The organism is Beijerinckia indica subsp. indica ATCC 9039, from assembly GCF_000019845.1.
Classification (GTDB): Bacteria; Pseudomonadota; Alphaproteobacteria; order Rhizobiales; family Beijerinckiaceae; genus Beijerinckia; species Beijerinckia indica.
In genome coordinates this window covers 3,475,172-3,532,842 of the sequence record NC_010581.1, presented here as the reverse complement: position 1 = coordinate 3,532,842, position 57,671 = coordinate 3,475,172, and the positions used below count along the sequence as shown (strand labels likewise).

The 57,671-nt window shown below is 57.2% G+C and carries 41 protein-coding genes and 1 tRNA gene (2 of these 42 running past the window's edge); 22 read left to right on the top strand and 20 right to left on the bottom strand.

The genetic code is table 11. The annotated features are described in order from the left end of the window. On the bottom strand, nucleotides 1-242 hold the 5' portion of the coding sequence (locus BIND_RS15660; RefSeq protein WP_012386000.1) for an efflux RND transporter periplasmic adaptor subunit. 1,039 nt of this gene lie to the left of the window's left edge; only the first 242 of its 1,281 coding nucleotides appear in the window; its start codon is at nucleotides 240-242; the stop codon falls past the left edge of the window. 525 nt (nucleotides 243-767) lie between these two features. Between BIND_RS15660 and BIND_RS15655 the strand changes: the two genes are divergently transcribed. Further along, the gene (locus BIND_RS15655) at nucleotides 768-2,324 is read left to right on the top strand and encodes an HWE histidine kinase domain-containing protein (RefSeq protein ID WP_081433829.1); all 1,557 of its coding nucleotides are present in this window, start codon (nucleotides 768-770) and stop codon (nucleotides 2,322-2,324) included. A gap of 6 nt (nucleotides 2,325-2,330) precedes the next feature. Here the strand turns inward: BIND_RS15655 and BIND_RS15650 are convergent, their stop codons facing one another. Continuing rightward, on the bottom strand, nucleotides 2,331-2,951 hold the full coding sequence (locus BIND_RS15650; RefSeq protein ID WP_012385998.1) for a DUF938 domain-containing protein: 621 nt from the start codon (nucleotides 2,949-2,951) through the stop codon (nucleotides 2,331-2,333). Nucleotides 2,952-3,123: 172 nt separating this feature from the next. Between BIND_RS15650 and BIND_RS15645 the strand changes: the two genes are divergently transcribed. Then, nucleotides 3,124-3,200: transfer RNA gene (locus tag BIND_RS15645), tRNA-Arg, on the top strand. Nucleotides 3,201-4,040: 840 nt separating this feature from the next. On the opposite strand, the gene BIND_RS15640 is transcribed toward BIND_RS15645, so the two are convergent. The 3 genes from BIND_RS15640 to BIND_RS15630 are packed head-to-tail and all read right to left on the bottom strand — an operon-like array spanning nucleotide 4,041 to nucleotide 8,560. Continuing rightward, a complete protein-coding gene (locus tag BIND_RS15640) occupies nucleotides 4,041-6,548 on the bottom strand; it encodes a TonB-dependent receptor (protein ID WP_012385997.1) in 2,508 nt (835 codons plus the stop codon). 53 nt (nucleotides 6,549-6,601) lie between these two features. After that, the gene (locus BIND_RS15635; RefSeq protein WP_012385996.1) at nucleotides 6,602-7,666 is read right to left on the bottom strand and encodes an ABC transporter substrate-binding protein; all 1,065 of its coding nucleotides are present in this window, start codon (nucleotides 7,664-7,666) and stop codon (nucleotides 6,602-6,604) included. A 21-nt stretch (nucleotides 7,667-7,687) separates the two neighbouring features. Beyond that, nucleotides 7,688-8,560, bottom strand: coding sequence for a TauD/TfdA dioxygenase family protein (locus BIND_RS15630; protein WP_012385995.1), 873 nt, complete (start codon nucleotides 8,558-8,560; stop codon nucleotides 7,688-7,690). Nucleotides 8,561-9,039: 479 nt separating this feature from the next. Here BIND_RS15630 and BIND_RS15625 point away from each other — a divergent pair, with 479 nt between their 5' ends. From BIND_RS15625 to BIND_RS15545, 17 genes are all read left to right on the top strand, one after another. Next, nucleotides 9,040-10,620: an FAD-dependent oxidoreductase gene (locus tag BIND_RS15625; RefSeq protein ID WP_012385994.1), complete on the top strand. Its 1,581-nt coding sequence runs from the start codon at nucleotides 9,040-9,042 to the stop codon at nucleotides 10,618-10,620. Continuing rightward, nucleotides 10,617-11,018: a 4Fe-4S dicluster domain-containing protein gene (locus BIND_RS15620; protein WP_012385993.1), complete on the top strand. Its 402-nt coding sequence runs from the start codon at nucleotides 10,617-10,619 to the stop codon at nucleotides 11,016-11,018. Before BIND_RS15625 ends, BIND_RS15620 begins: the two co-directional genes overlap by 4 nt. A gap of 299 nt (nucleotides 11,019-11,317) precedes the next feature. Beyond that, nucleotides 11,318-11,548: a sugar ABC transporter substrate-binding protein gene (locus tag BIND_RS21740; RefSeq protein ID WP_012385992.1), complete on the top strand. Its 231-nt coding sequence runs from the start codon at nucleotides 11,318-11,320 to the stop codon at nucleotides 11,546-11,548. 125 nt (nucleotides 11,549-11,673) lie between these two features. Next, nucleotides 11,674-12,399: a FadR/GntR family transcriptional regulator gene (locus tag BIND_RS15610; RefSeq protein WP_012385991.1), complete on the top strand. Its 726-nt coding sequence runs from the start codon at nucleotides 11,674-11,676 to the stop codon at nucleotides 12,397-12,399. Between the two features lie 16 nt (nucleotides 12,400-12,415). Then, complete coding sequence (locus BIND_RS15605) at nucleotides 12,416-14,152, top strand: IlvD/Edd family dehydratase (RefSeq protein WP_012385990.1); 1,737 nt, start codon at nucleotides 12,416-12,418, stop codon at nucleotides 14,150-14,152. Nucleotides 14,153-14,161: 9 nt separating this feature from the next. Continuing rightward, a complete protein-coding gene (locus tag BIND_RS15600) occupies nucleotides 14,162-15,094 on the top strand; it encodes a dihydrodipicolinate synthase family protein (protein ID WP_012385989.1) in 933 nt (310 codons plus the stop codon). Between the two features lie 79 nt (nucleotides 15,095-15,173). Further along, nucleotides 15,174-16,547: an MFS transporter gene (locus BIND_RS15595; RefSeq protein ID WP_012385988.1), complete on the top strand. Its 1,374-nt coding sequence runs from the start codon at nucleotides 15,174-15,176 to the stop codon at nucleotides 16,545-16,547. 5 nt (nucleotides 16,548-16,552) lie between these two features. After that, on the top strand, nucleotides 16,553-18,139 hold the full coding sequence (locus BIND_RS15590) for an aldehyde dehydrogenase (NADP(+)) (RefSeq protein ID WP_012385987.1): 1,587 nt from the start codon (nucleotides 16,553-16,555) through the stop codon (nucleotides 18,137-18,139). Nucleotides 18,140-18,180: 41 nt separating this feature from the next. Further along, nucleotides 18,181-19,107, top strand: coding sequence for a Gfo/Idh/MocA family protein (locus BIND_RS15585; protein ID WP_041778921.1), 927 nt, complete (start codon nucleotides 18,181-18,183; stop codon nucleotides 19,105-19,107). Between the two features lie 2 nt (nucleotides 19,108-19,109). Then, the gene (locus BIND_RS15580) at nucleotides 19,110-20,198 is read left to right on the top strand and encodes an aldose epimerase family protein (protein WP_012385985.1); all 1,089 of its coding nucleotides are present in this window, start codon (nucleotides 19,110-19,112) and stop codon (nucleotides 20,196-20,198) included. 33 nt (nucleotides 20,199-20,231) lie between these two features. Next, nucleotides 20,232-21,164, top strand: a complete 933-nt coding sequence (locus BIND_RS15575; RefSeq protein ID WP_012385984.1) for an SMP-30/gluconolactonase/LRE family protein — start codon at nucleotides 20,232-20,234, stop codon at nucleotides 21,162-21,164. A gap of 280 nt (nucleotides 21,165-21,444) precedes the next feature. Further along, nucleotides 21,445-22,509 carry a multiple monosaccharide ABC transporter substrate-binding protein gene (gene chvE / locus BIND_RS15570; protein WP_012385983.1) on the top strand — a complete coding sequence of 355 codons (1,065 nt, stop codon included), beginning with the start codon at nucleotides 21,445-21,447 and terminating at the stop codon, nucleotides 22,507-22,509. 73 nt (nucleotides 22,510-22,582) lie between these two features. Further along, nucleotides 22,583-24,118 (top strand): multiple monosaccharide ABC transporter ATP-binding protein, encoded by a 1,536-nt coding sequence (gene mmsA, locus BIND_RS15565; protein ID WP_012385982.1) that lies wholly within the window; start codon nucleotides 22,583-22,585, stop codon nucleotides 24,116-24,118. Beyond that, nucleotides 24,115-25,305, top strand: coding sequence for a multiple monosaccharide ABC transporter permease (gene mmsB, locus BIND_RS15560; protein WP_012385981.1), 1,191 nt, complete (start codon nucleotides 24,115-24,117; stop codon nucleotides 25,303-25,305). Before mmsA ends, mmsB begins: the two co-directional genes overlap by 4 nt. 195 nt (nucleotides 25,306-25,500) lie before the next feature. Continuing rightward, the gene (locus BIND_RS15555) at nucleotides 25,501-26,430 is read left to right on the top strand and encodes an ABC transporter substrate-binding protein (RefSeq protein WP_012385980.1); all 930 of its coding nucleotides are present in this window, start codon (nucleotides 25,501-25,503) and stop codon (nucleotides 26,428-26,430) included. 259 nt (nucleotides 26,431-26,689) lie between these two features. Beyond that, nucleotides 26,690-28,057 (top strand): carbohydrate porin, encoded by a 1,368-nt coding sequence (locus tag BIND_RS15550; RefSeq protein ID WP_012385758.1) that lies wholly within the window; start codon nucleotides 26,690-26,692, stop codon nucleotides 28,055-28,057. 173 nt (nucleotides 28,058-28,230) lie between these two features. Then, nucleotides 28,231-29,451, top strand: coding sequence for an SMP-30/gluconolactonase/LRE family protein (locus BIND_RS15545; RefSeq protein ID WP_012385979.1), 1,221 nt, complete (start codon nucleotides 28,231-28,233; stop codon nucleotides 29,449-29,451). 4 nt (nucleotides 29,452-29,455) lie between these two features. Here the strand turns inward: BIND_RS15545 and BIND_RS15540 are convergent, their stop codons facing one another. The 10 genes from BIND_RS15540 to BIND_RS15495 form a co-directional block, all read right to left on the bottom strand. Further along, complete coding sequence (locus tag BIND_RS15540; RefSeq protein WP_041778159.1) at nucleotides 29,456-29,677, bottom strand: hypothetical protein; 222 nt, start codon at nucleotides 29,675-29,677, stop codon at nucleotides 29,456-29,458. A gap of 108 nt (nucleotides 29,678-29,785) precedes the next feature. Next, nucleotides 29,786-32,056 (bottom strand): type II secretion system secretin GspD, encoded by a 2,271-nt coding sequence (gene gspD, locus BIND_RS15535; RefSeq protein WP_148210668.1) that lies wholly within the window; start codon nucleotides 32,054-32,056, stop codon nucleotides 29,786-29,788. A 425-nt stretch (nucleotides 32,057-32,481) separates the two neighbouring features. Then, nucleotides 32,482-33,426 (bottom strand): molybdate ABC transporter substrate-binding protein, encoded by a 945-nt coding sequence (gene modA, locus BIND_RS15530; protein WP_012385977.1) that lies wholly within the window; start codon nucleotides 33,424-33,426, stop codon nucleotides 32,482-32,484. 670 nt (nucleotides 33,427-34,096) lie between these two features. Then, on the bottom strand, nucleotides 34,097-36,301 hold the full coding sequence (locus BIND_RS15525; RefSeq protein ID WP_012385976.1) for an O-linked N-acetylglucosamine transferase, SPINDLY family protein: 2,205 nt from the start codon (nucleotides 36,299-36,301) through the stop codon (nucleotides 34,097-34,099). A gap of 550 nt (nucleotides 36,302-36,851) precedes the next feature. Beyond that, nucleotides 36,852-37,763 (bottom strand): peptidylprolyl isomerase, encoded by a 912-nt coding sequence (locus BIND_RS15520; RefSeq protein ID WP_012385975.1) that lies wholly within the window; start codon nucleotides 37,761-37,763, stop codon nucleotides 36,852-36,854. A gap of 48 nt (nucleotides 37,764-37,811) precedes the next feature. Then, entirely contained in the window at nucleotides 37,812-38,606 is a 795-nt protein-coding gene (locus BIND_RS15515) for a TonB family protein (RefSeq protein ID WP_012385974.1), read from the bottom strand. A gap of 4 nt (nucleotides 38,607-38,610) precedes the next feature. Continuing rightward, a complete protein-coding gene (locus BIND_RS15510; RefSeq protein ID WP_012385973.1) occupies nucleotides 38,611-38,994 on the bottom strand; it encodes an ExbD/TolR family protein in 384 nt (127 codons plus the stop codon). Next, nucleotides 38,987-39,415 (bottom strand): TonB-system energizer ExbB, encoded by a 429-nt coding sequence (gene exbB, locus BIND_RS15505; protein WP_012385972.1) that lies wholly within the window; start codon nucleotides 39,413-39,415, stop codon nucleotides 38,987-38,989. The genes BIND_RS15510 and exbB overlap by 8 nt, the downstream gene beginning before the upstream one ends. 55 nt (nucleotides 39,416-39,470) lie before the next feature. Continuing rightward, on the bottom strand, nucleotides 39,471-41,243 hold the full coding sequence (locus tag BIND_RS15500) for a ShlB/FhaC/HecB family hemolysin secretion/activation protein (protein ID WP_012385971.1): 1,773 nt from the start codon (nucleotides 41,241-41,243) through the stop codon (nucleotides 39,471-39,473). A 94-nt stretch (nucleotides 41,244-41,337) separates the two neighbouring features. Beyond that, a complete protein-coding gene (locus tag BIND_RS15495) occupies nucleotides 41,338-48,426 on the bottom strand; it encodes a two-partner secretion domain-containing protein (RefSeq protein WP_158304396.1) in 7,089 nt (2,362 codons plus the stop codon). Between the two features lie 753 nt (nucleotides 48,427-49,179). On the opposite strand from BIND_RS15495, the gene BIND_RS15490 reads away from it, so the two are divergent. Further along, on the top strand, nucleotides 49,180-50,364 hold the full coding sequence (locus tag BIND_RS15490; RefSeq protein WP_012385969.1) for a thiolase family protein: 1,185 nt from the start codon (nucleotides 49,180-49,182) through the stop codon (nucleotides 50,362-50,364). Between the two features lie 192 nt (nucleotides 50,365-50,556). Here BIND_RS15490 and BIND_RS15485 read toward each other — a convergent pair whose 3' ends face one another. From BIND_RS15485 to BIND_RS21665, 5 genes are all read right to left on the bottom strand, one after another. Continuing rightward, a complete protein-coding gene (locus BIND_RS15485) occupies nucleotides 50,557-51,165 on the bottom strand; it encodes a DoxX family protein (protein ID WP_244395904.1) in 609 nt (202 codons plus the stop codon). Nucleotides 51,166-51,570: 405 nt separating this feature from the next. Continuing rightward, a complete protein-coding gene (locus BIND_RS20825; protein WP_012385967.1) occupies nucleotides 51,571-52,293 on the bottom strand; it encodes a L,D-transpeptidase in 723 nt (240 codons plus the stop codon). A gap of 228 nt (nucleotides 52,294-52,521) precedes the next feature. Continuing rightward, nucleotides 52,522-53,814 (bottom strand): SGNH/GDSL hydrolase family protein, encoded by a 1,293-nt coding sequence (locus tag BIND_RS20260; RefSeq protein WP_148210667.1) that lies wholly within the window; start codon nucleotides 53,812-53,814, stop codon nucleotides 52,522-52,524. 214 nt (nucleotides 53,815-54,028) lie between these two features. Continuing rightward, nucleotides 54,029-54,637 (bottom strand): fasciclin domain-containing protein, encoded by a 609-nt coding sequence (locus BIND_RS15470; protein ID WP_050764047.1) that lies wholly within the window; start codon nucleotides 54,635-54,637, stop codon nucleotides 54,029-54,031. 22 nt (nucleotides 54,638-54,659) lie between these two features. After that, on the bottom strand, nucleotides 54,660-54,800 hold the full coding sequence (locus tag BIND_RS21665; protein WP_012385964.1) for a hypothetical protein: 141 nt from the start codon (nucleotides 54,798-54,800) through the stop codon (nucleotides 54,660-54,662). A gap of 391 nt (nucleotides 54,801-55,191) precedes the next feature. Here BIND_RS21665 and BIND_RS15460 point away from each other — a divergent pair, with 391 nt between their 5' ends. Both BIND_RS15460 and BIND_RS15455 read left to right on the top strand, forming a co-directional pair. Then, nucleotides 55,192-56,640 carry a circularly permuted type 2 ATP-grasp protein gene (locus BIND_RS15460; RefSeq protein WP_012385963.1) on the top strand — a complete coding sequence of 483 codons (1,449 nt, stop codon included), beginning with the start codon at nucleotides 55,192-55,194 and terminating at the stop codon, nucleotides 56,638-56,640. Nucleotides 56,641-56,933: 293 nt separating this feature from the next. Further along, on the top strand, nucleotides 56,934-57,671 hold the 5' portion of the coding sequence (locus BIND_RS15455; RefSeq protein WP_012385962.1) for an alpha-E domain-containing protein. It continues 222 nt past the right edge of the window; only the first 738 of its 960 coding nucleotides appear in the window; its start codon is at nucleotides 56,934-56,936; the stop codon falls past the right edge of the window.

The following is a 57,671-nucleotide window of genomic DNA, read 5'->3' as shown; positions in this document are numbered from 1 at the left end:
CCGGTCTTGACCTCGGCACCGTCCCGGAACGCGACCTCATCGAGGAAGGCGGTCACACGCGCGACAATATCGACGCGTTCGATACCCTGGATACGGCCTAGAAATTCATTGGTTTGGGTGATCGGCTTTTTTTCGACCCGCGCCACGCCGACGGCAGGTGGTCCGGCGGGAGGCATTTGCGCCACGGCGACGGAGGCCTGGATGAGAAAAAGACAAGAGGAAGAGAAACGCAAGAGGCGCAAGAAAGAAACCCTCGGCGGGACCCGTGTATGCCACCGAAAGCCGAGGCTTTTGGCTTAGCAGACGACGGTATAAAGGAGCCTGATTGCCGTTCCCACCCTATAGGCAACAGGCACTGGGAGGCGCGATGGCCGCTCCGCCCGAGAACCGTTTAGCGAAATATCTTATGCGTTCCCCGGAGGCAGGGGCACTTTATTGCCGGAAACAGAGGGGCGGGAACCGTCACCCGGTTTCGGATTTAATGAAGTTATCCTAAAGAGTTTGTTTAAGCTTGTCCACAACACCGAACCAAACGGTACGCCGCGCATTGACAGGCAATCTTGTCCCTCGGACCATGGAACGCCCGCTGGTCCTTGATGATTATCGAGGACCCGACGCCGCGTGTGAACGAGGATGAACAAGAGCTTGGAACCAGAATTCGGGCCATGAGATCGACGCATGCTATCCAACCGACCGAGCCCTCGACCTTTTTGCCGTGTGATATTGGCTGCGACGATGGGCAGCGGGATGCGAATGATCCATCCCGCATGGACAAACCAAAACGGGAGGAAACGGACATTGGCGCGACAGGACCGTCCGTGGCGTTGCCGCGTGAGCATCGGAGTCGCCGCGTGAGACCTTCTGATGATACCCTGGACTTCCAAGCGCTCTTCGAGACCTTGCCGATCCCTCTTATGGTTCTCGCTCCGGACCAGACCATTGTCGCGATGAACGGGGCCTATCGGAAGATCACGCGGCAAACGCCCGAGGTTTTGGGAAAGACGCTTGCCGGGATCTTTTGCATGGACGGATCGGTACGCGTTCTGATCGAGGCCTCGTTGGAACGCGTGCTTTCGGACAATGTGAAAGATGTCATGCCTCTCTTGCGCTTGCCGATCCATGTCGATGGCGCGCTCGAACGACGTTACTGGAGCTTCACGCATAGCCCGCTACGGGACGCTGACGGCAAGATTGCTTTCATTCTGCAAAATGCCCAGGACATGACGGCTGTCGCCACGACGCAATTCCCTTCCGCGTCCCTACCTATAGGGAGCGGAGTATGCCAAGACGGTTTCAACCCCGAAACGCCACTTGAAAGCCTGAACGAAAGCCTGCTCGCCGAAACCCATCATCTGCGTGGCCTCTTCATGCAGGCACCGAGTTTCATGTCCGTCCTGCGCGGGCCGGACCATCGTTTCGAGCTGGCCAACCTTGCCTCGCTCAAACTGGTGGGTAAACGAGACCTCGTCGGCAAGACCGTCGCGGACATTCTGCCTGAGATTGCAGATCAACATTATGTCGCGCTGCTCGATCATGTGTTCAAGACCGGCAAGGCTTTCCTCGGCCGCAGGATGAAAGTTCAGCTGCATGATGATGATGATTCTGAAGGACCATTGCATGACCATTATCTGGATTTCGTCTTGCAGCCCATTTTGGGGATCGAGGGCGAGGTCAATGGTATTTTCATTGTCGGCAATGACGTGACCGATCAGGTTCTGGCGGAAGATTACCAGGCGCTTCTGATTCGTGAACTGCATCACCGCGTGCGTAATACCCTTGCCATTGTGCAAGGAGTGATGAACACGACGGCGAAAAGCTCGGCCTCGATCGAGGATTTTCAAGCCGCCTTTGCTGGCCGCATCGCCTCGCTGGCGAAGACCCACGCGGCCATGACCGAGGAATTACAGCAATCGGTCGAGTTCCGGCATTTACTCGTCCAGGAACTGGAGCCTTATGGTCTTGATCGCGGTGGCCGGATCATGCTCTCCGGCCCGGCCGTCGATCTGCCTTCGCAAATCGGCGTGCCGCTCGGCATGGCCATTCATGAATTGACCACCAATGCTGTCAAACATGGCGCGCTGGTTCATGATGAGGGGCGGCTCAAGGTCACATGGTCCCTGACCAAGAAGGATGGCACCGACGCTTTGTCTTGCGATTGGGAGGAAAGCGACGGTCCTCTCGTTACACCGCCTTTGGCGCAGGGGTTCGGTTCCATGTTGCTGCAGCGTGTCCTTTCACAGCAGATCCGCGCCGAAGTGACAGCCGATTACGACCCCAAGGGTTTTCGGTTGCATCTCCTGATCCCGCTGGAGAGCGACGCATAATTGCGGTCACAACCGTCGAAATGTCAGCGTGAGATTATTGGCCGGCATTTGCGCCACCTCGGGCGCGCCAAAGCCATGCTCCTTTGCGCAAGCGGTGACGGATTCAAGATCGCGAATGCCCCATCGCGGATTTTCGCGACGCAAATCCGCATCGAAGCGCGCATTGCTTTCGCTTGTATGCTGGCCCTCGCGCTTATAGGGGCCATAGGTGAATAGAAATTGGCCAGGCGAGAGCAGTAAGGCCGCGCCCTTGAAAAGACCTTCGGTGGCTTCCCAGGGCGAAATATGGATCATATTGATGCACAGGATGGTGGTCGGGGCCCAGTTTCCCAGGGCGCTTATCCAATTTGGGGCCGTGGCGTCGAGGGCCAGGGGCGGCAGGACGTTGGGCACACCCGAAGCGGCGATCCAAGCTTCGATGCTCGCACGGGCCTTGGGATCCTGATCACTCGGCTGGATGATATAGTCTGGCAGGGCGCGGGCGAAATAGATGCAATGTTCGCCGGACCCGCTGGCGATTTCCAGCAAATGTCCCTGCGGCGGCAGATGGGCCTGGAGAATAGCGAGAATCGGATCGCGATTGCGCAACGCCGCTGGCGCGTGCAGCCGGGCATCGGGCACTTCCATCGTGTGATTCTCTCCAGTTTCTTTCGCCGGGGCATGACCGGCGTGGTGCCATCGATCATAAGCCATTGAGATCGAAGCAAAAGCCGTTCCCTCTCAAGAGGGGGCGTGAAGAATACTTTTATCAGGAAGCCCCTTGGCGTTTGCCGTCAAACTGGGCTAAAGTGCGCGCGTTGCACCCGTAGCTCAGCTGGATAGAGCGCTGCCCTCCGAAGGCAGAGGCCAGAGGTTCGAATCCTCTCGGGTGCGCCAGTCTCTCAACGAGACTGGCATTCTCCTTATCTCCGTTCTCAAAGAAAGAAGCAGCGCAGCTGGTTCGCCAAGCGGGGTTCTTGACCCCGTCGACCCTGACCACAGGGATGCTGGTCGCCGATGAGGCGCGGGGCGCCAGAGTTCGCCCTTCAGAATAGCTCTGCGACTGCCTATTTACCTTTAGCGGCGCAAGGCTCCACGAAAACCCACGTGCGTCACGCCCATGCCGGTGGGTGAGCCAGAGAATGCGGATTCCTCCGACGACATAAATGCGAAGAGGGCCAGCTAGGCCATAGGCTACCTGACGTTATCTGACAGGTATCGCCACATAGATTCTACTCTCGTCAATGTGTCGGCAGCACTGTCCCATAAGCGAAGGCAATGCGTCACCGGACCTATATCGTTACCGACGTCGTCGTGATCGCAACGACGCCAAGAATCTCGGTGTAGGGGGGCAGTCGCAATGGAGGGTTGCGGGCCGCTCCACCGTCACTTTGACCGTCTTGTCGTCCGCGATCGGGCGTTCCGGACATTGCTTGCCGGCCGGCTTTTCTTAGCGAGCGCACTGACGCTGACGCAGGCTTCGAATCTGAGGACTATGCTAGTCTGGCGGCATGATGGCTCTGACCTTTAGCGTCATCATCTCAGCCGAAGATCGCAAGAGTTTGTTGGCATTGCCGACTGTGCCGACCGTTCATGTTCAGCGGCTCGGATCATCCTCTTCTCTGGTGAAACACTGACCAGTCTTGCAAATCGCCCATCAGGCCTGGTCAGTCGGCCCGCTGTTGAGCATTGACACCTCAGCCATCTATCGCTTGCAAAATTTTTGCGACAAGGCCTTTAGAACTTGGCACTGATTGTCATGCCAACCTGACGTGGATCACCAAGGATTGCTGTCGCCACGGGCACCGCACTGGAGCTGCCAACAGAGATTTGCGCGTAATAAGTCGTGTTGGCGAGATTCTTCACCCAGAAGGCTACATCATAATTACCATCTTGTGTGCGGAAGCCGGCGTGGAGGCCGATGACACTATAGGCAGGCACGAGACCAAAAGGGTCATCATTGAGTGTGGAAAAGAACGATGAGCGATAGGTCAAATCTCCACCGATATAACCAATAATATCCTGGTCTGCATAATGCCCTATGGAATGCTTGTATTCCGCGCCAAGAAAGAGAGCGAAGCGAGAAACGCCGGTGAGAGGTTGGCCAGAAAGATCACAGGTCGATAGATAGGAATAGGCAAACGGACATTGCGCCTTGGGATAGGAAAGAAAGGTCGCATCATTATAGGTGGCCGAAAATGTCGCCGTCAGATCATCTGTAATTTGTGCATGGGAATCGATCTCAAAGCCGCGCGTCCTGATCCGCCCGACATTACCGATATAAGAGACATAACGGGATCCAATATAGGCATAGGTGGATGCTTGGTAATTATCGGCCAGTTGCAGAAACAAATTGGCATTGAGGCTGAGTCGGTGATCCAACCAATCGGTCTTGACACCGACTTCGTAGGAATCGACAGTTTCCGGCGCGACAACCGGACTAATCCCGGACGTTCCAGTCACAGGAGTGAGATTGAGTCCTGGGCCGATAAATCCATGCGCATAACTTGCGTAACCAAAAAGCTGGTCGTTGAAGCGGTAGGACAATTTGGCGGTGCCAGAAAAATTCCCGCTCTCAGCAAAGGCCGAATAGGCTGTGGTGGGTGCTAGATTATTCCGCAGACTCGCCGCGGAAGCTTGATAAGCAGCGGGCAGTTGCGCGATTGGAACCGCGTTGTTTCCCTGCCAGGCATTGTAGGTTCCGTTCTTGACATCGTCATTGTAACGCAGACCTGCCGTCAGGTCGAAATCTGGCAGGATATGAAAAGTGGCCTGACCAAAACCAGAATAGCTGTTCGTTGTCGAAGAAATATCGCCGAGGGACGTCAGGCCATTCAAGGCCGAGATGGGAGCGTTGGCACCAAGATACCAGGTACTCGCGGCCTGTCCCCAGGCATTGTACTGATGCTCTCGATTATGTTGCCAGAAATAGAAAAAGCCGAGCGTATAATCAAGATGACCGTCGAGCGCTCCTCCTTCAGGGGAGGCGAGACGGATTTCCTGGCTGACCTGTCGCTGGAACGTCGGCAGATTGGCCGCGGTCTGGATCGGCAGCCCCAGGGAGTCACCATCCAGTGAGGAGTTCCAGCCCCACCAGCGAAAGGCGGTGATCGAGGTCAAGCGGTGTGCGTCGAAGATCTTCGCATCGGCCTGAACCGAAATGCCGCCTGTGTTCATGACAAGGGTATGATCAGAATCAATCGGTGTCACACGGTCAGAAGGATTGGCAATCACAGCATTATAGTCTGGAAAACGTGCAGCTTTTTCATAATAACCGACGACACTTGATCCATTAGCAAGTGTTGTCGGCAAGGCTTGTTTGATAATGGAAAAGCCGCTTTCCTCTTTTTGTGCATTGTAATCTCCAATCACACGGACACGGAGATCTTCACTGGGTTCAAAAAGGATCTGTGCCTTGACACCTCCTGAATGAAGATCATTCCAATATTCGTGGTGAGTGGAATTATAGATATTGCCATTTCGGTTCGTGACATAGCCAGCAAGACGGAAAGCAAAATCACTATCCGCGATACGGCTGCTGACAGCGCCGCGAAATTGCGTATATCCCCAGTTTCCAACGGAAAAATCTGCCTTCATCGTCCGCGCGAAGGTCGGCAGCTCTGTGGAAATATTAATGGCTCCCGCAGTCGCATTTTTACCAAAGGCCGTCCCTTGCGGGCCACGCAGCACTTCGACGCCGCTGAGATCCCAGAGATCAAAAACGGTAATTGCGGGACGCGCATAATAAACGCCATCAATATAGATTCCGACACCCTGTTCCAGGCCTGAGTTCACGATACCGGTATTGCTGCCCAGGCCACGGATCGTTAATGTGGCATTGCGTGGATTGAAGCCTTGAATCTGGAGACTTGGCACTTGCGCCGCTATCTGGCGCAGATTGAAGACATGTGTCGCTTGGATTTGACTGGCCGAAATTGTTGTTATCGGTATCGGGACATTTTGGTTTTGATCAACTTGATTGGATCCAATGACTTGGACATCCTCGACCTGTAATTGCGCTCCGCTGGGCGTTGCTTGTGTGGAAGAAGCCTGTTGGGCTAATACGGATTGCGAGAGGCAAAGCCCTGTCCACAGATGACTTATTGCGAGGCAGTGGTTTAAGGAGCGCCTTGTTCCGTTAGGCCAATGGCGCCGCTCTGCCTTGATAGCAATCAGTTCCCGATTGACTTGGGCCAAAAGCTTGGATTGCGGGTCGTCATTATAGGATGTGTAGAGCGTTTTCATTGAGGTATTTTCGATTGCGGCTCGGGAATGCGTATCGGCAGCAAATGGTCATTTTACTCTGTGATCTTTTGCGACGAAAAGGATTGCCCTGTCCGATTGGAAGAAGCTGACAGAACGGAATTGAAGACTGGTGCTAGTGCCTTATCGATATCAGGCACACCATGCTCCAGTGTCACGACCCCGAGCCGGCGATAAATGTCGAACACAGCCGCAAGCTGATCAGACAGCGTGTGATCGAGGGTAATATCCCTTTTGAATAATGCGTAATGGCGTTGTGCGACGACATTCGCGACCTCGACAGGCAAGCCGGTTTCCTTGGCCCATACCTGCGCATAATCAGCGATATGTGTGCCGAGCCAAGTCCTGGCTTGACGGAAGCGGCCTAGAAAATTTTCAAGGAGCGCCTGTTTCTTATTGATGGCGTCAATATTGGCCGCCTCGATGACGAAGCCGGTTCGCGGCACCTCCGGCCCATCAACGAGGGGGCGCGCGCCATCCTGCATTTCGGCTAGGGTGAGGTAGGGATCCCAGATCGACCAGGCGTCGATCGCGCCGGTACTCAAGGCGGCCTTGGCCTCAGCCGGGCCGAGAAAGACGAATTTGACATCGCGTGGATCGATGCCGAAATGTTCCAGCGCAAGGAGCGCGAAATGATGACCGGCCGAACCACGGATCGTGCCAAGCAAATGGCCCTTGAGCTCTTGAGGTGATTTGATCTGCGAGTTTTTGGGGACGAGAATTGCCACGCCCGCACTTTTCTCGCCATCGGGTGCCGCCGCTGCAATCACCCGGATCGGCGCGCCGCTCGCATAGGCGAAAAGAAATGGTGCATCACCCAAAAGGCCCGCATCAATGGCACCCGCAGCCAAAGCCTCGGTCAGGGGAGCGGCGGCCGCAAAGACCCGCCATTCAAGACGATAAGGAATGTCATCAAGCACACCGGCCGCTTGCATCAAGGCATGCGTGCCGCCCTTTTGATCGCCGATTTTCAAAACGTCTGTGTCGTCGGCCCATACGGTCGATAGACTGGTAATCACATACAGAACCAGGGCGAGAAGGAGACCGAGACGCATGACAGGGGTACGTCGTGCGCAAAACACTGTTATGCGTCTCGTCATGATTGCCACCTTGGTGTGATGTTACAGATCGGCGTAGAGTTTCTCGTCCTGAATAAGGATGCGTTCGAGCAGGCGTGGAAAATCGCCATAATTGCGGACGGCATAATGGACACTCGCCCGATTATCCCAGAAGGCGATTGATCCCGGCCGCCAGCTGAAGCGAACCTGATGTTCCGGGCGGCGGTAAACGGCAGCGACTTCTTCCAGCAGGGCACGGCTCTCGGCTCGGTCGAGCCCGATAATCGTCGGATGCTGGCTGAAATTCACCCAGAGGATTTTCTCTCCGGTCTCGCGGTGAGTCCGCACGATCTTGTGGGCAACAATCGGATAATCATGGCCTGCGCACAGCAAGGCGTTGCGGAAATCATGTGTGACATGCAGGCCCTCGAGCCGCTCGCGAATGTCATCAGGCAGATTGCGGTAGGCAAGACCGGCATCCACCCAGATCGTGTCGCCGCCGACGTCCGGGAGAGTCACAGCACGCAGCACAGCGCCCCAGGTCGGCACCAAGCGCCAGCTCGTATCAGTATGATAGAATTCCTGAATTTCGTCCTTTGCGCGCACCGCCGCTTCTTTTTCATAGAGCTGAAAATCAACGGCGGCGATCCGATGGATGGAGGCGTCCACTCCCGTATCCGTTTGTTTGGTCGTCGGATGGGTGTACAGCGGACCGAACTGACGGGCGAAGGCGGCCTGTTGTTCACGGGTGATATGCTGGTCACGGAAGAACACGACTTTGTATTTGAGAATGGCCGCCTTGATCTCGTCGCGCAAAGCAGGCGTAAGGGGTTCACGCAGGTCGACGCCGGCGATCTCGGCGCCGATGGTGGGCTGCAAGGGGGAGATCGTGAGGGGGAACGAGGCTTCAGATTGCAGTTGGGCGACAGCGCTCATGTATTTCTCCTGCCTGGAAAGAAGGTGGATCCTCTTTCCAGGTCAGTTGAACGGATGAGCGAGGCCTTAACAATCGATAATTTCTATTGAAATTGTTTAGTTAATATAAAGGAAGTGAATACCAGGCGAAAAACGCTCGCGCGCACAAGGCCTTCGCTTCAGTTAGGGAGCTTCCAAGGTCGTGTTGCTTGGTCTATTGATGAGTTTTCCATATTCTTGGCTTTGGAAATTCGCGGTTTATCTGGCTTGGCCTTGTTGTAATTAAGTCTATCGATTTAGTGCATATATGGGATCGCTGAGACCCAGGACTTCACGACACAATGCGCTTTATGGCTTCGCTGCCGGTGCACCCTCTGCCTCGCTCGTCAAAGCCGTGACGACATTTCGTGGCCAGGCCTTTTGGGATTTTGGTTTCCAAGGGACGTTGGTGAAATGCTGCCCCCTGGTTGTTCTGACTCCCTGTTTCGATGGAAATTGACATGATTGTTGATACAGATGTTCTTGTCATCGGTGGCGGAATGGCAGCAGCCTGGGCGGCTATTTCGGCCGCGCGGGAAGGTGCCGATGTCGTTGTCGTGGACAAAGGCTTCGTCGGGACCAGTGGTGTTACAGCGACGGGCGGGCCGAACCATTGGTGGGTTCCTCCGGACGATGCACAGCGTGAATCCGCGGTCGAACGTCGATATGCAACGAGTTGCGGCCTTGCCGACAAGGGATGGATGGCGAGGATCATCGATATAACCTGGCAGACATTACCGCAGCTCGCTGGATATTACCGCTTTGCCACAGACAGCCGAGGTCAGCCTTATTATCCCGGTGTCAGGGGACCCGAATATTTACGAGCATTGCGTAATCTCGCCCTGGAGAGCGGCGTCCATATTTTCGATCAGCATCCGGCTCTTGAACTCCTGGTTCACAAGGATGGGTCCATTGCCGGTGCAGCAGGCTATGCGCGACTTGAAAGGCAACATTGGCAAATTCGCGCCGGAGCCGTGATTCTGGCGACGGGTGGCTGTGCTTTTCGTTCGGGTTTGATCGGCAGCTATACCAACACAGGCGATGGTCATTTGATGGCTGGCGAGGTCGGCGCCGAATTTTCTGGCATGGAATTCAACGTTGCCTATTCGATTTCTCCGGCCTGGATTTCAACACGCACGCTTCCGTATACAGGAGCACGCTATTACGATGTGTCCGGTCAGGAGCTTGATATTCCACCGTTCAGGTCAGGGACCGCTTATTTGAAGGCTCTCGCGAAAGCGTTTGCCGCAGGGCCTGTCTATGCGGATTTGCATGACGCTCCTGTCGATTTGAAATCGATACTGCGGCACATTCAGCCCGCAACCATCGCTCCTTTCGAGCGGAAGGGGATCAAGATCTTCGAGGATCGTTTCGAGGTGAAACTTTTTGGCGAAGGGACGGTGCGTGGGACGGGGGGATTGAAAATCACCGGGGCGCATTGCGAGACAAGTATTGCGGGACTTTATGCGGCGGGAGATACAGCGACGCGGGAGCTTATCGCTGGTGCGACAAGCGGCGGCGGTGCACAAAACGCCGCTTGGGCGTTAACATCGGGCATCCTGTCTGGCAAAGGTGCCGCACATTTGGCGCGTCGGTTAGGTCGCCGCTCCACTGAGACCATTAAGCCTGCGGGTGCAGCCGCGCTGCGTCCCTCTGGCACAGCCAAACCGATCGACATGCAGGCGATTGTTCAGCGCGTGCAAGATCAGGTCCTGCCATTGGAGCGTGCTCTTTGGCGCACATCCAAAGACCTGTCGAACACAAGCGTTCTTCTGGATGAGGCATGGCGTGAGATTATTGTGTATGGCCATGCTGAAGGTCTTGGGATCGTCGCTGCCCGTGAGACAGCGGCAATGACCTCGGTGGCGCGTTTATGTACCGCGGCCGCACTCGCACGCGAGGAAAGCCGCGGTATTCATTCGCGTGCTGACAGGACGGATACGGTTCCGGAATATACGAGCCGTTTGCTTGTTGGCGGTCTGGACTCGGATCATCTTTGGACGCGCTATGAAACAGATACGACAATGAAGGCTATTGCATGATCGTGCATATTTTCGAAGATCTCTGCACAGGCTGCAATGCATGCGTTGCAGCCTGTCCCACGCATGTTCTTGATCCGGCGGAAGCGGGCAGGGTTCCGCTCATAGCACGTCAGGACCAATGCCAGACCTGTTTCATGTGCGAGCTCTATTGCGAAAAGGACGCGATCTATGTCGGTCCAATCCAGCAGGGGCCAGAACCCGTCGACCCTGAATTGATCCGCAAATCCGGCCTGCTTGGTCAGCTTCGCCGCGATTATGAATGGGATGCCGGCCCAGATGATCCTGCTCCGCTCCGTGAATTCTGGCGGCTCGGTCCGCTTTTGATGGAGGGGGCACAGACCGCTGAGAAGCGTTATGAGGAACGCCACCCTGAATCGGCTGCATTGCCACCTCGCTAGGCGCTTGAACCCTGATTGAGAAGCGGCTGCGGTTCTTCAGCAAGCCGCACTGCGGTCGATCCGCATTGATGCCGCAAGCCCTTGGCACGGCCTTCAGCCCCTCATCTCACAACCATGACGACCGCAATAGGCTGGCGGCGCCGAAGAGAGAAGCGCGGTACTTGACGATCCGGCAGCCTTGCTTCAAGCGTCTAAAAAAGTCAAATAATATGACTATTCAGGCATTCTAAAACATGCCATAAGCATGGGGCCGACCGGCCCGGCAGAGGCATGGCGGCTCTATTCACCGGAGGAACGTCATGCTTCTCAAGGCATTGCTGCTTGTCAGCTTCATTGCCGGCGCGCTGCTTGCGACAGACGCCCGCGCTGCCGCCGACCTTGTCATCGGCATCTCACAGATCGATTTGGAATCGGGCGGGCGAGCCACCGAGACCTCCGTCTCGGCCCAAAAGCGCATCATCACTCTCAAAATCGCCGACACCTCATCTGCCGCCGAATCTGTCAGTGGCGCGGACCCTCTTCCTTTGTAGGCAGCCGACGCGTTTCGGGTTCGTGCGAGAGCGGGAGATGTGCCGCTTGCCACGACATCGCCTTCCAAAAGGCCAGGCTCGACCTCGAGGCGATCAGACATCCGTTCCGCAGGAGTTACAATATCATGACGTCCCCGCTCGTTGTCATTCCCAGTCGCAGAACCAACTCCAATAATGCGGAAGTGGCACGCATCATCGGCATCGACATCATTGCCAGCCGTTACAAGGAAGGCGCCAAACTGCCCGGAGACGCCGAACTCACCATGCTGTTCGGCATATCGCGTCCGGTCCTGCGCGAGAGTGTAAAAACCCTCGTCGCCAAGGGGCTGCTCAGCACGAAGGCCCGGGTGGGCACGGTGGTGCGTGAACGCGCCGCCTGGAACATGTTCGATCCTGACGTGCTGGCCTGGCATCTCGATGCCGGCATCGACGCCCGCTTCCTGCGCGATCTCTCCGAAATCCGGCTCGCTGTCGAGCCACGGGCGGCTGCTTTGGCCGCTGAGCGGCGGACCGACCAAGACATCGCCCTGATGCGCGCAATCATCACCAACATGTATGCAGCTGCTTCACGAGGGGCGGAAAATTTCGCGGAAGCAGATCTCGGTTTTCATCTTCTCATTGCGAATGCCTCCGGCAATCCGTTCATGCGCTCCATCGGTGCGGTCATCGAGGCGGCCTTGCGCGTGTCCTTTCGTCTCAGCGCTCCCCGCGATGAACGCGAATTTGAAATCTCCGTCGCCGCCCATGAGCGCATCGTCGACGCCATCGCTGAAAAGAATTCCGAGTCGGCAGCGGCTGCGATGACCAATGTCATTTTCTCAGGCCAGCGCCGCCACCGGGCAGCGGACTGAAGCAAACGGAAACAACATGAAAGACGACATTCCCCACAAGCCTCTGCGCAGTCAGGCCTGGTTCGGTCGGCAGGATAAAATGGGCTTCTATTACCGCTCCTTTCTGAAGAATAGCGGCTTCCCGCAGGACCAGTTCGACGGGCGCCCGGTCATCGGCATCTGCAACACCTGGTCCGAGCTCACACCCTGCAATGCCCATTTCCGCACCATTGCGGAGCATGTGCGCTACGGCGTGTTGGAAGCGGGTGGCTTTCCGCTGGAATTCCCGGTTTCCTCGCTCGGCGAAGTGACCATGCGCCCGACCGCAATGTTGTTCCGCAATCTTGCGTCAATGGATGTCGAGGAGGCGATCCGCGCGCATCCGCTTGACGGCGTCGTGCTGTTGATGGGTTGCGACAAAACCACCCCCGCGCTGCTGATGGGTGCCGCCTCGGCGGACATTCCGACCATTGGGGTTTCGGGCGGACCGCAGCTGCGCGGCGTCTATCGCGGTGAGATCATCGGCTCTGGAACTAACATCATTTCCATGAGCGAGCAGCTGCGGGCTGGCGAGATCACCCTCGCCGAGTTCCATGAAGCCGAAGCCGCGATGAACCGCTCTGCGGGCAGCTGCATGACCATGGGAACCGCCTCCACTATGGCCTCCATGGTGGAAGCTCTCGGCATCGGACTGCCCGAGAATGCCGCCATTCCCGCCGCCGACGCCCGCCGTAACCTCATCGCTCGCATGGCGGGACGGCGCATCGTTGACATGGTGCATGAGGATCTGAAGCCTTCGGACATCCTTACCCGTGCCGCCTTCGAGAACGCGATCCGAACGCTCGCTGCTATCGGCGGCTCCACCAATGCAGTGGTTCACCTCCTTGCTATTGCCGGGCGCATCGGCGTCGAGCTCACGCTCGATGATTTCGACCAGCTGGGTCGTGGCATTCACTGCCTCGTGGATCTCATGCCGTCCGGCCGTTTTCTGATGGAGGATTTCTATTATGCGGGTGGCCTGCCGGCCGTGCTGCGCACGCTGGGCGAGCGTGGCCTCCTCCATCGTGATGCACGGACGGTCAATGGGCAAAGCATTTGGGAGAATGTCGCGAATGCGCCCTGTTGGAACAATGAGGTGATCACACCCTTCGACAAAGCGTTCAAGGCTGACGCAGGCATCGCCATCCTCAAGGGTAACCTTGCGCCCGACGGAGCGGTGATCAAGCCTTCCGCTGCCTCCCCCGAACTGATGAGCCACACCGGCCGCGCCGTGGTTTTTGAGAATGTGGAAGAGATGCATCATGCGGTGAACGACGAGACGCTCGACATCGACGCCTCCTGCATTATGGTGCTCAAGAACTGCGGACCGAAGGGCTATCCAGGCATGGCCGAGGTCGGCAACATGCCGCTGCCGGCCAAGCTGCTGCGTCAAGGTGTGCGCGATATGATCCGTATCTCGGATGCGCGTATGTCGGGCACTGCTTATGGCACAGTAGTGTTGCATGTCGCACCGGAGGCCACGGCCGGCGGCCCCTTGGCCTTGGTCCGCAACGGCGATCTGATCACCCTCGACGTACCGGCTCGCTCGCTCCACCTGCATGTGAGCCAGGAAGAGCTCGCCGCGCGCCGCGCCGTGTGGAAGCCACCCGTTCCTCACGCCGATCGCGGCTACGCCCGCCTCTATATCGACCACGTGCTGCAGGCCGATCGCGGCGCCGATTTCGATTTCCTCGTCGGGCGTTCCGGCGCGCCCGTGCCGCGCGACAATCATTGAGGGTCATCAATGTCCACCTCTCCCTTGAAGCGCCCCCATCGCGGTGTCTTTCCCGTCGCTCCGACAGTGTTCGACGCCAATGGAGCTCTCGATCTCGATGGCCAGAAGCGCGCCATCGATTTCATGATCGATGCCGGCTCCAATGGACTCTGCATTCTCGCCAATTTCTCCGAGCAATTCGTGCTGACCGACGCCGAGCGCGAGGCGGTGACTGTCACCGTGCTGGAGCATGTGGCCGGCCGCGTGCCGGTCATCGTCACTACGACGCATTTCGCTACCGCGGTCTGCGCCGAGCGCTCGCGCCGGGCGCAGAATGCCGGTGCAGCCATGGTCATGATCATGCCGCCCTATCACGGCGCTACCTTCCGCGTGCCCGAGGCCGCCATCTTCGATTTCTATCGCGCCGTCTCCGATGCCGTGTCGATTCCGATCATGGTGCAGGACGCGCCGGTGGCCGGGACACCGCTCCCGGTGCCGTTCCTCGCGCACATGGCACGAGAGATCGAGAATCTCGCCTATTTCAAGATCGAGGTCCCGCAGGCAGCGGCCAAGCTCAGGGCGCTGATCGCGGAAGGCGGCGACGCCATAGAAGGGCCATGGGATGGCGAAGAGGCGATCACGCTGATGGCAGACCTCGACGCCGGTGCGACCGGAGCGATGACTGGCGGCGGTTATCCCGATGGCATCCGCCAAATCACTGACGCTTATTTCGCCGGCGACCGGGAAGCGGCGATGGATGCTTATCAGCGCTGGCTGCCCCTCATTAATTACGAGAACCGCCAGTGCGGTCTTTCGGCCTGCAAGGCGCTCATGAAAGAAGGCGGTGTCATCGCCCACGACACCGTGCGGGCACCCCTGCAGCCGCCGCATCCCGCCATCCGTGCCGGCCTCATCGAGATCGCGCAAAGGCTCAACCCACTCGTCTTGCAATGGGGCAGGTGAGGGCGGCGACGCTCCCAGGCACATACAACGACAATAAACAAAATCATGGCCAGGACAATCACGGCCAAAGGGGAAGGAAATGTCAGAGACAATCGTCAATCATGTTTCAAGATCGTCTTCCCGATCGCAGCTTCGCCCTGCAGCCATGGCGTCCGGTGCTCATTCCTCGGAAGAACGGCAGATCATCGGGCTCATCAGCCGGAAGTTGCTGCCTTTTCTGGCGGTGATCTACATTGTTGCTTACGTGGATCGGGCGGTGCTCGGCTTCGCCAAGCTGCATATGAATGCGGATGTGGGCATTGGAGATGCTGCCTACGGCCTTGGCGCGGGGTTGTTCTTCGTCGGCTACTTCCTGTGCGAAGTCCCGAGCAATCTCGCCTTGGAGCGTTTTGGTCCCCGGCTTTGGTTCGCCCGTATTCTCGCGACCTGGGGCCTCATCACGATCGCCATGTCGCTCATTTCCGGCCCGCTGTCTTTCTATATTTTGCGCTTCCTTCTAGGCGCGGCGGAGGCTGGCCTCTATCCGGGTATCCTCTACGTCCTCACCAAATGGTTCCCGCTGCGCCACAGGGCGCGGATCATCGGCCTTCTGGTGCTGGCCCAGCCCATTGCGCTGATCGTGACCGGACCCATCGCCGGGCTGATCCTTTCCACTCCGGGCGCCTTCGGGCTGAGCAACTGGCAGGTCCTGTTCATCGTCTGCGGACTGCCCGCGATGCTCCTGGCGCTGCCGACATTATGGATCCTGCCCGCGTCGCCGCGTCATGCCCGCTGGCTTACGCCGCACCAATTGTCCTGGATCGAAAGGGAGCTCGCCGCGGAGAAAACCACCTTGAAGCTCGAGTCCCACAGCAATCCGCTCCGGGCCATCACCGACAGGAGGGTTCTGCTTCTTGCCCTTCTGTTCCTGCCGTTCCCGCTCGCCATCTATGGTCTGTCACTGTGGCTGCCGACCATCATCAAGCAGTTCGGCGTCAGCGACCTTGCAATTGGCTTCCTGTCGACGGTCCCCTATCTGTTTGCGGTCGCGGGCTTGTGCATCATTCCCGCCCATTCCGATGCCCGCGGTGAGCGTCACTGGCACATTGTCGTCGTCGCGGCTCTGGCAGCCGTGACCCTTGCCGCCAGTGCTTTTGTTGAGACGCCGGCGCTGCAACTGCTCTTCCTGTCTTTGGCGGCCTTCTGCATCTATCCGATCCAGGCCGTGATCTGGACGCTGCCCGGTGTCTTCCTCACCGGCGCGAGTGCCGCGGTGGGTATCGCCACCATCAACTCCCTCGCCAATCTTGGCGGCTACATCGGGCCCTATGGCATTGGCCTCTTGAAGGACGCGACAGGCAGCACCGCCGCGGGCCTCTATTTTCTCGCGGCCGTGCTGTTGTTCGGCGTGTTCATGGCCTTCGTCGTGCGCGCTTCGCTAGACAAAACACAGGCCCTTAAATCAAGGAGATAAGACCTATGGCGATAAAAGGAGAGAGCCTGATCGGGAGCCGCGACGTGTCGACAGTACAGACCTTCCACGCCGTCAATCCCGCGACCGGCCTCACGATCGAGCCGCCCTTCGCCGAAGCAGGAGAGGCGGACGTCGAGGCCGCCGCGCAACTCGCAGCGGAAGCCTTCCCGATCTTCCGCGAGACCACGCCATCGGCGCGCGCGGCTTTCCTTGAGGCTATCGCCGATGCGATCGAGGCGATCGGGGATGAGCTGATCGACCGTGCCATGCAGGAAACCGGGCTGCCTAAGGCTCGCCTCACCGGCGAGCGCGGGCGGACCACGGGGCAACTCCGGCTATTCAGCACGGTTCTTCGGCGCGGCGACTGGGTCGATGCGCGCATCGATCCCGCTTTGCCCAAACGCGAACCTTTGCCGCGCTCCGACCTTCGAATGCGACAGATCGGCGTCGGTCCGGTGGCCGTCTTCGGCGCAAGCAACTTCCCGCTTGCCTTCTCGGTGGCAGGGGGTGACACGGCTTCGGCGCTGGCCGCTGGCTGCCCGGTGGTGGTGAAAGGCCATCCCGCTCATCCCGGCACTTCGGAACTGGTCGGCCGCGCCGTAAGATCGGCTGTAGAGGCCTCGGGCCTACCGGAAGGCGTCTTCTCCCTGCTTTCGGGCACCAGCCATACACTCGGAACCTCGTTGGTCGCGGATCCGCGCATCATGGCCGTCGGCTTTACGGGCTCAAGGGGCGGCGGCCTTGCGCTCTCGCGTATTGCCGCGCAGCGCCCGGTGCCGATCCCGGTCTATGCGGAGATGAGCAGCATCAATCCTGTGTTTCTGCTGCCCGGCGCGCTCGCTGCAAGAGCCGATCAACTCGGCACCGCCTTCGTCGGATCCCTTACGCTGGGGGCGGGCCAATTCTGTACCAATCCCGGCGTGGCGATCGGCATCGCCGGCGTGGATTTCGACCGTTTCATCGCCGCTGCCGCTGTGGCTTTGGGAGGAGCCCCCGCAGCCGCTATGCTGACACCCGGCATCGCTGACGCCTATCAGCGGGGCGTTGACGCGCTGGCTGCTCAAGCGGCGGTGGAGGAACTGGCCCGGGGCACTGTTCCGAATGGCCCCAACGCTTGCAGGCCGGCCCTGTTCACGACCGACGCCAAAGCCTTCTGCGCCACATCCGAGTTGTCACATGAAGTCTTCGGCGCCTCATCGCTGATCGTGCGCTGCGCCGATAAGGAAGAGATGCAAGCCGTCGCCCGTGCGCTCGAAGGACAACTCACGGCGACTCTTCATCTCGAATCTGGCGACGAAACGCTTGCTCGCACACTTTTGCCAGTACTGGACGAAAAAGCGGGACGCATTCTCGCCAATGGCTGGCCCACAGGCGTGGAAGTCTGTGATGCCATGGTGCATGGGGGGCCGTTCCCAGCCACGTCCGATCCGCGAACGACATCGGTGGGGACGCTGGCCATTCGCCGCTTCCTGAGACCTGTCTGTTACCAGGACCTGCCACCGGCCTTGCTGCCGCCAGCCCTGCAGCCCGACAATCCTCTTGGCTTGCCCCGGCTTGTCAATGGAAAGACCGAGCTCGGAGGGGCGCCATGATTCAAGTTCTGCAACCCGGCCCGGCAGCCAGGGAAGAGACGGTGCCCCCGATCCGCCTCGCCATCGTGGGTTTTGGCAAGATCGCCCGCGATCAGCATGTCCCCGCTATCGCCACCACACCAGGCATCGCGCTCACGGCCATTGCGAGCCATGATGGGGGGCTCGAGGGAATCCCCTATTTCAAGACTTTGGACCATCTCCTGAGCGAAGGACCACAGATTGATGCCGTGGCACTCTGCACTCCGCCGCAGGTCCGCCGCGCCCAGGCGGAGGTCGCACTCGCCGCAGGCAAGCACGTGCTTCTCGAGAAGCCCCCGGGCGCTACAGTAAGCGAAATCGCTCCGCTCGTCGCACAAGCTCAGCGGGCGGGCAGGACCTTATTCGCCACTTGGCATTCCCGCTTTGCGCCGGCCGTCGAACCCGCCCGTGCCTTCCTCGCGGAACGGACACTTCGCGCCGTGACCATCGCGTGGAAGGAGGATGTGCGGATCTGGCATCCGGGCCAGGCCTGGATCTGGGAACCAGGCGGTCTTGGTGTCTTCGACCCCGGCATCAATGCCCTGTCGATTCTCACGGAGATTCTGCCACGTCCCATATTCCTCACCCGGGCGGAACTCGCTTTCCCGGCAAACCGCGCGGCACCGATCGCTGCCGATCTCGATTTCTCCGACACAAACGGCCTCGCCATCCACGCCGAATTCGACTTCCGCCAGACCGGGCCGCAGAGCTGGGACATTCTGGTCGAAACGGCTGACGGCGTCCTCGTCCTCTCCAAGGGGGGAGCCGAATTGGCTCACGACGGCAAAAAACTCGTCGAGACGCCTGAGGCCGAATATCGCGGCATTTATCGCCGTTTCGTTGAACTCATTGCCGGAGGGATGAGCGACGTCGACCTCGTCCCCCTCCAACATGTCGCGGATGCCTTCATGCTGGGCCGCCGCACATTGGTCGAGCCGTTCGAGGATTGACCATGACATACATCGAAACAGTGGGTCCGAACATCGTGCGCGAGCACTTCGGTCATCTGCCGGACGGAGCCACTGTTGAGCGTGTGCGGCTCTGTGGCAGAAACGGCTTCGAACTCGCCGTCATTACTTTTGGTGCCACTGTCCAATCCCTTCACGTGCCAGACCGTACAGGACGTTGCGCCGACATCGTGCTTGGTCATGACGATTTTGCGCCTTATTTCGCGCATCGACGCTATTTCGGCGCCACTATCGGTCGCTATGCTAACCGTATCGCGCACGGCAGCTTTTTACTCGATGGCCGGCGATTCCAGGTGACGGCCAATGATGGGGTGAACAGTCTGCATGGCGGTGTAGCCGGGTTCGACCAGCGGCTATGGTCTATCGAGGCCCTTACGGATGATCCCGCGCCCTCGATGACATTGGCCTATATCAGCCCCGATGGAGAAGAAGGCTATCCTGGCACACTCAGCGCCCGCGTCACTTATACCGTGACCGAGGATATTGGGTTCTCCATCGCCTTCGAGGCGATGACCGATCGACCCACCGTCGTCAACCTCACGCACCACGGATTCTTCAATCTCGCCGGCGTTGATGCGGCAGAAGATGTGCTCGACCATGAGCTCCTCATGATGGCGGATGCCTATCTGCCTGTTGATGAGACCCTGATTCCGCTTGGCGGGCCGGAGCCTGTTGTGGGCACTCCGTTCGATTTCCGTCAGCCGCAGCGGATTGGCGCGCGCCTACGAAACGGACACGAGCAGCTTCGTCTTGCGCAGGGCTACGACCACAATTTTTGCCTCCAAGGCGGCCGGACCGAGGCACCGCGGCTCGCCGCCCGAGTCCTGCATCGCGCGTCCGGCAGAGGGATGGAGCTTTTCACCGATCAGCCCGGTCTCCAATTCTATTCCGGCAATTTCCTTGACGGGTCGGTGCCGGGAAAACGCGGCCGCCTCTATCGGCAAGCCGATGCCTTTTGCCTTGAGCCACAAGCTTGGCCTGATGCGCCCAATCGGCTGGACTACTCCTCCGTCAGACTCGATCCAGGCGAAGTTTACCGGCACCTTTCCTTCTACCGTTTTTACTCAACCTGAACCGGGGGAGACCACGGATGCAAGGCAACGAACATGACAGCCATTGACGGATGCAGCGACATGGGAAAGGGCAGGTCGATCGAACAGGTTGCGGCCACGCTCTTGTGCGCGGAGCGCTGCCATCTTGGCGAGGGCCCAGCCTATGATGAGGCGAGCGATACGGCCTGGTGGTTCGATATAGTGGAACGCCGCCTGTTCGAAGCCAGGCTTGGCGACAGCGAGATCTTCATCCATCCGTTGCCCTTTATGGCGAGCGCTCTTGCTCACGTCGACGATAGGCGCCAACTGATGGCAGCCGAAGATGGTCTCTATCTGCGGACCAAGGACAGCGGGGTGCTGCAACAACTCGTGGCGATCGAGCCGGACAATCCGATCACCCGGTCCAACGACTCGCGGGCACATCCGAGCGGCACGTTCTGGACCAGCACCATGGGGCGTAAAGCCGAAGTCGGAGCAGGCTCCATCTATGCGTTGCATCGCGGCGCGCTGCAACGCCTGTTCACCGGTCTCACCATCCCCAACGCCATCTGCTTTTCTCCGGACGGGACGATGGGCTATTTCGCCGATACCTATGAAAATGTGCTCTACCGTGTGCCGCTCGATCTGGCGACGGGTTTGCCGTCAGGAGGGCCCTCCGCGCTCCATCGGCGCGAGACACCGGGTTGGCTTGATGGCGCGGTGACTGATGCGGACGGTCTCATCTGGTGCGCCTGCTGGGGCGGGGCCTGCGTCGAAGCCTTTTCGCCGGATGGCGCTCACCTGCGCACCGTGGCCGCCCCCGCGCTCAATACGAGTTGCCCAGTCTTTGTCGGCCCTGGTTATACACGGCTTCTGGTCACCTCGGCCTATCAGGATATGGATATTTCGGCGCGCGCTGCTGATCCGCATCACGGCTGCACCTTTCTGTTGGATATCGGTGCGAAAGGCCGGCCGGAGCCTCGCGTCAAGCTTGCTGCCGATCCGTGATAGCGCATGCTAGCGCTTGAATAATAACGTATTCAATTCATTCGGTTCGAATGTTGGAAGGCCGCAACGATCCGCAATGAAAAAACTTTTAATGCAGCTCTATCCGATAATTTTTGACCTTCATGCAAAAGGGCATCGTCTTTTGTAAATAAATAAAGTATCTTTACAAAATTAGGATTGAGGGATTTGATACCAAGTCAGGTGCCTCAGAGCCTGCTCCAACAAGGAGCGAGACGGCGAAACAGCCGTTTCAACCACAAAGTTTCAGGGGGGAACAAACATGAGAATCGTCAGTACAGTCTTGTCCGCATGCGCGTTTGGCGCGATCATTCTTTCGGCTCAGACTCAGGCCGCCGATAAGGGGATCGTCGGCATCGCCATGCCGACCAAGTCTTCGGCGCGCTGGATTGCGGATGGAGCCAACATGGCCAAGGTCTTGAAAGACCGCGGCTACGAAACCGACCTGCAATATGCTGAAGACGATATTCCAAATCAGCTTGCCCAGATCGAGAACATGGTGACGAAAGGGGCGAAAGTCCTGGTGATCGGCTCGATCGACGGAACGACCCTTTCAGATGTCCTCAAGCAGGCCGCGGCAAAGAACATCAAGGTCATTGCTTATGATCGCCTGATCCGGGACACGCCGAATGTCGATTATTATTCGACATTCGATAATTTCCAGGTCGGCGTGCTGCAGGCAGAATCGATCGTGAAGGCGCTCGGCCTGCCGGAGGCAAAGGGCCCCTTCAATATCGAGCTGTTCGGTGGCTCGCCCGACGATAACAATGCCTACTTCTTCTATAATGGCGCGATGTCCGTGCTGCAGCCCTATATCGATCGCGGTACGCTTGTCGTGCAGAGCGGCCAGAAGGGCATGGACAAGGTCGCGACATTGCGCTGGGATCCGGCGACCGCCCAGGCTCGCATGGATAATCTGCTCAGCGCCTATTACACCAACAAGCGTGTCGATGCCGTACTGTCGCCTTTCGATGGATTGTCCATCGGTATCCTGTCCTCTTTGAAGGGGGTGGGATATGGAAGCGGCAACATGAAGATGCCGATCGTGACGGGCCAGGACGCCGAAGTGCCCTCCATGAAATCGATCCTGGCTGGCGAACAATATTCGACCATTTTCAAGGATACACGCGAACTCGCCAAAGTCACCGCTGACATGGTCGATGCCATGCTGAGCAACCAGCCGGTGAAGGTCAACGATACAAAAACCTATAATAATGGCGTGAAGGTCGTGCCTGCTTATCTGCTCAAGCCCGTGGTTGTCGACAAGAGCAACTGGCAAGAGATCCTGATCGGCAGTGGCTATTACGGCAAGGCAGAGATCAACTAATCTCCTCGCATTGAGAAAAGCGGTCGCGTTCTTGCGCGACCGCTTCCCCCAAAAATCTTGAAGGAACCAGGTAATGAATGCGATCCTGGAAATGCGGGGCATCAGCAAGAGCTTCACCGGCGTGAAAGCGCTCAATGACGTGAACCTCACTGTGAAGGCAGGAGAAATCCATGCTCTCGTCGGTGAGAACGGCGCCGGCAAGTCCACCCTCATGAAAGTGCTGAGTGGCGTTTATCCCCATGGGAGCTATGAAGGGGCGATCTTCTACGATGGTGAGGAGCGGCACTTTCACGATATCAATGATACGGAGGCACTCGGCATCATCATCATTCATCAGGAACTTGCACTGATCCCCTTGATGTCTATCGCCGAGAATATCTTTATCGCCAATCCACCCTCGCGATTTGGTGTGATCGACCGCGATACGGTGTATACGCGCGCGAAGGAACTGTTGGCCAAGGTCGGACTTAATGAAGCTCCCGACACGCTCATTACCAATATCGGCGTCGGCAAACAGCAATTGGTCGAAATCGCCAAGGCGCTTTCGAAGAAAGTGCGCTTGCTCATTCTCGATGAGCCGACGGCTAGCCTGAATGAGAATGATAGCGAGGCTTTACTCGATCTTCTTATCGAATTCCGCGCGCAGGGGATTACGTCCATCCTGATCTCGCACAAACTGAACGAAGTCTCCCGCGTTGCCGACCAGATCACTGTTCTGCGGGACGGCCGTACCGTCGACACCATGGATTGCCATGCCGAGGCAATCGAGGAAGATCGCATCATCCGCAAGATGGTCGATCGTGATCTCGAGCACCGCTATCCAAAGCGCGAGCCCAAGATTGGTGCAGCGATCTTCTCAATCGAAAATTGGTCGGTTTATCACCCCCAGCATCCTGACCGCCAACTGATCAAGAATGTGAATTTTCACGTGAAGCGGGGTGAGATCGTCGGGATCGCCGGCTTGATGGGAGCAGGGCGCACGGAATTCGCCATGAGCGTCTTCGGGCGGTCGTGGGGGCAAAAGATCACCGGCCGGGCTGTTCTCAATGGTCGTGAGGTCGATCTCTCGACGGTCAGCCGAGCCATCAATGCCGGCCTTGCCTATGTCACGGAGGACCGTAAGGAGCTTGGTCTGCTTCTCTCCGATGATATCCGCAAGAATGTGACGCTCGCAAATCTCGAGGGTGTTGCGAACCAGCGTGTCATTGATGACATGAAGGAATTCAAGGTCGCAAGCGATTATCGTAGCCGCATGCGCATACGCAGTTCAGGGGTTTATCAGGAGGTCGGTAAGCTCTCGGGCGGCAATCAGCAGAAGGTGGTTCTGTCGAAATGGCTGTTCGCCGGTCCGGAAATTCTGATCCTCGATGAGCCAACTCGTGGCATCGACATCGGCGCCAAATATGAAATTTACTGCATCATAAACGATCTCGCCAACGCCGGAAAAGGCGTCGTCGTGATTTCGTCGGAAATGCCGGAGCTGCTTGGCATCAGTGACCGTATCTACGTCATGAACGAAGGCGCCTTTGTCGGAGAATTCCCGACAGCGGAAGCCACACAAGAAAAAATCATGCGCTCCATCATGCGCAAAGGGGAGAAACGGCAGTGAGCAACAAGACGATCGCACTCGGCGAGAAGCCTATCCACATCAGCTTTCTAAAAGACAATCTGCGTGAATATGGCATGCTGCTATCGCTGTTTGCCATCATGCTGTTTTTCGAAGTCATGACCCAGGGCACGTTGCTACGCCCACTCAATCTCACCAATCTTGTCCTGCAAAACAGCTATATTGTCATCATGGCGCTCGGGATGCTCCTGGTGATCGTGACTGGCCATATCGATCTTTCGGTCGGCTCGGTGGCTGGGTTCATCGGCGCCGTGGCTGCCGTGCTCATGGTGCACTACCATCTGCCTTTCGTTCCTGCCAGCCTCATCTGCCTCGTCCTTGGCGGCTTGATCGGCGCGGCACAGGGCTATTGGGTGGCTTATTTCAAAATTCCCTCCTTCATTGTCACTTTGGCGGGAATGCTCGTCTTCAAAGGCCTGGCGCTGGCGATTCTACAAGGTCAGTCGGTCGGTCCTTTTCCACAGACTTTTCAAAAACTGTCTTCTGGTTTCATTCCAGAAGTTTTCACTGACACCGGCACGCTCTATCCGACCTCTCTCCTTATGGGTGCCGCTGTCGCTCTCGTGCTGGTCTATACGAACTACAAAAATCGGGCACGCCAGCTTAGCCATGACATCAATGTCGAACCCAATGGTTTTTTCATCTTCAAGAATCTGGTGCTCTTCGCGGTCGTTCTTTATTTTACCTATCTCATCGCTTCGCACCGCGGCCTGCCCAATGTGCTCGTCATCATGATGGCGCTCATCGCACTCTATGGCTTCCTTACATCACGCACGACAATAGGTCGCCAGATCTATGCAATTGGTGGCAACGAGAAGGCTGCCAAGCTCTCAGGTATCAAGACCGAACGGCTGACGTTTTTGACCTTTGTGAATATGGGCGTGCTCTCTGCGCTTGCCGGTCTTGTCTTTGCCGCGCGTCTCAATACCGCGACCCCGAAGGCTGGTCTTGGTTTCGAGCTTGATGTCATAGCAGCTTGTTTCATTGGCGGCGCTTCGGCTTATGGCGGCGTTGGACGCGTTACGGGAGCGGTGATCGGCGCGCTTATCATGGGTGTCATGAACAATGGCATGTCAATTCTTGGAATCGGGATCGATTATCAGCAAGTCATCAAGGGGCTTGTCCTTCTCGGTGCTGTCTGCTTTGATGTTTATAATCAGAAGCGATGATTGTGCGTATCATTTGCTTTTCTGGATTACATTGGATGGTAACTTGTGCCGAGCGTTATGGCCATAGTAAGCTTTACGAAAAAGATTCGCGGAGAAGCTGATTGCCTCTCCGTCATTTCCGTGAGCTATATAAAGCGTTTCTCATTTTGCCCATGAACGTGGCGAGAGAGTTAATAAGCAAGGGAGGAAATGAAGATGAACAAGGTGCTGGTGGCTGCCGCGGCGGTGGCTCTCATGACGGCGCACGCATCGGCGAAAGACCTCAAATCAATCGGCCTCTCGCTCGCCTCGATGGATAATCCCTATTTCGTCGCCATGGCCAAGGGCGCTACGGCAAGTGCCCAGAAAATCAATCCGAATGTCAAGATCAATACGCTTGATTTCGATTATGATCTGAACAAACAGGCCACCCAGATCGATAGTCTCATTGCCTCGGGGGTCGATTTGATCCTGCTCAATCCGGGCGATCCCGCGGCTCTGGAGCCGGCGATCCAACGGGCCCATGCCGCCGGTATTCCCGTCATCGCTGTCGATGCAGCAGCCAAAGGCGCCGATATCACCATCACCACGGATAATCGGCAGGCGGGGGAAATCGCCTGTCAATATATCGTCGACAAGCTCGGCGGCAAGGGCAATGTCATCATTCAGAACGGTCCGCAGGTGTCTTCCGTGCGCGAGCGTGTTGAGGGCTGCAAGAAGGCGCTTGCGAATGCTCCGGAGATCGCGGTCCTTTCAAGCGATCAAAATGCCAAAGGATCGCATCGGCATGGCATGAATGTCATGCAGGACCATCTTTCCCAGTTTGCGAAGATCGATGCGGTCTTCACGATCAATGACCGGCAGGCGATTGGCTCTGATTTTGCCGCGCAGCGCCTCCATCGCAACGATCTCATCATTACTTCGGTCGATGGCGCGCCTGATATCGAGGTCGCTCTCAAGGCGAAGAACACCTGCATCCATGCCTCGGCCAGCCAAGATCCCTATGCGATTGCCCAGCTTGCCGTTGATCTCGGCAATGATCTTCTGAACGGCAAGAAGCCCGAGCAGGATGTCATTCTCATCGCGCCGAAACTGGTCACGCGTGAGAATGTCGCTGAATACAAGGGTTGGCGGGCCGAGCGTTAACCAGCGCACCAACATCAACCGCAAAAGGGAGACCTCTTTGCGGTTGATGCGTTTCAAAGAGCTGGAACAGTTGCTCCAGTATCCATTCTTATTGAAGCGCGACTCGTCACGGTTCAATAAGGACAAGTGGATACGGTTTAAAAAGTGACGGTTCGAGAATCTGTGATTCTCGATACGAGGCAGGGGATTGAAAGGCTTCATCCGGCTGACATCATCCGCGTACCAGGATGGACGGCATGAAGCCTCAAGGGGGGTGAGAATGGCATCGAAAAAAGCAGGGCGGCAGCTTCTGCGGGCCACGAGAATCGCGGGGATTTTGGCCTTGGGTTTTGGACTGACGCAGGGCGGGACGGCAGCACGGGCCGCGGATGTCGCGCCGCCAGCCCAAGTGGCGGTGTCGCCCGCGCCTCCCGTCCCGGAACATGACTGGGCCTTGGGGACTTGGGGCGGGGTGCGCTCCGATCTTTATCGCAAGGGTATCGATTTCCAATTCGTCTGGGTCAGCGAAGTCGCCTATAACATGACCGGCGGCGCGGAAAACCGCATCGCCCAGGCCGGCCAGTTGAACCTTGGCGTCACCTTCGATCTGGAAAAATTATTCGGCGATCCGGGTGCCATCTTCCAGATGACCTTCGATAAGCGCGAGGGCCGCAATCTCAATCATGATGCCGGCCTCGACATGCTGGTCCAGCCGCAGGAAGTCTATGGCCGCGGTGACATCTGGCGCCTGACGCAATTCTGGTACGATCAGAAATTCGCCAATGGCGTGATCGATTGGAAAATCGGCAAGATGGCGGTGAGTGAAGACATCACCCAATATCCTTGCGTGTTCATGAACCTGTCGTTCTGCGGCTCGGCGCCGGGCCGCGGCCTCGCCGGCAATTATTTCTTCAATTATCCGATCGGCCAATGGGGCACGCGGGTGCGCTTCAACGCGCCGGAAGCCTATTTCACCCTGGCGGCCTATCAGATGAACCCCAACGTCTTGAAACAAAGCTATGGGGTGAATTTCGATTTCAGCGGCGGCAACGGGGTCCTGCTGCCGATCGAATTCGGCTGGCTGCCGGCTTTTGATGGAGGCCGTCTGCCCGGTGTCTACCAATTCACCGCCTGGTATGGCTCGCAGCAGGCTCAGGACGTCGTGGCCCTCAATTATCCGAATCTCGTGCCGCTCAGCGATCTGCCGGTGGGTGGCCGCTGGGGCGTGAGCTTCCAGATGTCGCAGCAGCTCACGCATCCTTCCGATGATCATCCCAAACAGGGCCTGAGCCTGATCGGCAGCATGGTGATGCTTGATCGGGCGACCTCGACGCTCAACAACCAAGAGACCATCGGCCTCGTCTATCACGGACCGTTCGAGAACCGTCAGGGCGATGAAATCGCCATTGCCTGGGGCCGCACGGAGGTCAATTCGCGCCTGACCAATGCCGCGATCCTGTCCAATGTCCTCGTGCCTGGCTCAGCCGTCGTGCGACGCGCCGAATATCCCTTGGAAATCTACTACAACTTCCATGCCTATAACGGCATCGATGTGCGTCCGAACTTCCAATGGATTCACTGCCCAGGTGGTGTTTGTAACAAACCGGATGTGGCCATCCTCGGTGTGAAAACTGTCATTAATTTCTGAAGCTTTCAAGGCAAGGCTTTGCCTTCAACAAGGGTGATGTATCGTCGCCAAGTTTTTATGTTACTTGTATGTTGATGTACCGCTTTCATCCAGTATTCTATGCTTTTACAAAACCACAAAAGGTAAAAGCGGGCGCTGACTGAGTAGTCAGTATTGGGGAGGATAGTTCTTATATGTACAATGCTGATGCAAAATCTCGCGCGCTTTTTATTTCGCGGCGTATTCTGATGCGTTCAACTTTTGGCTTGGCGGGTGCGATGGCCTTTCCAGGCCTTGGCAAGACACAGAATGACGCCAAGTTCGGAACACCTCCAAGCGTGATTACTCAACCCCCACGGCAATGGGGACCAACCGCACCTCCTTCTCCCTATCCCGACCCTGATATCCTTGTTCTCGATCCATCTTTCAACGACCTGCTCTTGGGAATTACAGCAATCCGCCGCGTCTGGACGGGTGGTCGTTGGTTGGAAGGACCAGCGTGGTCAAGCCAAGGTCATTATCTCGTCTTCAGTGATGTACAAGCTGATATACAATATCGTTATATTTGGGAGACTAATCAGGTCATTCCGTATCGGCAGCCTTCGCATAATAGCAACGGTAATACTTTTGATTTTCAAGGACGGCAAATATCCACTCAGGATTTTTTTCGACGGTTGGTGCGATGGGAACATGATGGCAGCATGACTGTGCTATCCTCTCAATTTGAAGGCAAATCTTTGAATTCTCCAAATGATATTGTCCCTCATCCTGATGGCAGCCTGTGGTTTACGGATCCCGCCTATGGCATGACGCTTTCCGAAGGTCACCCAGACATGGCCAGAGGCCCCGCTAATCCGCAGGGATTTTTCAATCCGCGCCTCGGGGCTGAGAATAGCGATCTGATCGGAGGACAAAAGCGGGAATTGCCGAGCAATGTCTATCGACTCTCACCAGATGGCCATCTCGATGCGGTTATTCAGGAGAGCCAAGTGCCAGATCCCAATGGCCTTTGCTTCTCGCCGGATTACAAGACACTTTATGTCGTAAGCACTGCAAAAGCACCAAGCGATAATGGCCCCGGTGGCAAAGGCGTTATATATGCATTTGATGTGCAAGGTGACCGGCCACGTAATATGCGTTTGTTCACGGACATGGTCGTTGATGGGGTACATTGCGGACCGGACGGATTACGGGCAGATATTTTTGGTAATCTTTGGTGTTCATCAAACGGACCGCTCGGTTATTCAGGCGTTTTAGTCTTCAATCCATCTGGTAAGTTGATAGGTCGCCTACGCCTTCCGGAGGTTTGTGCCAATGTAGCCTTTGGAGGGCCAAAGAGAAATCATCTCTTCATGACTGCAAGCCAATCGCTTTATATATTGCAAGTCCAGACTCAAGGTGCTGCCCCCGGCTAGAACATCAATTTGTAAAAGGGGGCGGATGCCCAGGGCCCAGACCCCTGGCCCGCCAGTTCGCCTGATCAGCTTTCCTGGCCAGCGCAACGACATCGCCTTTGCCCATAACCTGAGCGACGGCATCGAAGCTGGCGACACCATGGCCGACAAGGGATAGAACGCCGACCATCCCACCGGTAGGATCGCTGTCGCCAACTTCATGGGCGGAAGGAGCCAGAGGCTCCATCAAGCAAAGCCTGATGGAGTGGCGAGTGGAGGGTTCGTCAAACTCGCTGCTATCGCCACCTGACTCGAATAGCTAAATCGCCACTGCGGCCTAGCGATTTGACATGCCTCACGGGTGACTGCGCATCATCTGCAAGCGCTCACGAAATTCCTCGGAAACCTGCTGCGAGTCGAAACCATTGCGGAGGATCTGAGGCTTGATGAACATGATCAATTCGGTGCGGCTGTCAGATGAATTATGATTGGTGACGAGATCGTTCAGGAAACGGATCTTGCTGATGATGGGGAGGCCGGACCGGGTTCCATTGGTTGTTTCCTGGATCAGCCCGGCGAGCAGAACCGTCTGACCATTGGGAATGGCAATGGTGCTGCGAACCCGCCGTTGCGAAATCGTCGGTGTCAAATTCGTCGGGTCGGGGTTTGTCACCGCGCTGATTTGCTGCTCGATATCCAGCGCCACCACGCCATTGGCATTCACACGCGGCAGCACATTCAGGATAATGCCGGTATCCTTGTAATTGACGCTGTTGACGATCGCCGGGTTCGCCGTTTGTGTCGAGGTCGCCTGCTGACTGAGGATGGGCACCTGATTACCGACCTGGAGCACGGCGGGCTGCCGGTCGAGCACGACGAGCGAAGGTGTCGAGAGAACCTTGACATCCGTGATATTCGACAAAGCATTGATCACCACACGCGGATTGGCGATCTGACCGATCATCAGGTTCACCGCCGGATGGGGCGTGACCAGGGGAATGCTGGCATTGGAAATACCGGCGCTTCCAAGCATCTGCAACGAGCCGGCGGAACTGTTGAGATAGGCTTGTACGCCGTAATTGAGCGCATCCGTCAGGGTGACTTCGGCGACGGTCACTTCGATCTCGACCTGGACCGGTGGCCGGTCCATGGCGTGAATGGTGCGTTCTATCAATCGATAATCGAGCCGATTAGCGTGGATCAGCAGCGAATTAGTCGAGATATCGGGCGTAATGCGTATAACCTTGCTTTGACGGTCATCGGGCGCTTGCGAACTCGTATTATCAGTGCGTGTGCCAGAGGTCTGCGCAGCTGTTGCAGGGCTGAGGCTTCCGTAAGGATTCGAGTTGGCCGAGCTGGATCTCAATCCTGCGTTCGCGAACAGGGATCCTGCTGTGACTCGGCCGCTTCCACTTTGATTGCTTGATTGACTGCTTGGTTCCTGGCTGGAACCACTCCCGCTCTTGCTGAAGCCTGCCTGCATACTTGAGCTGGATGAGTCACCCGGCTGAAGCACATTCTTATCCTGATCCTGGCCGGTTTGGCCGCCGCTGCCGCCATAGATCTGGTTCAGCATGGCCGCGACGTTTTTGGCATTGGCATATTGCAGCTTGTACACGTTGACGCCGAGGGCGGCGTAATCCGCCTTGTCCAGCTTGGAAACCCACCGTGTCACTTTATCGATGGCGGCATGGTTTCGCGAAACGGCCAGCACCGCGTTCAGCCGGTTGATCGGCTGCATCTGGACAATATCCTTGCTCAAACCGCCTTCGCCAGTGCCAAGGATACGATGGACTTCGGCAATGACCGTGTCCGGCGCCGAATTGGTGAGAGGCAGAATGGCGACGGATCGAGTTTTGAGCCAATCGACATCGACCATGGAGGCCGCATCGAGCGCGGCCTGCCGCTCTGAGGCCGTTCCCTGAAAGATCAGAAGATTGGAATCGGCCTCCATCCGGACCGAGCCGCCACGGCTCCCCAATCCTTCGAGAACGCGTCCGGCCAGCGCGACGGGGACATTCTTCATGCCGATGACCGTCACGCCAAAGCCTTCGCCCGCTTCATGGTAGTGGACATTCTGAATCGTGGTGGCGTCGCCGGCCGGCACGACCCGGTAAAGGCCGTTTTGCTTGAGGATGACGGCATTGATCCCGCTCAAGGCCGATTCCAACAGTCTAATCAGGGATTTGCGTGGAACCGGCCGGGATGAGGTCAAGCTGATCTGCCCATTCACGCGCGGATCGATGACATAATTGACCTGCAGGACATCGCCCAGCACGGTCTTGATGACGGCTGTGGCCTCGGCATTTTCGAAATTCAACTGATAATCGCCCGCGCTCTCCACAGGCGTCAGCGTGACATTACCCGTAACCGCGCTCGCGCCGTTTTCCGCGAAATCGCTCGCATTGGCTTGGGCAGCGCCAGCGATTCCTCCGCGAGAAATGATGGGTCCCGGAGCCGCGGGGAGCGGCGAAGCGCCAAAGGTATCGTTTCCATTCGTGCTGGAACGCGCAGCCAGATCCTGCCCGCCAAAGCCATTCATCGGTTTGACCTGACTAGCCACTTCCGGTCCAGTAATTCCATTACAGCCTGCAAGAATCGTCGAAAGAGCAAACAACAGGGTCATCAGCGTCGATCGCCGAGATAGCCATGCAAGAACCGCCTGTGCTGCGCCAGTTCCTTGGCGAGCACTGCCCGGTCCGTCTAAGAGGGAAGACAGAGACTGACGCGGATAGCGCGTCAGGAAATGTCCGTTCACTTGGTTCACCCGATGAAGTCATCCTCGGTCGCAAAAGTCCACAATGTGAGCGGCAAAGCAAGGTGCATCGTGGATTCTTGATTAAATTTCGAAGTCGGCGCCGAGCAGCGCGCGTTTACTCATGCTCAAAGGACACGACAATCGCCCGTTCATTTCCCGAGCTCGAGATCATTTCATATTGTTGAGTTGAACGCAAAAATGTCTACGCTGTCACACAGGCATGAGTGGCAGCGTAGACATGATGAGATGCGCGAAAGGGCTGCACCGCGAACGATGCAGCCCCGCAATATTCTTTAGGGTGCCGTATAACAGTATTTTGCTAGAGTACCCGCGACGGATGTGGATGTTAGATAACTGACGAAGGTATTTAGCGCGGCCTCCGTTCCTGGATCTCGGTATGTAGGAGCACTACCTCCCCCAGTAGAAGATCGGTTTACCCTGATGGCGGACTGAAGGATCGCGGTGTAGTTAGTCTTGACGCTGCCCTGACTTGAAGATGTGCCATTATAACCAGCCGAAAACTCGATGGCCGGATATATTCGAGCCGATTGCCCGGTCTTCGGCGCGCCATTTGGAAAATATCCAACGGATCCAGCGGTCGTTCCGGTGCAAATCGCTGATGCGGCGATAAACCCGACGGGCTTTGCCCCCGTGCTGACCGCGCTGTAAACCGCATCAATATTCGTATAGGTGACGAAGGTCGCAGGAAATGTCGTTGAGCCGAATTGATTCTCCAGATATTCCAACGTCGCTTCGCCATAGGGCGCTTTTGTCGGGTCGGCGACTGCTACGCTGGTGAAGCCGCCTGTGGAATAGCCATTCGCGGCATTAACGGTACTGGTATTGCTCCAGAATGCGAGAGTGCCGATGGCGTAAGTAAATGGGATACCTTCGACATCGGCATTGTAGTTATTGTAGAGATCGAATGGTCTTGTTGTATCGGCCGATAGAAAGAGATCGACGTTCAGGCTATTGCCGCTGCTCGTGATTTGGGTCTCGAGCGAAGCAGAAGATCCGTTCTGAACCACGACAACGCTATAGGAAGGATTGGCGAGAACAAAGGCGGAAATAATATTGCCGATTGGGCTCGTTGTTGGGAAGCCGCTGGTCGTCCCGTAGAAATTCGAAGCTACAGCGAGATTGATCGTTGTCGTCGCATTCGCTTCGACCCCGGCAGATAGTAACATGGCCGCCGAAGCGGCGGCAGGCACCAAATGCTTCATGTTTCTATTGAACATAGTCCTTCCTTTACGAATACTTGGATTAATGATCGCAGCCCGCCGCCCGCAAGCCGCAAGTTGGAAAATTCACCACGAAATTTCTCTATTTATGGGCGGCGGATTTCGGGTGAAACGGCGAATACTTTGCTCGCTGGCCGAACGCTTTAAACAATGGCTCAACTGGAATCGTCTTCGGTCCATTCGTGCAATGGGGAGGGCGATTTTTATCGCTAACATACCGATATAAAAAGGAGTGTTACCCGTATGTGTCACCTTGAAAACAAGCGACCGAGCGAGATGTCGTTCCAGCTCATGACTCTCGTTCTGTATTCAGGAGTAGTCATCAATCAGAAATTTTTTGGGAGCGATGAAAGCGCCTTGAATCTGTAATATTTTCCGATTGAATGAAATCATTCGATCGGCTGAAATTGCTTCAGGTTCATAAGTTTAAGCATCTTCTTTTCGATCAAAGAATGTCATCTTTGATCGGGCTATGCTCTGAGAGAACACGTCAATGCCGAAATTGGATAGCGGATGCCCTATATCAAGTTAAGCTGTATCTATATGTATCATTGAAAGTGACAAAGTCAATCGCTTTTGCCAGCCTGTTGCCACATTTTGTACTAATTTTCGGCGCTTTATAATGACGTTTACGCCGCGATTATTTTACGGTCCGGCCATTGCGAAATCAGATTTCAAGATCTGATTTCGCAATGCGCACCATGCACCATTCTCTCCATAGTTGTGTTAATGCTTCATCAAGATGATGACCAAAGAGAACATGATTATTTAAGGGCGATGCAGCGACTTTATCGCGCAGGCTGGCGCGCAAGGCGGCCAGTTCGTGTGGCCGTTTGGTCCATTCCACGGCCAAATTAATATAGGCTTCCACGGTAGGGGTGCAGAAATCCGCAAGCCCTGCCGCGGTCAGATGTGACGCGGAATGACGTCCAGCAAAAGTATCGCCGACGCATGTAATCGTCGGGACACCCATCCACATGGCTTCGAGTGTCGTGACCCCTCCTGAATAGGGGAAGGGATCAAGCGCGAGATCAACTCTCTCGGCATAAGCCTCAAGAAGTTTCAATTGATTGGTTTCGCCAACAAGTTCCACGCGTTCACGTGCAAGCCCCCCGCTTTCAAGGACTTTATAGATGGCTTCCTGTGTGCTCGCCTCGCCCAAACCGCCATAGACCATCAGAATACGTGCGTTTGGCACTTGTTCCAGGATCTTGGACCAAGCCCGAGCCACTTCACTATTGAGTTTCGCGGGGCGGTTGAAACAGCTGAACGTGAAAGTTCCTGTCTTAGTATAGGGGAGCGGACCGACATCAACCTCTTGAGTCGGTGGATGATAGCAAACATAGCAATCAGGTAAACGGATGACCGGTTCCAGATAGAACGAATCATGCTCAAGCGGAATTTCAACCGGGTCGGCAATAATGCCATCGTAAGTATCGAGCCCAACCGTGCCGACATAGCCGGCCCAGGTCAACTGGATGGGCGCCGCACGCATGGCGAATAAGGAGAGGCGGTTTCCGCTTGTGTGCCCAGCGAGGTCGAAAAGTATGTCGATTTCTTGCTCGGCAATCAACTCGGCAAGTTCGGTATCATTGAGCTCGGATATATCATGCCAGGATTTCGCAAAGGCTTTATATCGCTCGCTGAAATCGTCGTCACGGCGCTTTGGGTCCGTCTTATAACAAAAAATCTCATAGCCTAGCGTCGCGAGTTGCTCGAATGCCCGTAGGGTCAAGAAGGCCACGGCATGGCGATGCATGTCGCCTGACACCAGCCCTATCCGTGGTTTCCGTTGTGGGTCGGGATTGTTCGTAAAAGACAGTCTATCTTTCGACGCGTGAGGCTGAGCCAGTTTTCCCCATTTTTTATGGGCCTGCAACAAATCCGCCTCTGTAACCCCCGGCTTATGCTGCAAAGTAAAAAGTGGCGCACCTGCAACGTCTATATTGTCGGGTGCTATCTCGCTTGCTCGGCGATAGCATCCCATTGCCTCTTCGATACGGCCTTGCCCCAGAAAGCCCAAGGCGCGTGCAAGATACGGTGCCCATTGCAACGGATCTAATTCGATAGCACGGTCGACGAAACTTAATCCAAGTTCGTACATACGATGACCGATGAGAAAGTGGCCCCAGGCATATTGCGCCAGAGCCATTTTCGGAGCGACTTTCGCTGCCACTTCAAGGAGGCGACTCGCTTGTGGCAGATTCGATTTTTCGCTATTCTGCGTGCCGAGTTTTACTAGAATGTCGTAATTTTTGTTGTCGAGAACGGCCGCTATACGCAGGTCATGAAAGGACTTCTCGTCCTCATCACTCATCGCATAGGCTAGGCCGCGCAGCCGATAGACATCCGCATAGTTCGCATCAAGTTCGATCGCCCGGTCACATGCCTCGATCGCCTCTTGGCGGCGGCTTTCGGTCAGCAGAGCGAGTCCGAGATTAAATTGAGCCTGTGGCAGATAAGGCATCAGTTTGAGGCCTTTCCGTAGATAGGAAATGCCTTCCCGGGTGCGACCTATTCGTGCAAAACAGGCACCCAATTCAGTCAGCGCTGATCCATGCTCAGGTATGACTGCAAGCTCACGCTCAAAGGCTTTGATGGCTTCGGCAAACCGGTTGAAGTGACATAATGCGACCCCGTGCGAATAATGAAAATTCGGTTCATGTGGTGCTCGGCGCGCTGCCTCTTCGAATTCATGGAGGGCTTGTCTCCATCGGTTTTCGCGAGCGTATTCGACACCTTTTGCATGATGTTTACGACCGCGACGGATCTGGATGGGGGGAGTCATTGCTTGCAGCAAGATTTGCTGTTGAGGCCCCACGCCGAATCGAGAAGGGTGTGAGTGCAGGAGTGAATTAAGATTCTCGGCCATTTCGCGATCCCAGGCGGAAAATGAGCGTGGTGCTAAAGCAACGTGTGAAGAGAAGCTGTGGCAGGAAAGGTGAGCAGGCGATTTCTATTCTTGAAAAGAACAGTGCCGAAACCGCTTCCTTGTAGGATGCGGTAGGCCATCAGTGAAACAGTCGGCGGCCGGCAGAGCCGTCGACGCAAAATGATGTTTGGCTCGGAGTAATCGTAATCCTATGAAAGCACACCATCATGGTCGACTGAGGAACCAAGATGCTGGCTCGTCAGCCACAGCAGGAGCTTTGGGAGACACCATGCTGATGAGTTAAAACTTATATTGATGAGATTATAGCTTGCTGCCGGCTTCAAGTAAATTTGAATTAAAACTTATTTTGTAAATGAGAGCGGTTCGACTGAGTCATTTGCATACAGAAACGCACGCAGAGCGTCCTCGAATGACTACATTCTGAAAAGCAATTATATGTCGCCGCGGCCGGTAGTAACGGTTCAGTGGTCGCGGCTGGTGATATCGTGACACTGAAGGTGGCTTCTTCAGTGGTTTTAATGGGTAGCCTTCATTTCAGTGTCGGCGCGAGTTTCGTGAGCGCCAGTTCATTGACGACAGGGACTTTCTGCTTGAGGAGATGGGTGAGATAGGTTTGGCGCTCGTTGGTCAGACGTTGGCGTCGCATCTGTTCGGCGAGGGGGCCTTTGACTTCGGTGAACGGCAGAGGCTCGCTGCCGGCTTCCCGGATGTCGAGGATATGCAGGATGTGCCAGCCGTCGTTGAGCCGGATTGGCGCGGTTGTCGCTCCTTTCGTGAGCCCTGAAACCGCCTGCCGAATCTCTGGCATCAACGAAGGTTCCGCCAGCCAGCCGATCTCGCCACCTTTGGCGGCTTCTGCCTTGGCATCGGAATATTCCCTTGCCAACACTTCGAAATCGCCGCTTTTCCCCTGCAGTTTTTTCATGAGTTCGTCGAGACGCGCGCTGGTTTTCTCGTCCTTCGTCTTATCGTCCTTGGTCTGGTCAATTTTGGGAGCGGCGATGAAGATCTGCGCTAACTGATAGCGGCGTGGCGCGATGAGAGCGCTTTTATTGGCGTCATAGGCCGCGCGAACTTCGGCCTCGGTCGGATAAGTGTCGGGGACATGCGTCACAGATTGCAGATAGAGTTCCATCAGCAAAGCGTCATGCGCCTGGTCGAGACGGGCTTTGATCGGGGTCTTCTGATCAAAACCTGTGTCATGCGCTTCCCTTAGCAGCACACGATCAGCGAGATAACCGCGCACGAATTGCGTCAATTGAGCCGGATCCTTGGTGAGCGTGGCCCGGTCGGTCTCCGGCAAAAGATCGATACGTGCACGGATCTCTTTCATGGAGACATCCATTCCGCCAGCACGGCCCACAATGTCATCATCCACGGCGAAGACGGGCGTCGTCAATGACAAGACAGGGATCATCGACAGAAGTGTTTTACGGAGCATCTCCAAATCCTTGATTTAATCCAAAAGAGACCCGGTTCGGGTCGTGTTCTAGTGTTTACGACCGAAAGACACAGCAATCGCCACGGTCATTTCCTTGGGCGGTGGGTTGAAGGGCACACTCGCGCGGACGGTTTTCACCGCGGCCTGATCCAATTCCGGCTTACCGCTACTGGCGACAATCCGCAGGGATTCCATGCGAATCTGTCCGCTTGGCAAAACTGTGAAAGAGACTGTCGGCGTCCCCTGCAGACCGCTTTGACGTGCTTGGTCGGGATAAGCGAGGTTGGTCTGCACCTTCTTCGTCAGCGATTTGATATACTCCTTGAGGCGGTTCAGTTCCGCTTCACGTTCATTCCTGATCGTTTGCGCCTTTTGCTGTTCCTCGGTGCCCTTGGTGTTGTTCGTTCCTGCGCTGCTTGAATTCGAGGCTGTATGGGCCGGACTCGGCGCAGAGGTCTCCGCGACCTCGGGCACTTTTTCCTTCTCAGGGTCCTTCTTTTCGGTTTTGTCCTGTTCCGACGCCTTCAACTGCGTCGGCTGATCCGTCTCTGGTTGCGGGCCATCGTCCTGCATTGGCTTCGCTTCTGGCTGCGCGGCCGAGGCCGCATCAGCCTGTTTCGCTTCCCCCTTTGTCTCTTGAAGCAGCTTTTCGTTGGATTGGTTTGTGGACACCAGGCCTTGCAGCTCGACGACGAGGGGCGGGATATCCTCCTCCTCGGGAGGATGCTCAAGGGCGTGCAAGCCAAACGGTATGGCCAGCGCTGCGTGCAGGCCCAGCGAAAGCGCAAAGCCATGATAGAGGGTAAATTTGGTTGTTCTCCCGAAGGATTTTCCCTGAGACATGGCGCTACCTGGAAACGCTCTCGGTCTGCACGGCGACCTTGTTGAAATTCAATCGTTTGAGAAGATCGGCTACATCGATGAAATTCTGAAAGGTGACATTACGGTCGGCGCGGATCAGGAAAGACGTATCTGGCGGCATGCCCCCCAATTGGCTTTTGATCTCATCCTTCGAGACCGGCTTGCCATCGAAATAGGTGTCCCCGTTCGCCGCCAGTTCGATGATCTTGTCATTATGCTTCTCGACGGGTGCTTTCGAGGCTTGCGGCAAATTGATCGGAATCCGTCCCGTCGCGATAAAACTCGCGGTCGTCAGAACCATTGCCAGCAGCACCAGCATGATATCCACAAAGGGAATGACGTTCATGGTTTCGAACGGCTTCTCATCCATTGGCGATCTCCCATTGGAGCATCAAGACCTTCGCCTTGCGCACGAGACCGTTATAAGCAACCACGGATACAAGAGCGACGATCAGGCCCACGGCTGTTGCCTTCAGAGCGAGCGCCAGGCCGACCATGATCTTGCCCGCATCCGCATTCGCTTCGAGGTTCATATTATAGAATGTCAACATGATGCCGAGCACGGTGCCAAGCAGGCCGATATAGGGGGCATTGCTGGCCACAGAGGCGACGACAATAAGTCTTTTCGTCAACGCCAGTTCAAGCGCCTTGATATTCTTGAAACCGGCCAGTTCGATCGAGCGGAAGAAGAATATGCGCTCCAAAGCGATGGCGACCACGACCACGCTCATGCAGCCAAGCAGCCCCAGAATACCGTAGTCGATCGCCGATGAGAGCCAATCCATTTGCATCGCAATATTTTCCTTGGAAATTCAGGTTGAAGGAACTGAATGAGATGAACCGAACTTAGAAAGTAATGCCGATCTGGACGAGCCCCTTGGTCTCGCGGTCGTAGCTGGTGAGGCCGCCGTTCGAACCATAGGTATGCGCCAGCAGACCCTTGCCAGTCAGAAACCGGCCCGGCATATATTCATAGGTCATGTAATAGCCAAGCCCAATGTCATTGATCTGGGTGAAACGCCGCTGCACCGTCGAATAGGTGGCATTCTCCAGCCAGCCGCCCGCCACATCGGTGAAAAAGCCAAGAGAATGCTGATATTGCGGCAGCGCCGGCAGAGCGAGACGGAATTCCGGCATCACCAGATAGCCGCTATCGGCGGAAAGGCCTTCATCGTAGGAGCGCACACCCCAAAAGCCTGAGAGCGTCATCTGTTCGCTGGTGTCGAGGCTACCGCTCAGGGCCTTCTGGCCGCGGAGCAGCATGAGGAACGATAAATTCTCCGAAAGCCCGAGATTGGCGTTCGCATAAAGGTTCAGACGGTCGTAATGACCGGCCGTGCGGATCGTCTGCTCGTTGGCAAGCAGCTGCTCCGGATCGGCGAAATTGACATAGCCCGCCGTATAGGACAGCGATACGCTGGTCGACAAAGGCATGCCGTTGATCACACCAAATGTATCGTTGGTGAGATTGATAGTGCCGAGATTGATCTCCCGGCTCGCCGTCGAGATGCCGAACACTCTGTCGTCGAGGCTCTTGTGGGTGAAGATGCCCGACACATAGAGGCTCTCCTCGCGCGAGCGCAGGATCGCATAATTGAGCGTGGCATAAATGGCGCTGGCGTCGCCCGTCGCATCGAGCCCGCTATAGATACCACCCAGCACATAGGTGGTCTTGTAGGCGCCGATCTCGCCGCGCAGCCCGTCATAACCGATGGGAAAGGAATAGGCCGCGCGCCCGTTGAGCAGGCCCTTCGTTTGCGAGATGACACCGAAGAGCGACAGGCGATCGCCGAAGCCGAGCGGCGAATTGATGTTGAGTCCGCCGCTCAGCCGGTCGCGGCCGGTATAGCGCGAGCCGCCATTGTCGCCGAGAAGGTAACCGTCGACACTCTTGCCCTGCGGCACCGAAAATACGAAGTCGGACGTCTCCGGCTGCTGGCCCGGTGCGATGGCGACGCGCGGCATGCCGGCGCCCGGAAGATCGGAGACGAGCAGCATGGCCCGTTCCAGCGCGGCCTTATGGATCTGCGGATCATCCGCAAGAGCCGTGTCGATGACATCCTTCAGGAAATCCTCGCGCACCAGCGACTCATCCTTCACGCTCACCTGGCCGAAACGGCCGGCCACCAGCTTGATGCGCAAGGTGCCTTTGCGGGCGTCCTGGGCCGGCACATAGGCTTTGGCGACGAGGAAGCCGCGCTCGCGGTAGAGCGTGGTGATCTTGTCGGCTGCCTCATAGATCTCACTCAAGGTCAGCCACCGCCCCTCGTAGGGGGCCAGCAGCGCTCGGACTTCCTCCTGGCTCGCCGCGTCCGCCCCGTCGACCTCGATGTGCCGGATCATCAGCTTCTCGTTGCTGGGCAGCGTGAGTTGTGGCTCGACGAGCTGCGGCAGCACTGGCACCGCGGGGAGTTGGGCGAGCGGTGGCTGGTACGCCGCATTGGCCTGCCGCACCGCATCACCGATATTGTAAGGCAATTCCACCAGCACCCGCGCTGGGCTTGGCTGCCCTGCCGTCTGCGCCAGAGCCGGAGAGAAAGCGGGAAGAACAGCGGCGCAGTTCAGCAGCGATGCGGCAAAAGCGGACTGGCCATGGAAACGGCCGAGAGAAAGACGCATGGGAGGAACCTTTGGGACCCCGTTCTGGGGCATGGTTGTTATGGGAGGGCCACGCGGTGGCCGGGGAGAAGACCGCCGCGTTCACGAGTCGAGCTCAGGGTGCTGGCTTGACCTTGCCGCCACCGCTCAGGTCGAAGCGCTGACCATCGACTTCGATCGAGCGGATCGATGCGCCGTAGCTGCCCCCATCGCCCCGGCCTTGATGGCCTGCATGGCTCGACGTTTGCGGGGCGGGCTTCCGGTGTTGCTCGACCACCTGCGGCGGGGGCGTTACCACTGGGGGCGCTTCGACCTGGATATTGTCCTGGATTTTAGGCGCCTCGGCGAGAACCCCCGACTTACCCGCCGCTGCCAGATCGGGCGACGGAAGTTGCGTCGCCGAGAGCGTCGTATTGGTGGTGGTGATCGAACCCATCGAGGACAAAGCCTGCGCCGCCCCGGGCGCCAATTGCGCCCGCGATGTGGAGGACGTGCCCGTGGCCGTCTGCCCGGATGTATTGTTTCCGGTGCCGGTGCCCGTGTTTGTATTCGTGCCCGTGTTTGTATTCGTGCCCGTGTTTGTATTCGTGCCTGTATTGGTATTGGTATTGGTATTGGTGGCGCTGGTGTTTGTCCCTGTGTTGCTGCCGGAGGGATTTCCCGTCCCGGACCCGTTCGGGGGCGGGGGCGGGGGCGGGGTCGGGGGCAAGGGTGGAATGTAGTTATTTCCGGAAACCGTGCCGAAATTGTTGACGGAATAGCCGACGTCGCCACCACAATGGCTTCCTGAGCCGAGGCCCCCCACGCAGGTCAGCGTTCCGTGGGTGGTGTTATTGGTAATATCGACCACCGTCTTATAACCCTTCTGGGTCGCGATCATGATAAATCCGACCAGGCTGCCGGCATAATCGCCGCTGGCCGTCACATTGCCATAGACCACCGAATTTTCGATGGTCAGAGAGGCGGGGGGAATGACGTTTGGATCCGTTTGCTGCACGTCGCTCATGATTTCGCCGACGATGCCGCCGACAAAACTGCGTCCGCTGACGTTGCCATAGACGGTCAGGCCGTTGAATATCCCGACGGCCGCGCCGCCGGCGATGCCGCCGACACCGTCGAGGCCGGTGACATTGCCGGTTTCATAGGAATTGGTGATGTCCCCATTGGAGATGCCGACCAGGCCGCCGACGTTGTAGCGGCCCGACACATTGCCAGTTTCATAGGAATTGGTGATGGTTCCGGCCACGCCGGCCAATCCGCCGACGCCGTCGCCGATCGCGGTGACAGTGCCGGTCGCATAGGAATAGCTGATCGAGCCGGCCGCGCCCGCCAGGCCGCCGACAGCGTTGGCCGAGACTATGATATCGCCGAGCACCCCGGAAGCCGGAAAAACGCCCGGCTCGCCATTGCCGGTCACAGTGCCGGTCGCGTAGGAATAGGAGATGGCGCCGGCGGAGCCGGCGAGGCCGCCGACATTATAGCCGCCCGTCACATTGCCGGTGGCGTAGGAATAGGAAATATCGCCCCCTCTGCCGACCAGACCGCCGATATCGCGGCCGGTATTGTCATTGGCCTTGACCTCGCCGGTGGCGTAGGAATAGGAGATCGGCCCGCCGCTGGAACCGGCAAGCCCGCCGACGCCGCCATTGCCCTGCACATTGCCTGTCGCATGATCGTGGTCGAGCGCGCCATCATCGTTCTCGCCGACCAGGCCGCCGATGTTGCCCCATGTATTGTGGCCGCCGGTTCCGGCCACATTGCCGGTGGCGAAGGAATAGCTGACGCTGGCGCCATTAATGTTCAGGCCGATCAAACCGCCGACGATCTGGAGCCCGGTGACGTCGCGGGTCGCGTAGGAGCGCACAATGGTGCCACCCGAATTAAAGCCGACCAACCCGCCAATGTAATAGGAATTGGCCGCCGACACCGTGACCGAGGCGTAAGAATCATAGATCGGGCTGAAATTCCAGCCGATCAGTCCGCCGGTCCGGTTCCCGCCGTCGATCGTGCCGGTCGCGAAGACATGGCTGACGAAACTGCCGGGATTGCTGAGCCCGGCCAGCGCGCCGTCCGCGTAGCCGCCATTGTCGGTGATCGAAACCCCCGTCAGGCCGATATTGCGGACGGTCGTATTGTAATCGATCGTACCGAACAGGCCGTTGTAGCCCTGGCCGGTCGCGTCAACGATGGTCAGTTTATCGATGGTGTGGCCCAGACCGTCGAACATCGGGCTGGTTAAATCCTGAACCGGGGCTGCGCTTAAGGTCCCTGCCGGGGCGGTCAGATTGTTGGCTAAAGCGTAATAGCCATAATTGCCGCTGATCGCCGTGAGCTGGCTCCAATCTTTGATCAGGGTATAGATCTGGTTGTTCAGCGACAGAGTGCCGGTGCTGTTGAAATCGAGGCGGCCGGAGAACGTTCCATTACCGAGGCCGGTGGCATCGACGCCAAAGCTCATGTAAAGCCCGTTCGGATTGCCGTCGGCATTGGTCGCGTTGCCATAGATCCCGGCGAAACTGGCTGTCCCGCTCGCCGTCATGACCGCATTGACGTAAATATTGGCCCCGGCATTGATCGTGAGCGTATTGGCGGACCAGCTCACCGGCGCGTTGATCGTGATATCCTTGGTCGCCGACAGGGTCAGGCTGTGGTCGGCGATCCACGACAAAGCCGAATTGACCGTGAGATTGCCGGAAACCGCCTCCAGGACGAAATTACCTGTCGCGAGCTGGGCATTCACCAGACCGGCGTCGACACCGCCCGTGCCGACCACGATGCTCGGCTGAGACCATGTCCAACCCCCGCCGGCGCCGGTCAGCGCCAAACCCTTGGCGGAAACCGTGAGGCCGGCGGTCTCAAGCCGGCCTCCGGTTCCGGCGGCCGAAGCGAGATCGATCGCGCCGCCCGCCGTCGTCGTTCCGGTCAAATTGCCCAAAGCAAAGCCTGCAAGACCATTGTCATTGTCATTGAGGGTCAAGGTCAGGCTTTGCGTGGCCGCGAGAATGGCGGTCCCGTTGTGGGCGGCCACGCTGCCCGAGCTCGTCACGCCATTTTGGCTCAGCAGCGCAAGGAATCCACCGTCGGCGATCACGATGTCGCCGTTGGCGACCACCGAGGCTGTGGTATTGGAAACCTGGAACAGATAATTGCCATTCAGGAAATCCTGGTCCGCCATGGTCTGTGTCGAGGCGACCAGGGCGCCGACATTGACGCTCGACCCGGCCGAAAACAGAATGCCATTGGGATTGAGGATGAAGACGCGGCCATTGGCGGACAGCGAACCGGCGATCACGCTGGCTTCCTGACTGATGACCCGATTGAGCGTGATCGAGCTCGACGACGGCTGGTCGAATTTCAGGCTTTCGCCGGCGCCCAGCGAGAAGCGCAGCCAATCGATGATCGCCTTCTCCGTGGACTGGTTGATCGTCGTCACCGTTCCCACAGTGGAAATCGTCGCCGTTCCGGAAGTGGAAATGATCCCCGTTGCGGGGTCGGTATGGGCGGGAATCAGGCTTTGATTGCTGACAGTGACCGTGCCGACCGCTCCGACCAAAGTATAATTGGGGTTGTTTTGCGTCAGATTGCCGAGGCTGACGATGGGTTGCAGGCCGGCGCTCGCGCTGGCGAGCGTCACCGAGCCGTTGAAAACCACCTGATCGCCGCCGACTGCATTGGCGGCGACGAGATTGGCGCCGGAAACGCTGGTCGAACCATCGGCTGGTTTCACGCCGAGCAAAGTGATCGCCAGGGGCGTTATCGCCGCTGTCGTCGGCAGAGTCACGCTCGAGGCGATGGCGTAATTGCCGGCGCTGGCGCCGGTGAGCGACAGATTGGAAAGAACGACGCTCTTGTCGGTGCCGGCATTGGCGTCGGTGAAATTGGCCGAGTAGCCATTGGCGATCGAGACGTTGTCGCCGGGGATGACGCCGGACAAAGTGGAATTGAGTACAGTGGTCCCCGTCTCCCCATTATAGGACCGGCTGGTCGTTTCGACGCCTGCCACGATCACGCTCTTTGGCGTGATCGTGGCAGTAATATCGTTGATGATGTAATTATTGGGATTGGTTCCGGCGGCTGCGGTGATGACATAGTTCAGGATCACCTTCTTTCCGGTTCCGGCATTGGGGTCGGCGAAGGACGCCGAGAGATGCGAAAGGGTGAAGGACTGGCCGGAAGCGAAGCCGTCCAGGTTGATCTGGTCGTTATTGATCTGCGCCGTCGTGGTTCCGTCATAGGTTTTGCCGGAGACGACATTGCCGGTGGCGCTGGACAGGGTCAGTGTGGCGGGCGTGACCGTGGCCACGCCGTCAAATCTCTTATAGACCGAGGAGGACAGGAGGCTGCTCGCGGTCCATGCGCCGGCGTCAACATAGCCGTTGTGGAGCGCGACATTATAGATCGCAGTGCCGTCAGAGGCCGAGGCGTTGAAATAATCAGACCCGTAGCCATAGCCGCCGCCGCCCTGGAAATCCGGGGTCGAAAAGCCGAAGCTCGCTGCGCTCTGCGCGAAATTATAGGAGACGCTGCCGGAGAGATGGATCAGAATGTTGGACAGGACCGGGAAACCGGACGAGGATTGCGCCCAGACCGATGAATCGAAGCCGGCATAGCTCGAAAATTGCGTGGCTGTCGAGGCATCCAGCGCGATCGCGCCCGACCTGTCGGACACGCTGGCTCCGGGGAGGTTCGTGGCGACATAATAATAATCGTTGGAGATCACGCCGGTATTGATCGCGGCAAAGCCGGCGGTAGTGAGGGATTTCAAGAGATAGCCAGTCGCATAGGAGCTGGAGATCTTTCCGGCGTTGGAATAGACGAAGCCGGCCGACCAATTCTCCGCCCCATCATACTGATAAAGGCTGGTGGTATAAGAATTGGTGATGACGCCGGTCGCGGTATTGGTCCCGACGAAACCCGCGAGATTGGGCCCATGGCTGAAGGCCGCGTCCGACGTTCCGTTGTCGCTGTAGGACTGGTCGATCGTCCCCTTGTTCAGGCCGACGAAACCGCCCGCCATGACCCCGGTCATCGATGCGGCGATCTGAACGACATTGCTCGCCCACGAAGTGCGGATCACGCCATCATTCTCGCCGACGAAACCGCCCGCTGCATTCACCACGCCGACGGCGGGGCTGACGACCGAGCCATAGACTTCGTTAGTATCCCAGTTCACGGAGCTCCGGACATAGCTGTCAGTAATGGTTCCGGTCGCCTGATTCAGGCCGACGAAGCCGCCCGCGGTCCCTCCCGCGGAGACGATGGTGGAGGCGTAGCTGTCAGCAATCAGCCCGGCGTTGGTTCCGACCAGGCCGCCGGCAATCAGGTACGGGGCGACTCCCGAACCATTGTCGCGATTGTTGATCGTGCTGGCGTCGGTAAAGACATTGACCAGAGTCCCGTCATTGACATTGACCACGAGGCCGACCGAGGCGACGGTTCCGCTCGCCGGCGAATTGACGGTGGAATTGGTTACGCCGAGATTGGCCAGCAGGCCGCCGGCGCCGATCGTACCGAACAGACCGGTTCCTGTGAAAGTCGCGGAATCGATGACATGGCCGAAACCATTAAGCGCGCCGGTGAAAGCCGTCGTCGCGCCAATGCCGTCGGTCCAGTTCAGCCCTGAAATATCAGTGCCGAGGACATATTTGCCGGAGAGGTCGTTCTTGATCGCCGCCAGCCCGGCGGCGTCGGTGACGACCGTATAGGCCGCGCCATTCAACGTCACCGAATTGGCGCTGCCGAGCGTGATCTTGCCCTGAAATGCCCCCTGTCCGCCGCCGAGCGACATGTAAAGCCCATAGGGAGAGCCATAGTCGTTCTGGCCGACGGTCGCTGTAGAGGAGACCGAGCCGTCTGCGTTGATCGCTTGACCATAATTGACCGCGAGCGATGCGGTTCCGCTCGCGGTCAGTGCGGCGTTGACATAGACATTCTTGCCGGCGTTGAGAGTCAGGGCTCCGCCCGACCAGCTGACGGCGGCGTTAACGTCGAGATTATTGATTGCGGCCAGCGTCAGTGAATTGCCCGAACTCCAGGAGACCGGCGCCGCGACAGTGAGATCGCCGTTGCCCGACCCGCCCGACGAGGTGACAATGGTCACATTGGTGTTCGCCAGCATGTTCTGCAAGGTCGTCGCGCCAATGCCGCTCGACGTCAGGGAATCGCTCCCGTAACCAATGGTGAAATCGGTCGGATCGATGAGCCAGGAGCCGTTTTGGCCGGAGGCCGATTTGGTGGTGATGAGCGCGTCGGATGCGACCTGAACCTTATCGCCGGAGGTCTCGATTGAGCCGCCCTTGCCGCCCTTCGGGGCCGAGGCATCGAGCGTGCCCGCCACCTTCGTGGTCCCGCCCTGCGCCAGCAGCTTGATCGTGCCGACATGCACCGAGCCGCTTGTGCCGGAAGCCGTGCCATGCCCACCGGTGAGGTCGGAGAGCGTGCGCGCCTGGATAATGCCCGTGTTGTTGACCTGCGCCGAGAGCAATTGATCGGCCGCCTTGGCGGTCATGATCACTCGTCCGCCATCCGCCTTGATCGCCCTTTTATTGGCAACCAAAGCGTCGAGCGTGCCCTTGTCGATAGTCACATCAATCAAGGAATCGCCATTGAAATTGAGGGTGATCTTTTCGCCCGAGGCTAGCGCCACCGTGCCCATTTTGGCCGAGATCACCCCATCATTCTCAACCGTCTTGCCGAGCAAGGCGACATAGCCGCCGGAATGGGCATGGATATGGCCCTGGTTGATGACCGAGGCTTGGGATGTGCCGGAGAACGTATATTTCCCCGCCATGAAATCCTTGTTGGCGATGTCGAGCGTCGAGGCGACGATGCCACCGACATTCACCTGTGCGGTGGAAGAAAACAGAATACCTGCCGGATTGACCAGAAACACCTGGCCATTGGCATTGAGGGCGCCGGCGATGACGCTCTGTTCGTTGCCGGTGACACGGTTCAGGATGGCGGCGCTGCTTGAAGGCTGGTTGAAGTTCACCGTCTCATGCTGATTGATGGAGAAGCTGTTCCAATTGATGATCGCCCGGTTCGACCCTTGCGTGATATTGGTGACACTGCCCGCCTGCGAGATGGTCGCCTGTCCCGCGACCACCGAGCCACCGTCAGGCCCTGCTGCAACCGGGCGTGGCAGAGCCATGAGCGCCGCCAGAGCTGTCAAGGCCGTGAGAGGACGGCGTTTTTTACGCATCATCACGGAGCCAGGGCTCGAAAAGGACATCACCGGATTCTGTCTGGTGGTTTTCTGGACGGACTTCGAGCGAGGCATGGCAAAGGGTTCTCAAAAATGAGCTGGAGAATTCAGTGACTTATAGAGAACGCCCGACAAACTGCCGCATGAGTCGTACGGCGTTTGGGGTGGGGACAAGGTGGACCCGGATGGCCCATTCACATAAATATATGACTTGATATCGCTGTATCTTTAGGAACAGCTTCGCATAAGATCAAGCCATTGTGATGCACTTATTACGTGCCGAAATGCGAAGGATTTGAGCTAACTTTGGGCATTTTGTTTATAAAAAGCTCAAAATATGGCGGCTGTCGCGCATCGAAATATCCTGGATCGCCTCCAGATCATTCGTGAATCCTTTCTGACACGCTGGTATCCGTTGGAAGGCCAGACTGCGATAAAGTCACGAAAATGTTATAAATAAAGAATTAACCACTCGTGACATTCCCGCGATGAGACTCCGATTCGCTTTGCTGCCTTTGAGTTCGTAACACCACACGCTCTCATCCTGGCTGTGCCGTTCTTGTGGCGGTGCGTGGCATTCGACGGGAACAGCGGGCCCAAGACATGAGTTGAGAGGACCGGAGCGCAGTCTCGATGCGAGGGGTTTCCAGGGCAGGTGCACTGCCGTCTCCACAATGACCCATAAGAGCTGGCGTGACCCGATGGGACCGTCGGCAAGAACGAAGTCTTTGGAGCTTACGGAGGAGACTTGTCATGACCCAGCGCGATATTGTTCTGTGCAGTCCGGTTCGGACCGCGATCGGCAATTATAATGGCTCGCTCAAGAACACACCCGCGACCGAACTTGGCGCCATTGTGGTGCGTGAGACCCTGAAGAGGGCAGGACTCGAATCCAGCGAGATCGGTTCTGTTGTAATGGGCAATGTCATTCAGGCGGGCAACAGGATGAATCCCGCCCGTCAAGCCGCGATCGGCGGTGGTACGCCGGTCTCCGTTCCCGCCATGACGGTGAATCGTGTCTGTGGTTCTGGTGCCCAGGCCATTGTCACCGCCGCTCAGGAGATCGCGATAGGCGAGATCGATGCGGCTGTGGCGGGAGGCATGGAGAATATGGACCGTGCGCCTTATCTGATGGAAGGGGGACGCTGGGGCTATCGGATGGGTCCCGCCGAAATCCTCGACGCCATGCTGACGGATGGGCTGAATGATGCCTTTTCGGGTGAGCATTCCGGCTGGCATACGGAAGATCTCGTCACGCAATTACAGATTACGCGTGAATCACAGGACCGTTTTGCCGTTCGCTCGCAGCAGCGCTTTTCGGAGGCCCAAAAAGCGGGGCATTTCAAGGACGAAATTGTCGCGGTGGAGGTAAAAGGCAAGAAGGGGCCGGAGCGCTTCGAATCCGACGAGGCGCCGCGCCCAGATACGACGCTCGAGATCCTGACCAAGCTTAAGCCCGCCTTCCGCAAAGATGGGACGATCACCGCTGGTAATGCGCCTGGGCTCAACAGCGGTGCGGCTGCGATGATCGTGGCTGATCGCGCCTTCGCCGAAGCAAAAGGCGTAACGCCCATGGCGCATCTGGTGGCGTTTGGAGTTGCGGCGGTTGAGCCGGGCTTGTTTGGGCTCGGCCCGGTGCCAGCCGTCCGCAAGGCGCTTGAGCGGGCTGGCTGGAAACTTTCCGATATCGAGCGGATCGAAATCAATGAAGCCTTTGCGGCTGTACCGCTTGCCGTCGCGAAAGAGCTTGGCTTGCCGCAGGATATTATCAATGTCGAAGGGGGAGCCGTCGCGCATGGTCACCCGATTGGTGCGACCGGCGCGGTGCTGACGACCAGGCTTCTCCACTCGATGAAACGCGATGGCCTCAAGCGAGGAATCGTGACGCTCTGCATTGGGGGAGGGCAGGGGATTGCCCTCGCGTTTGAGGCTGCCTAATCGGGCGTCCTCTTTGGGTAAGTTTGATGCGGCCATAAAGACAGACAGCATCGCTCCTCGGATCGAGAATCACGGATTCTCGATCCGTCATTTTTAAATCGTATCCACCCTCATTGAACCGCGACGAGGCGCGCTTCAATGAGGGTGGATACTAGGAACGATGCTGTCGCTGTTTTATGCCCGATGGGCTCTTCAAAGCTGATGAGATGAGCGGGTCTTCAACCATTTTTCGATCAATGTATCGACCGAGAAAAGGCCTGCCCCGGCCGCTGCGAGCGACAAAAGCCCACCGGCTATGCTGATGTTCTTGTAGAAATGCAGCATATTATCATAGCGAACCATGCCCTCCATCGTCCAGAAGTTATGGCCGATCAGTCCCGTGGCGATCGTGTAAACCGCGAGGATCAAGGCCAGCGGACGCGTTAGCACGCCGAAGACGATGGCCAGTCCCACCCCCAGCTCCGTTATGATGGCGATCGAGGCCGCAAGAGGGGGAAAGGGGGCACCTGTGTGGAGCATGTATGCGACAGTGCCATTAAAGTCGTTTATCTTGCTCCAACCCATAAGCACAAAAAGCAAAGCGAGAAGGATACGGCCTGTCAGCAAAAGCATGTTCTGCGCGAATGTCGGGAAAGTGTACATATCGATGACTCTAGTTTCACCGCTGTTCGCGGCAAGGAAGTGAAGAAGGAGGACGTCGGCCTCAAGGGTCCGTCCACAGGTGCAAGATAGACGTCTACCAATGAATAAAATAGAGAAATAATCGAAAGAGACTATTTCCAAATTTTTACCATCGCGCAATGGCGCTCAAAAAGCGTCTGCTCTTTTTGGGAGTCGCCGCAACGATGTCTGCAGACAGACACTATCCCCTCACTTTGAACGCGGGAAATATCTCAAAATAGGCGAATAAGAGGAAGAGCCTGGAACGAAGGGGCCGATCTTGGGTGGGCGGGTATGAGGACGACACGGGCAGGCAGTGGCCGACGGCGTTTCGCGCCTAGCGGCGGTTATGTCTTCCATCCTGGCGAAACAGAGAGGCGGAGGCTATTGCTCCCCGGGTTCAGTGGATACACAGGGATCTTGGCAGACAATTGCATATCTCCCGATCATCCGGACCCAGCAGCCATGGATATTTGAGGCGATCATAAAGACGGCAGCATCGCTCATGAATCCGAATGGACGAGCGATGCTGCAGGGTCGAAATCATTACAGAACGACGACTCTCGTTCCCACAGGCACACGTTGAAACAGATCAATGACATCGGCATTCATCATCCGGATACAGCCGGAGGAGACTGCCTTGCCGATTGTATCCGGCTCATTGGTGCCGTGAATGCGAAACAAGGTATCCCGCTCGCCCTGGTAGAGGTAGAGTGCCCGCGCGCCCAAGGGGTTTTCCACGCCGCCTTCCATGGAAGTGGGCAGATCCGGGCGCCGTTTCAGCATTTCCTTCGGGGGAATCCACCGCGGCCATTCGGCTTTGCGGCCGACCCGCGCTGTGCCCTTCCAGGCGAAACCTTCGCGTCCTACGCCAATACCGTAGCGAATAGCCATGCCGTCCGGCTGAATATAGTAGAGCTGGCGCGATTTCGTGTCGATGACAATGGTGCCGGGGCCTTCCTCGGTCGGATTGGGAACCAGCGCCGCGGTCCTTTGCGAGGAACGGACATTGAGATCGTAATCATTCCGTTCATAGCCGTCGGGCGTTCGGGAATAGGCACCGCGTGGATAAGCGGCCGGAGGCCGGCTGTCATAAAGATCGTCCGGCGGCTGGATCTGGTCATCATCGGATTCGACGCTGGGAAAAGGCGGGCGCGCGCGTTGATAGCCGGAATAATAAGGCCATTGAGCGAAAGCAGGCATGGCGGTCGCGGTAAGACCGGCGAGAAAAACCAAGGAGCCGACGAGGGGAACGATTTTCTTAGGCATCGAGGCAATCCGATAGAAGCAGGCGCTAAAAGTAAAGGTAAAACCAAGGTGAGGTGGGTTCTCTTGAAAGATGTTTCAAAACCATGCCTCAAAATGGAAGAAACTATAGTGCAGGCAAGAACCCTGGCCAAGCAGGAGCGATGCCGATCTTGTCACTGGACGTGATGAGAAACGGTTGGCGTTCTCCTTTTCAAATGTTTGTGTCTTCAATGCGATGGGCTGAAGTCCTCATTGGCGCGGCCAGGAAAAATCAGAGGCTTGTCCGGGCTTTGGCGTCGGTTCGGCGTCAATCCTGCCCTTGATCAGAAACTGTTCGGCGCTGTTTCCGCTGACCACTGGTTTTGTATCCGGCTGGGCAAGGAGACCTCCGTGACTCAAGACGGGGCCGGTCAGGGATTGGAGCGGGCCGATCGCCGGCTTGGCTGGTGGCGGGGCGGGCAGCGCTGCGTTCGGCGCGAGGCCATTCGGTGCCGGTGTTCCTGAGGATGCATCGGAAGGCTCACCTGTAATGGTTTGCGGCGGCTCGACGCTTGGGGCTTCATTTGTTGGGGCTGCTGCGGGATTGGTTTTTTCCTCGTAGGCGCGGCGGATCTCCCCCTCCACAAAATGCGCGAGCTTGCGGGCCCCAGCCTCGGTAAAATAAAGGCCCTCGGAGGTCCGAAGCCGTGTGATCTGTCCGTCGATGCCGGGGCCGAAAGCGCGATAGTCGCCTTTCTCGTCCGCGAAAGCCTCCCAGACATCGACAAAGATCGCACCTGCTTTGCCGGCCATATCCTCGTAAAGCGTATTGAAGGCGCTGAAATCGACGGCCAGCTTGTCGCTCTTGACGATCGGCAGGCCGACCCAGAGCAGGGGAACATGATGGGCGTGGAAGGCTTCCGCCATGGACTCGATGCGGCGACCATAGGCCTCTTGCCAGGGCTCTGAGAGAAGGTCATAGGTTTTGTCGTCTTCGGATAAGGACTGCCTGTCATTGCTGCCGATCAGAATAACGGCATAATCGATCTTCTGGCTTGCAGCGCCGTCTTTTGTTTCTAGCTCGCTGGCCGTCAGCAGATCCTGCGCCGCCTGCTGCCAATTGTAGAAATCCTCACGGACGAGGCCCGTGCTATCGCGCGTCTTGCGTAAAATCGCTATGTCTGGGCGATCGGCGAGCGCTTCGGCAAGACCCTGGGCCAGTGCCTGGCCTAGACCATCGCCGACCACCGCCACGCGATAGCGCACGGGCACCGAAGGTTTGGGGGGCGATGGTGCCGTGGCGATGGGCCGGGGATGCACCGGCCGTGGTTTCGGTGTTTCGATGGAACGCGTATCGAGGTGATGCGGCTTGCGCGGAGCATGTCGCGGCATCGGCTGCGGTTGCGGCGCGAACAAGTTTTGGAACCAGTCAAAGGGATTGTTTTGCGCGAATGTTGGTGGCGCGTTTGTGACAAGGAGCAAGAGTGTCGTCACGATGATTGGAAACAGCCTGCGCTTTAAATGCGCAAGCCATGGGGCCGCCGAGAAAAAGAGATCGATCAAGGCCAAGTTTCACCGTGGCAAGTTTCACCGTGGATCGTGTGGCAGCTGAATCGATGCTTTAGAATTTGGCTCAAGTTGCGCAAGAAAAGCAGCCACGTAAAATACAGCCTCACCCCTACAAGGGGATCACCCTTTTAGGATAAATCTGACGCGATTATAAAGGCTTATAGTATCGCTCAGGCCTTCTTATGATGAGGCTGTCGATAGAGCAAAATTAAGGCGTCTCCGGGGCTGGGGTCGGGGCCGGCCCCATAATGGCCGGCTGCAGAATTTTATCGATAATATGCAATATGCCGTTCTTCTCGGGGAGATCGGCGAAGGAAATCGTCGATCTGCCGCCGCGCGCATCGACGAGGATCAAGCGGCGTCCGTCTTCCGTGATTATCAGATCCTCGCCTTGCAGTGTTTTCAAGCGGGTTTGTCCGTGCTCCCGGCGCAGAGCCGCGAGCAGGCCCTCGACTGAAAATTTGCCGGCTACCATATGATAGCGCAAGAGCGCCGCCAGCGTTTCGCGGTTCTCCGGCTGCATCCAGCTCTCGAGCTGCCCCTTGGGCAGATGTGTGAAAGCTTCGTTGGTCGGTGCAAACAGCGTAAAGGGACCGGGTTCTTGCAGGAGCGCGGCGAGATCAGCAGCATTGATGGCGGCCACGAAGGTCGTGTGGCTACGAGCCTCGCTCAGATTTTCGAGGAAGGTTTTGGTAAAGGAAAAGGCCGTGCCCTCGACATGCGTGGCGAGGTCAGCCTTGGCCGGCATCGTAAGGGCAAGTGCGAGAAAGAAGCAAAGCAGGGCAGGAGCCCGCGATGGCCTGAGAGAATATCGCATGGATCGTCGTAGGCTTGTATCGTCAAAGCATTGTCGTGAGGACGACGAGCAGGCAGAAGGCTGCGAGCAAGAGGGCGCGCAGAATCTGGCCCATGGACGGAGCAATGGGCGAAACAAGAATGGATCCGGCTTGGCGCGGGGCGTGTATCGGCATGAGGCTCATAAGGATTTCCTCCTTGCTGACGAGAACCCTCGCAACCTGCCGCGGGGCGCGGTGATTGAGGAAGAAAGGATTCGATGTCAAAGAACTAACCTTGACTTATTGATGAACCATTAACCTTAACTGAGCCTTGCCACGCGCGCGGCCAGCCGAGCGCTCAATCTCTTTCGAAAGACCATGGCGCGCGTTCGATGTATGGATCAAAGACAAGCCAGAGTGGCTCTGCTATGATATCGCCATAGAGTCGCCATGATCGGAGGAAGGCGAGAAACGAATTTGCTGACGAGGTTCGTGGTAGCGCTATATATTGACAAATGCGGAATGCGCGCGAAATCGCGCCATAGCTTGGGGGCACGCGGTGCAAGAAGATAAAAGGCCGGGGTGTTTCGACGAAATGACCCTGGCGGATGGCAAAATTCGCCCCGTCTATGAAAAGATTGCGCATTGGCTCGCCACGACCCCGCCCTCGCTGCTTGCGGCGCGCCGCACGCAAGCCGAGCTCTTGTTCCGCCGCATCGGCATTACCTTCGCGGTCTATGGCGACAAAGATGCGAGCGAGCGTCTGATCCCCTTCGACATTATTCCGCGTCTGCTCGGACGGGGCGAATGGGCAAGGCTCGAGACCGGACTCGTCCAAAGGGTCAAGGCGCTTAACATGTTTCTGGCCGATATTTATGGGCCGCAGGAAATTCTCAAGGCGGGCCGTGTCCCGGCCGATCTCATCCATGGTAATCCGCAGTTCCGGCCAGAAATGGTCGGCTGCAAGGTGCCGCATAATCTCTTCGTGCATATTGCGGGCATTGATCTCGTGCGCATTGGCGAAGATGATTTCTATGTGCTCGAGGATAATGTCCGCACACCCTCCGGCGTCTCCTATATGTTGGAGAACCGCGAGGTCATGATGCGTCTCGTCCCCGATCTTTTCGACGAGCACAGGGTCGCGCCCGTCGAGAATTATCCGGATATGCTTTTGTCCTCGCTGCGTTCCGTCGCGCCGGTGAATGTGGGCCGCGAGCCGGTGATCGCCGTGCTGACCCCCGGGCGGTTCAATTCCGCCTATTACGAACATTCCTTCCTCGCCGATAAACTCGGCGTCGAACTTTGCGAGGGGCGCGATCTCCTGGTCGAAGACGATATCGTCTACATGCGCACGACTGAGGGAGCGAAACGCGTCGATGTTCTTTACCGCCGCATCGATGATGATTTCCTTGATCCTGATGCTTTCCGAGCGGATTCGATGATCGGCGTTCCGGGGCTCATGCGGGCCTATCTTGCTGGCAATGTTACGCTCGCCAATGCGGTCGGCACGGGCGTCGCCGACGACAAGGCGATCTATACTTATATGCCGGAGATCATCGACTTCTATCTCGGCGAGACAGCCATTCTCAAAAATGTGCCGACCTGGCGGTGCCGCGAACCCGACGCCTATGCCTATGTCCGCGAACATCTCCATGAACTTGTCGTCAAGGAGGTCAATGGTTCCGGCGGTTATGGTATGCTTGTCGGCCCGCATGCGAGCCATGCGGAGCGTGAGACCTTTGCGATCAAGCTGGCCCAAAATCCAGAAAATTTCATCGCTCAGCCGACATTGGCGCTTTCCACCTGCCCGACCTTTTTTGAAAGCGGTGTCGCGCCACGCCATGTTGATCTGCGGCCCTTCGTTCTTTCTGGATCGAACGGTGTCAGGGTGGTGCCGGGCGGCCTCACCCGTGTCGCGCTCAAGGAAAATTCACTGGTCGTCAATTCGAGCCAGGGCGGCGGCACCAAGGATACATGGATCATCGAGGAAACAGCGGCGGCGCTCGGTACACGCGGCCAGATGCAATCACAGTCACAATCCTAGTATCCACCCTCATTGAAGCGCGACTCGTCGTGGTTCAATGAGGGCAAGTGGATACGGTTTAAAAAGTGACGTATCGAGAATCTGCGATCCTCGATACTAACGCATCAGATGGGTCCCAAAAGTGGTTTTCACTTTTGGGACCCATCTGATGCGTTTTCAAAAAAGAGAGTATCGGACAAGATTCACTTTGAACGTCTGATGCTCTCGTTGCGATGTCGAAAGAGTCTCCTTCCGCGTCACAATTCCGCATGATGTAAACGCATTGTTTTGTAAACAGGTCACCAAGGCACGCCATGCTTTCCCGGACGGCTGATAATCTCTTCTGGCTTGCCCGCTATGTCGAGCGGGCTGATTTTCTCGCCCGCGTCATCGACGCGACGCAAAGGTTGAGCGCCTTGCCGACGACTTATGTCAGTACCGGCACCGAATGGGAAAGTGCGCTCGAATCCTCCGGCGCGGCGGAAGGGTTTCGCGCCAAATATGAGACGATCGAGGCGGCGCGCGTCGTTGATTATCTCACTTTCTCGGCGGATAATCCGTCCTCGATCCGGAATTGTCTTGAATTTGCCAGAGCCAATGCCCGTTCCGTGCGAACCGCTTTGACACATGAGACCTGGGAAGCCATCAATGGGGCTTGGATCGAACTGAAACGGTTCGAGGGCACCAATCTCGCCAAGGGCCATTACGATCGCGAGGAACTCTCCATATTCCTCGATTTCGTGAAAAAGACCTCACTCGATTATGACGGCACCGCCTATCGCACCATGCTGCGCAATGATGCCTATTGGTTCTCGCGGCTTGGTTTGTATATCGAACGTGCCGACAATACGGCGCGTATTCTCGACGTCAAATATCACGTGCTGCTGCCAGAGGATGAGGAAGTCGGCGGCTCGCTCGATTATTTCCAATGGGCAGGCATTTTGCGCGCGGTGTCAGCACTCACGGCATATCATTGGGTTTATCGTGAGACGATCAAGCCCTGGCGCATCGCTGATTTGTTGATCCTCAAGAAGGAAATGCCGCGCTCTTTG

Coding starts and splice junctions, on each gene's coding strand:
- BIND_RS15540 (WP_041778159.1), bottom strand. CDS start 29,677: ATGGAGCCTCTGGCTCCTTCCGCCCATGAAGTTGGCGACAGCGATCCT.
- BIND_RS15580 (WP_012385985.1), top strand. CDS start 19,110: ATGACATACATCGAAACAGTGGGTCCGAACATCGTGCGCGAGCACTTC.
- gspD (WP_148210668.1), bottom strand. CDS start 32,056: ATGACCCTGTTGTTTGCTCTTTCGACGATTCTTGCAGGCTGTAATGGA.
- BIND_RS15555 (WP_012385980.1), top strand. CDS start 25,501: ATGAACAAGGTGCTGGTGGCTGCCGCGGCGGTGGCTCTCATGACGGCG.
- chvE (WP_012385983.1), top strand. CDS start 21,445: ATGAGAATCGTCAGTACAGTCTTGTCCGCATGCGCGTTTGGCGCGATC.
- BIND_RS15640 (WP_012385997.1), bottom strand. CDS start 6,548: ATGAAAACGCTCTACACATCCTATAATGACGACCCGCAATCCAAGCTT.
- BIND_RS15525 (WP_012385976.1), bottom strand. CDS start 36,301: ATGGCCGAGAATCTTAATTCACTCCTGCACTCACACCCTTCTCGATTC.
- BIND_RS15635 (WP_012385996.1), bottom strand. CDS start 7,666: ATGACGAGACGCATAACAGTGTTTTGCGCACGACGTACCCCTGTCATG.
- BIND_RS15610 (WP_012385991.1), top strand. CDS start 11,674: ATGACGTCCCCGCTCGTTGTCATTCCCAGTCGCAGAACCAACTCCAAT.
- BIND_RS15515 (WP_012385974.1), bottom strand. CDS start 38,606: ATGTCTCAGGGAAAATCCTTCGGGAGAACAACCAAATTTACCCTCTAT.
- BIND_RS15600 (WP_012385989.1), top strand. CDS start 14,162: ATGTCCACCTCTCCCTTGAAGCGCCCCCATCGCGGTGTCTTTCCCGTC.
- BIND_RS20825 (WP_012385967.1), bottom strand. CDS start 52,293: ATGCCTAAGAAAATCGTTCCCCTCGTCGGCTCCTTGGTTTTTCTCGCC.
- BIND_RS15520 (WP_012385975.1), bottom strand. CDS start 37,763: ATGCTCCGTAAAACACTTCTGTCGATGATCCCTGTCTTGTCATTGACG.
- BIND_RS15630 (WP_012385995.1), bottom strand. CDS start 8,560: ATGAGCGCTGTCGCCCAACTGCAATCTGAAGCCTCGTTCCCCCTCACG.
- exbB (WP_012385972.1), bottom strand. CDS start 39,415: ATGCAAATGGATTGGCTCTCATCGGCGATCGACTACGGTATTCTGGGG.
- BIND_RS15595 (WP_012385988.1), top strand. CDS start 15,174: ATGTCAGAGACAATCGTCAATCATGTTTCAAGATCGTCTTCCCGATCG.
- BIND_RS15510 (WP_012385973.1), bottom strand. CDS start 38,994: ATGGATGAGAAGCCGTTCGAAACCATGAACGTCATTCCCTTTGTGGAT.
- BIND_RS15470 (WP_050764047.1), bottom strand. CDS start 54,637: ATGCGATATTCTCTCAGGCCATCGCGGGCTCCTGCCCTGCTTTGCTTC.
- BIND_RS21665 (WP_012385964.1), bottom strand. CDS start 54,800: ATGAGCCTCATGCCGATACACGCCCCGCGCCAAGCCGGATCCATTCTT.
- BIND_RS15460 (WP_012385963.1), top strand. CDS start 55,192: ATGACCCTGGCGGATGGCAAAATTCGCCCCGTCTATGAAAAGATTGCG.
- BIND_RS15620 (WP_012385993.1), top strand. CDS start 10,617: ATGATCGTGCATATTTTCGAAGATCTCTGCACAGGCTGCAATGCATGC.
- BIND_RS15590 (WP_012385987.1), top strand. CDS start 16,553: ATGGCGATAAAAGGAGAGAGCCTGATCGGGAGCCGCGACGTGTCGACA.
- modA (WP_012385977.1), bottom strand. CDS start 33,426: ATGTTCAATAGAAACATGAAGCATTTGGTGCCTGCCGCCGCTTCGGCG.
- BIND_RS15605 (WP_012385990.1), top strand. CDS start 12,416: ATGAAAGACGACATTCCCCACAAGCCTCTGCGCAGTCAGGCCTGGTTC.
- BIND_RS15490 (WP_012385969.1), top strand. CDS start 49,180: ATGACCCAGCGCGATATTGTTCTGTGCAGTCCGGTTCGGACCGCGATC.
- BIND_RS15625 (WP_012385994.1), top strand. CDS start 9,040: ATGATTGTTGATACAGATGTTCTTGTCATCGGTGGCGGAATGGCAGCA.
- BIND_RS15655 (WP_081433829.1), top strand. CDS start 768: ATGGACAAACCAAAACGGGAGGAAACGGACATTGGCGCGACAGGACCG.
- BIND_RS21740 (WP_012385992.1), top strand. CDS start 11,318: ATGCTTCTCAAGGCATTGCTGCTTGTCAGCTTCATTGCCGGCGCGCTG.
- BIND_RS15500 (WP_012385971.1), bottom strand. CDS start 41,243: ATGCGTCTTTCTCTCGGCCGTTTCCATGGCCAGTCCGCTTTTGCCGCA.
- BIND_RS15575 (WP_012385984.1), top strand. CDS start 20,232: ATGACAGCCATTGACGGATGCAGCGACATGGGAAAGGGCAGGTCGATC.
- BIND_RS15495 (WP_158304396.1), bottom strand. CDS start 48,426: ATGATGCGTAAAAAACGCCGTCCTCTCACGGCCTTGACAGCTCTGGCG.
- mmsA (WP_012385982.1), top strand. CDS start 22,583: ATGAATGCGATCCTGGAAATGCGGGGCATCAGCAAGAGCTTCACCGGC.
- BIND_RS15545 (WP_012385979.1), top strand. CDS start 28,231: ATGTACAATGCTGATGCAAAATCTCGCGCGCTTTTTATTTCGCGGCGT.
- BIND_RS15650 (WP_012385998.1), bottom strand. CDS start 2,951: ATGGAAGTGCCCGATGCCCGGCTGCACGCGCCAGCGGCGTTGCGCAAT.
- BIND_RS15550 (WP_012385758.1), top strand. CDS start 26,690: ATGGCATCGAAAAAAGCAGGGCGGCAGCTTCTGCGGGCCACGAGAATC.